Annotated in this window: 40 protein-coding genes and 2 pseudogenes; 12 read left to right on the top strand and 30 right to left on the bottom strand. The window is 62.3% G+C overall.

What is annotated here, in order from left to right:
* Positions 1-122: 122 nt before the first annotated feature.
* The 7 genes from AC0L15_RS29170 to AC0L15_RS29200 form a co-directional block, all read right to left on the bottom strand.
* Entirely contained in the window at positions 123-851 is a 729-nt protein-coding gene (locus AC0L15_RS29170; protein ID WP_473497937.1) for an amino acid ABC transporter ATP-binding protein, read from the bottom strand.
* Between the two features lie 29 nt (positions 852-880).
* Positions 881-1,555 carry an amino acid ABC transporter permease gene (locus AC0L15_RS29175; protein ID WP_287250106.1) on the bottom strand — a complete coding sequence of 225 codons (675 nt, stop codon included), beginning with the start codon at positions 1,553-1,555 and terminating at the stop codon, positions 881-883.
* Complete coding sequence (locus AC0L15_RS29180) at positions 1,552-2,223, bottom strand: amino acid ABC transporter permease (RefSeq protein WP_236391119.1); 672 nt, start codon at positions 2,221-2,223, stop codon at positions 1,552-1,554. Before AC0L15_RS29180 ends, AC0L15_RS29175 begins: the two co-directional genes overlap by 4 nt.
* Before the next feature lie 136 nt (positions 2,224-2,359).
* Positions 2,360-3,148: an ABC transporter substrate-binding protein gene (locus tag AC0L15_RS29185; protein WP_027155104.1), complete on the bottom strand. Its 789-nt coding sequence runs from the start codon at positions 3,146-3,148 to the stop codon at positions 2,360-2,362.
* Between the two features lie 110 nt (positions 3,149-3,258).
* Positions 3,259-4,422 carry a saccharopine dehydrogenase family protein gene (locus AC0L15_RS29190; RefSeq protein ID WP_287250104.1) on the bottom strand — a complete coding sequence of 388 codons (1,164 nt, stop codon included), beginning with the start codon at positions 4,420-4,422 and terminating at the stop codon, positions 3,259-3,261.
* Positions 4,419-4,955, bottom strand: coding sequence for an Lrp/AsnC family transcriptional regulator (locus AC0L15_RS29195; protein WP_287250102.1), 537 nt, complete (start codon positions 4,953-4,955; stop codon positions 4,419-4,421). Before AC0L15_RS29195 ends, AC0L15_RS29190 begins: the two co-directional genes overlap by 4 nt.
* Before the next feature lie 113 nt (positions 4,956-5,068).
* On the bottom strand, positions 5,069-5,992 hold the full coding sequence (locus AC0L15_RS29200) for a LysR family transcriptional regulator (protein ID WP_287250099.1): 924 nt from the start codon (positions 5,990-5,992) through the stop codon (positions 5,069-5,071).
* 93 nt (positions 5,993-6,085) lie between these two features.
* Here AC0L15_RS29200 and AC0L15_RS29205 point away from each other — a divergent pair, with 93 nt between their 5' ends.
* Positions 6,086-6,916: an NAD(P)H-dependent oxidoreductase gene (locus tag AC0L15_RS29205; RefSeq protein ID WP_473497925.1), complete on the top strand. Its 831-nt coding sequence runs from the start codon at positions 6,086-6,088 to the stop codon at positions 6,914-6,916.
* A 50-nt stretch (positions 6,917-6,966) separates the two neighbouring features.
* Here the strand turns inward: AC0L15_RS29205 and AC0L15_RS29210 are convergent, their stop codons facing one another.
* From AC0L15_RS29210 to AC0L15_RS29220, 3 genes are all read right to left on the bottom strand, one after another.
* Positions 6,967-7,692, bottom strand: coding sequence for a 3-keto-5-aminohexanoate cleavage protein (locus AC0L15_RS29210; RefSeq protein ID WP_287250093.1), 726 nt, complete (start codon positions 7,690-7,692; stop codon positions 6,967-6,969).
* Positions 7,693-7,983: 291 nt separating this feature from the next.
* On the bottom strand, positions 7,984-9,339 hold the full coding sequence (locus tag AC0L15_RS29215) for a sigma-54-dependent transcriptional regulator (protein WP_287250594.1): 1,356 nt from the start codon (positions 9,337-9,339) through the stop codon (positions 7,984-7,986).
* A 13-nt stretch (positions 9,340-9,352) separates the two neighbouring features.
* Positions 9,353-11,227, bottom strand: a complete 1,875-nt coding sequence (locus AC0L15_RS29220) for a sensor histidine kinase (RefSeq protein ID WP_287250597.1) — start codon at positions 11,225-11,227, stop codon at positions 9,353-9,355.
* Positions 11,228-11,451: 224 nt separating this feature from the next.
* On the opposite strand from AC0L15_RS29220, the gene AC0L15_RS29225 reads away from it, so the two are divergent.
* The 3 genes from AC0L15_RS29225 to AC0L15_RS29235 all read left to right on the top strand — a co-directional run bounded on the left by AC0L15_RS29225 (position 11,452) and on the right by AC0L15_RS29235 (position 14,662).
* Positions 11,452-12,783 carry a dicarboxylate/amino acid:cation symporter gene (locus AC0L15_RS29225; protein WP_287250598.1) on the top strand — a complete coding sequence of 444 codons (1,332 nt, stop codon included), beginning with the start codon at positions 11,452-11,454 and terminating at the stop codon, positions 12,781-12,783.
* 128 nt (positions 12,784-12,911) lie between these two features.
* Positions 12,912-13,220 (top strand): HigA family addiction module antitoxin, encoded by a 309-nt coding sequence (locus tag AC0L15_RS29230; protein WP_287250600.1) that lies wholly within the window; start codon positions 12,912-12,914, stop codon positions 13,218-13,220.
* A gap of 377 nt (positions 13,221-13,597) precedes the next feature.
* Positions 13,598-14,662, top strand: a complete 1,065-nt coding sequence (locus tag AC0L15_RS29235; RefSeq protein WP_287250602.1) for a glycosyltransferase family 2 protein — start codon at positions 13,598-13,600, stop codon at positions 14,660-14,662.
* A 274-nt stretch (positions 14,663-14,936) separates the two neighbouring features.
* On the opposite strand, the gene AC0L15_RS29240 is transcribed toward AC0L15_RS29235, so the two are convergent.
* The 5 genes from AC0L15_RS29240 to AC0L15_RS29260 form a co-directional block, all read right to left on the bottom strand.
* Complete coding sequence (locus AC0L15_RS29240; RefSeq protein ID WP_077382350.1) at positions 14,937-15,743, bottom strand: ABC transporter permease; 807 nt, start codon at positions 15,741-15,743, stop codon at positions 14,937-14,939.
* Positions 15,743-16,576: an ABC transporter permease gene (locus tag AC0L15_RS29245; protein ID WP_287250604.1), complete on the bottom strand. Its 834-nt coding sequence runs from the start codon at positions 16,574-16,576 to the stop codon at positions 15,743-15,745. Before AC0L15_RS29245 ends, AC0L15_RS29240 begins: the two co-directional genes overlap by 1 nt.
* A 23-nt stretch (positions 16,577-16,599) precedes the next feature.
* Complete coding sequence (locus tag AC0L15_RS29250; RefSeq protein ID WP_473497938.1) at positions 16,600-17,712, bottom strand: ABC transporter substrate-binding protein; 1,113 nt, start codon at positions 17,710-17,712, stop codon at positions 16,600-16,602.
* Positions 17,713-17,804: 92 nt separating this feature from the next.
* On the bottom strand, positions 17,805-18,899 hold the full coding sequence (locus tag AC0L15_RS29255; protein ID WP_287250606.1) for an ABC transporter ATP-binding protein: 1,095 nt from the start codon (positions 18,897-18,899) through the stop codon (positions 17,805-17,807).
* A 255-nt stretch (positions 18,900-19,154) separates the two neighbouring features.
* Positions 19,155-20,039 (bottom strand): LysR substrate-binding domain-containing protein, encoded by an 885-nt coding sequence (locus tag AC0L15_RS29260; protein WP_128173076.1) that lies wholly within the window; start codon positions 20,037-20,039, stop codon positions 19,155-19,157.
* Positions 20,040-20,114: 75 nt separating this feature from the next.
* On the opposite strand from AC0L15_RS29260, the gene AC0L15_RS29265 reads away from it, so the two are divergent.
* Entirely contained in the window at positions 20,115-21,707 is a 1,593-nt protein-coding gene (locus AC0L15_RS29265; protein ID WP_287250608.1) for a zinc-binding metallopeptidase family protein, read from the top strand.
* 24 nt (positions 21,708-21,731) lie between these two features.
* A complete protein-coding gene (locus AC0L15_RS29270; RefSeq protein ID WP_287230078.1) occupies positions 21,732-22,664 on the top strand; it encodes a dimethylarginine dimethylaminohydrolase family protein in 933 nt (310 codons plus the stop codon).
* Between the two features lie 78 nt (positions 22,665-22,742).
* On the opposite strand, the gene AC0L15_RS29275 is transcribed toward AC0L15_RS29270, so the two are convergent.
* The gene (locus AC0L15_RS29275) at positions 22,743-23,750 is read right to left on the bottom strand and encodes an ornithine cyclodeaminase family protein (protein ID WP_287250612.1); all 1,008 of its coding nucleotides are present in this window, start codon (positions 23,748-23,750) and stop codon (positions 22,743-22,745) included.
* A gap of 161 nt (positions 23,751-23,911) precedes the next feature.
* On the opposite strand from AC0L15_RS29275, the gene AC0L15_RS29280 reads away from it, so the two are divergent.
* Complete coding sequence (locus AC0L15_RS29280; protein ID WP_128187514.1) at positions 23,912-24,373, top strand: Lrp/AsnC family transcriptional regulator; 462 nt, start codon at positions 23,912-23,914, stop codon at positions 24,371-24,373.
* A 102-nt stretch (positions 24,374-24,475) separates the two neighbouring features.
* Here the strand turns inward: AC0L15_RS29280 and AC0L15_RS29285 are convergent, their stop codons facing one another.
* Both AC0L15_RS29285 and AC0L15_RS29290 read right to left on the bottom strand, forming a co-directional pair.
* Positions 24,476-24,814, bottom strand: coding sequence for a YybH family protein (locus tag AC0L15_RS29285; RefSeq protein WP_473497929.1), 339 nt, complete (start codon positions 24,812-24,814; stop codon positions 24,476-24,478).
* Between the two features lie 204 nt (positions 24,815-25,018).
* Entirely contained in the window at positions 25,019-25,768 is a 750-nt protein-coding gene (locus AC0L15_RS29290) for an SDR family NAD(P)-dependent oxidoreductase (protein WP_128170483.1), read from the bottom strand.
* A gap of 97 nt (positions 25,769-25,865) precedes the next feature.
* Here AC0L15_RS29290 and AC0L15_RS29295 point away from each other — a divergent pair, with 97 nt between their 5' ends.
* A complete protein-coding gene (locus AC0L15_RS29295; protein ID WP_287250613.1) occupies positions 25,866-26,753 on the top strand; it encodes a LysR family transcriptional regulator in 888 nt (295 codons plus the stop codon).
* 130 nt (positions 26,754-26,883) lie between these two features.
* Here the strand turns inward: AC0L15_RS29295 and AC0L15_RS29300 are convergent, their stop codons facing one another.
* Positions 26,884-27,315: a VOC family protein gene (locus AC0L15_RS29300; RefSeq protein ID WP_287250636.1), complete on the bottom strand. Its 432-nt coding sequence runs from the start codon at positions 27,313-27,315 to the stop codon at positions 26,884-26,886.
* Positions 27,316-27,518: 203 nt separating this feature from the next.
* Between AC0L15_RS29300 and AC0L15_RS29305 the strand changes: the two genes are divergently transcribed.
* The 3 genes from AC0L15_RS29305 (at position 27,519) to galE (ending at position 31,030) form a co-directional block, all read left to right on the top strand.
* Entirely contained in the window at positions 27,519-28,721 is a 1,203-nt protein-coding gene (locus AC0L15_RS29305) for an MFS transporter (RefSeq protein WP_287250615.1), read from the top strand.
* A gap of 363 nt (positions 28,722-29,084) precedes the next feature.
* On the top strand, positions 29,085-30,059 hold the full coding sequence (locus tag AC0L15_RS29310; protein ID WP_287250617.1) for a UDP-glucuronic acid decarboxylase family protein: 975 nt from the start codon (positions 29,085-29,087) through the stop codon (positions 30,057-30,059).
* Positions 30,056-31,030 (top strand): UDP-glucose 4-epimerase GalE, encoded by a 975-nt coding sequence (gene galE / locus AC0L15_RS29315; RefSeq protein ID WP_287054572.1) that lies wholly within the window; start codon positions 30,056-30,058, stop codon positions 31,028-31,030. The genes AC0L15_RS29310 and galE overlap by 4 nt, the downstream gene beginning before the upstream one ends.
* 121 nt (positions 31,031-31,151) lie before the next feature.
* Here the strand turns inward: galE and AC0L15_RS29320 are convergent, their stop codons facing one another.
* The 7 genes from AC0L15_RS29320 to AC0L15_RS29350 all read right to left on the bottom strand — a co-directional run bounded on the left by AC0L15_RS29320 (position 31,152) and on the right by AC0L15_RS29350 (position 39,324).
* A complete protein-coding gene (locus AC0L15_RS29320) occupies positions 31,152-32,000 on the bottom strand; it encodes a class I SAM-dependent methyltransferase (RefSeq protein WP_473497932.1) in 849 nt (282 codons plus the stop codon).
* 32 nt (positions 32,001-32,032) lie between these two features.
* The gene (locus tag AC0L15_RS29325; RefSeq protein ID WP_287250638.1) at positions 32,033-32,350 is read right to left on the bottom strand and encodes a transposase domain-containing protein; all 318 of its coding nucleotides are present in this window, start codon (positions 32,348-32,350) and stop codon (positions 32,033-32,035) included.
* Between the two features lie 1,110 nt (positions 32,351-33,460).
* On the bottom strand, positions 33,461-34,696 hold the full coding sequence (locus AC0L15_RS29330; protein WP_287250622.1) for an ABC transporter ATP-binding protein: 1,236 nt from the start codon (positions 34,694-34,696) through the stop codon (positions 33,461-33,463).
* A gap of 5 nt (positions 34,697-34,701) precedes the next feature.
* Positions 34,702-36,330 (bottom strand): glycosyltransferase, encoded by a 1,629-nt coding sequence (locus tag AC0L15_RS29335; RefSeq protein ID WP_287250624.1) that lies wholly within the window; start codon positions 36,328-36,330, stop codon positions 34,702-34,704.
* 111 nt (positions 36,331-36,441) lie between these two features.
* Positions 36,442-37,419, bottom strand: coding sequence for a glycosyltransferase family 2 protein (locus AC0L15_RS29340; RefSeq protein ID WP_287250626.1), 978 nt, complete (start codon positions 37,417-37,419; stop codon positions 36,442-36,444).
* Between the two features lie 88 nt (positions 37,420-37,507).
* Positions 37,508-38,353, bottom strand: coding sequence for an ABC transporter permease (locus AC0L15_RS29345; RefSeq protein WP_287065387.1), 846 nt, complete (start codon positions 38,351-38,353; stop codon positions 37,508-37,510).
* Positions 38,353-39,324 (bottom strand): polysaccharide deacetylase family protein, encoded by a 972-nt coding sequence (locus tag AC0L15_RS29350; RefSeq protein WP_287250629.1) that lies wholly within the window; start codon positions 39,322-39,324, stop codon positions 38,353-38,355. The genes AC0L15_RS29345 and AC0L15_RS29350 overlap by 1 nt, the downstream gene beginning before the upstream one ends.
* Before the next feature lie 367 nt (positions 39,325-39,691).
* Here AC0L15_RS29350 and AC0L15_RS29355 point away from each other — a divergent pair, with 367 nt between their 5' ends.
* Positions 39,692-40,828, top strand: a complete 1,137-nt coding sequence (locus AC0L15_RS29355; protein WP_473497935.1) for a glycosyltransferase family 2 protein — start codon at positions 39,692-39,694, stop codon at positions 40,826-40,828.
* A gap of 128 nt (positions 40,829-40,956) precedes the next feature.
* Here AC0L15_RS29355 and AC0L15_RS29360 read toward each other — a convergent pair whose 3' ends face one another.
* The 4 genes and pseudogenes from AC0L15_RS29360 to AC0L15_RS29375 form a co-directional block, all read right to left on the bottom strand.
* Entirely contained in the window at positions 40,957-41,952 is a 996-nt protein-coding gene (locus AC0L15_RS29360; protein ID WP_287285552.1) for a glycosyltransferase family 2 protein, read from the bottom strand.
* Between the two features lie 425 nt (positions 41,953-42,377).
* Positions 42,378-43,688, bottom strand: a pseudogene (ftsH, locus tag AC0L15_RS29365) (ATP-dependent zinc metalloprotease FtsH); the annotation flags it as partial.
* A 522-nt stretch (positions 43,689-44,210) separates the two neighbouring features.
* Positions 44,211-44,984 carry a class I SAM-dependent methyltransferase gene (locus AC0L15_RS29370; protein WP_287250633.1) on the bottom strand — a complete coding sequence of 258 codons (774 nt, stop codon included), beginning with the start codon at positions 44,982-44,984 and terminating at the stop codon, positions 44,211-44,213.
* An 83-nt stretch (positions 44,985-45,067) separates the two neighbouring features.
* A pseudogene (locus AC0L15_RS29375) lies at positions 45,068-45,581 on the bottom strand (transposase); the annotation flags it as partial.

Here is a 45,581-nt window from a genome sequence, read left to right on the forward strand (position 1 = left end):
AGGTCGCGTCGACCTTAATCAAGACGCTTCGGTGCGAGTGGATCCACGGCTTCATCGCCGACTTCTTCAACACTATCCACCCGTCTCGGCCATTGGCGACAGCCAGCTGGTTGAGTTTGACTCTAATGCCGCAGAATCTTGCTCAGGAAGGCGCGGCTGCGGTCGGTCTTGGGGTGCGAGAAGAATTCATCCGGCGTGCCGCTCTCGACGATGGCGCCGGCATCCATGAACACCACGCGCTGGGCGACCTTGCGGGCAAAGCCCATTTCGTGGGTCACCACCATCATGGTCATGCCCTCCTCGGCGACCGCGATCATGACATCGAGCACTTCCGAGATCATCTCAGGGTCGAGCGCCGAGGTCGGCTCGTCGAATAGCATGATCTTGGGGCGCATACCGAGGCAGCGGGCGATCGCGACGCGCTGCTGCTGGCCGCCGGAGAGTTGTGCGGGATAGGCATTGACCTTGTCGGCAAGGCCGACCTTGGCAAGCAGCTCGCGCCCGGCCTTCTCGGCCTCGGCGCGCGGGATCTTGCGGACATGGATCGGCGCCAGCGTCACGTTCTCGAGCGCTGTCTTGTGCGGGTAGAGGTTGAAGGACTGGAAGACGAAGCCGATCTCGGTGCGCAGCCGCGTCATGTTGATGGCGGGGTCGCCGAGGCGCCGGCCGTCGACCACCAGGTCGCCGTCGCGGATCGTCTCCAGCCCGTTGATGCAGCGGATCAGCGTGCTCTTGCCCGAACCGCTCGGCCCGCAGACGACGACCACTTCGCGCGGCTCGACGCTTAGCGTGACGTCCTTGAGCACATTGAGCGCGCCGAACCATTTGTTGACGCCGCGAAACTCGATCATGCCGGTACCATTTTTGCTGAGGTTCAGCGTCATATCTGCACCTCGCCATGGGCCGCACCCATGCGCTGCTCGAGCCGGCGCGCCAGCAGGATCAGCGGATAGCAGACGATGAAATAGCCGAGGCCGACGAGGAAGAAGACCAGCAGGCCGTTCGGCACACGCTGCACCACCAGCCAGCCGACGCGGGTGAGGTCGGTGAGCCCGATGGCCGAAACGACAGAGGAATCCTTGATCAACAGCACATATTGCCCGACCAGCGGCGGCAGCACGATGCGCATCGCCTGCGGCAGCACCACCTGGCGCATGCGCTGCCAGCGCGACAGACCGGACGCCAGCGCCGCCTCGACCTGGCCGGTCGGCACCGAGCGGATGCCGGCGACGACGATCTCGCAGATGAAGCAGGCGGCCAGATTGGTCAGCGCGATGATGCCGGCAGTGAAGGCGTCGAGCTCGATGCCGAGTTCCGGCAGGATGAAGAAGATCAGGAAGATCTGCACCAGGAACGGCGTGCCGCGGATCAGATCGACCCAGGCGCCGATCACGCCGCTGATCAGCCGGTTGCCGCCGGTCCGCAGGATGCCGAGGCCAAAGCCGATCAGCGTGCCCAGCACCAGGCTGACCAGCGACAGCATCACGGTCATGCCGAGGCCGCGCAGGGCGAGGGGATAGCTGCCGGCTATGCTTTGCAGCTGCTGCCAGATCATGTCCGTGCCCCCGCGAGGCCGAGCCAGCGCCCGGACAGCGCCGCCAGTCCCTTCAGCCCGTAATAGAGCAGCAGGTAGAAGGCGGCGATGGTGATGAAACCTTCCGCCGGCATGAAGCGGTCGGAGGCGAGCAATTGCCCGGCGCGCGTCAGTTCGGCGACCGCGATCAGCGACAGCAGGGCGGAATCCTTGACCAGCACAATCGCCTGGCCGAGCAGCGGCGGGATCGTCACCTTGAACGCCTGCGGCAGGATGACCAGTCGCATGCGCTGGACATAGGTCATCCCCGAAGCGACGCCGGCCTCGACCTGGCCGCGCGGGATCGACAGGATGCCGGCGCGGATGATCTCGGCGACATAGGCGCCGCTGTTCAGCGACAGAGCGAGGATGCCGACGACGAGCTCAGGCAGGATGATGCCGAGCCGCGGCAGGCCGAAATAGAGGAAATACAGCTGCGCCAGCAAGGGCGTGGCGCGCACCGCGTCGATATAGGCCTTGGCCGGCATGCGGAACAGCCGGCCGCGCTGCAGGTTCATGGCGGCGAGCACGATGCCGACGGCGAGCGCCCCGGCAAAGGCGAGGACAGACAGCCACACGGTCGTGACGAGGCCCTGCCCGAACAGGGGCAGATATTCGACAATGGTGCGGAAGCTGAAATTTTCGAGCATGGGTGGGGCGGTGAATGGTGAATAGTGAGTAGTGAATAGTGAATAGGGATTAGCGAATAGCGAGTAGTGAGTAGAGATTTACTATCCACTATTCACTATTCACTACTGTCTATTCACTACTGTCTATTCACTCTACTCAGTGATCCTTCTTCCAGTCGTCGGAATTAACCCAGTAGTCGAGGTTCTTCTGCAGGCGTCCGTCGAGGCTGACCTGATCGAGGAACAGGTTCATCCAGGTCAGCAGGTCCTGCTCGTCATAGCGCGTGGCGAAGGCCAGCGGCTCCTTCGATAGCATCTCCGGCATGATGGTGAAGCTGCCGGCAGGATAGGCGGTCGACTGGCCCTTGACCGCCGAGACGTCGTTGACGCCGCAATCGGCCTGGCCGTTGTTGACGGCGTCGAGCAGCAGTGGGCCGCCGCCCTTGTAGCTCTTGATGTCGGCGTCGGGGAAGGCCTTCTTGGCCTCCTTCTCGCCGGTGGCGCCGAGCAGCACGGCGATCTTGGTACCCTTGGCCTTGCAATCCTCGGTGGATTTGAACTTGCCGTCGGCCTTGGTGAAGACGGTGCTGCCGGTGTACATGTAAGGCTTGGTGAAGGCGACCTTCATCGCCCGCGCCAGCGTCGGCGTCATGTCGGCGACCAGAAGATCGGCCTTGCCCGACAGCAGCGCCGGGATCAGGCCGTCCCAATCGAAATCCAAAAAGGTGATCTTGACGCCCATTTCCTTGGCCATCAGTTCGGCAAGCTCGACCGAACTGCCGGTGCGCTCGCCGGCAGCGCCGACCAGCGAGAAGGGCGGTCCCTGCGTCTGCACGGCAACGCGCAACTCGCCGCGCTTGGTGATCTCGTCGAGCGTTCCGGCACTGGCCGCGGCAGTGAGGCCGGCGAGCGCAAGGCCTGCGATGAAAAGCTTGGCAATAGTCATTGGGCATTCCTCCTTGTTGTCGTGTGTTATTTTCACTTTGTTGTTCCACCCCTTTGGGTGCTTTTTGAGCGGCAGCGCCGTTGCCGGCGGCGGCCACCGTTCGAAATCCTTCAGTCCCAGTCGATCGTTTCGCATACGCGTATACCGCGTCTGGCCAGTTCATCGAGAAAGCGGCCGTCGGGCACATGCAGCAGCGGATTGAGCAGGCCGGGCTCGGTAATTTCGCCCCGCGCCAGCATCTGCGCCACGATGCTGGCGGGATAGCCGACGCCGAGGCTCATGCCGAACAGGCCGGAGGCGAGGTCGCGTTCGATGACCAGGTCCGACATCACCGTCTTGCGGCGGCCATCTTGGGTGCCGGTAAAGACATTGCGCATCACGCAAAGGTCCTTTTCGCCGGCGCCGTATTGCAGTTGCGGACCGAGCAGCCGGCCGAGAAATTCACGTGGGCTGGCGCCAACGCCGGGCACCTTGTCCTCGGAAAGGAAGCCAAGCTCCTTCAGCGGCGCCCAGAACGCCGACCAACCCGGCCAGCGCAACGAATAGCGGCCGGAGCGCTGCAGCCCCTTGGCGGCGGCAAGCATGCCGGCATAATGCGGCGCATCGCCATTGGGGAAGGCTTCCAGCCTGCCGAGCCCGGCGATCTCGATCTGATGGATGAACGGATTATCGTGCTGGCAGCCAGCCGGCACCTCGACCCGTTGGCCGTTCTCGACCAGCACGCTGTCGCGGTTCTGGCTCATCAGAACCATGTCAAAATTCCAGCTCACCTTGTAGCATAGCGGCTTCGCCATTGCCTTCGGCTCGGGGATACCGCCGCAATAGGAATCGATCGCGGTGATGGCGTCGAATTGCCTTGCGGCGCGGGCGTAGAGCACAAGGTCGATGCCGGGGTCGAGCCCGCATTCGGTCATGATCGAAACGCCGGCCGCTTCCGCCGCCGGGTCGAGGTCGGCGATCGTCTTGCCGTAATTGGTGGTGACCAGCGGCGTGCGCGTCGTGATCGCGGCCTGCACCGCCTCGCGCATCAGCGGCTGCGGCAACAGATCGATGGCGGCGTCGACACCCGCCAGCACGCTCGCCAACACAGGGGCGATCGCGCCTTCGGGCACGACGAAACGCACGCGGGCAAGGTCGGTCAGGCCGCCAAGCCGGGCTGCCCCATTCGGCGCAGTATCGACGCAGACGACCTCTTCGACATCGGCGCTGGCGACGAGATCGGCGATCGCCGCCCGGCCTTGCAGGCCGAGGCCGCCGAGAACCGCGATCTTCATGGTATTTCCTTTCGCCCAGTATCGTCGCGCCCAGTTTCGTCGCGCTTGCTCTCGTCCGACCAGCAGCCTTCGGGCAGGCTGACCCATTTGTTGCAGGAGGCCATGACGACGAACGTCTCGCTGCGCACGACTTCGCCTGGCTCGCCGGCGCCGGGGATCAGTTCGCTGGTGACGCGATAGAGATCGGCGACATCGCCGGCCACCGTGACGTCGACGATGATGTCGAAACGTCCGGTGACCACCGAGGCCGAGTTCACGAAAGGCAGTTCGGCGATGCGCTGCGCCAGTTCCCGGGCGCGGCCGCGCCCCTGCGCATTGATGCCGACGATCGCCGAGATCAATTCTGGGCGCTCGGTCAGGTTGAGCAGCCCGACGATCTTGAGCAGGTTGCGGTCAAGCAGGTTGCGCAGCCGCATGCGCACCGTCGGCACGGAGACGGCCATCTTCTCGGCGAGGCGATTGACGCCAAGCTGCGCATCCTGCGACAGCAGCTTGACCAGTCGCCGGTCGGTCTGATCGAGATGTTCCCGCAAACACTCAGGCTTTCATAAATGGAAAGAATTTATCGAGTTTTCTTTCTGATATGAAAACAGCTTAGGGTGTATCTTTTTAAATCGCAAGAGCGTTCGGGCCGAGGGCATGCCGACTAACGCGGCTTCTCGATCCCCGGAATGCCGCGAATCCGCTCGGCAAGAAAATCGACCAGCAGCCGGACCCTGGCAATGCCCGCGCGTTCCGGGACGATCAGCATGCTCAGCGGAATGGGAGGCGGGGCGTAGTCCGGCAGGATCACTTCCAGCCGGCCGGCGGCGAGGAGATCATCGACAAGCCAGTGATGGGCAGGTGCGATGCCGCGCCCGGCGACGAGGGCTTCGCGCGCGGCCAGCCCATGGTCGACACGAAGTCGGCCGCCAAAGGATACCGCATGGCGGTCGCCGCCCGGCCCCTGCAGGGCGAGCGTGTCGCTTCCCGCGATGTTCGACATCCGGATGCCTTCATGGCCAGGCAGATCCTGTGGGACGGCCGGTCTGCCCCGCGCCGCCAGATAGGCGGGCGCTGCCACCAGCAAGCGCCGGGACTGGCCGAGCGCCCGCAGTTTCATCGAGCTGTCGGTGAGCGGACCGAGGCGAAGCGCGATGTCGACGCCCTCCCGCACAAGGTCGATGCGCTCGTCGGTGAGGCTGAGATCGACCCCGATGTCGGGGTAGCGGTCCTGAAAGGCGAAGATCAGCCGGCTAACGTGCAAGACCCCGAGCGCCGCCGTGCAGGATATCCGGATCGTGCCGGCCGACGCGCCGCGCGTGCCCCGTGCCTCGTCGCCGGCCTGCTCGACGAGGCGCAGGATCTGGACGCTGTCGGCATAGTAACGGCTGCCTTCATCGGTCATCGTGACACGCCGGGTGGTCCTGCTGAGCAAGGGCACGCCGACGGCGTCTTCGAGCTCGCGCAAATGCCGTGTGACCGTCGACTGTCCAACCCCGAGCTCGCGCGCCACCGCCGACAGGCTGCCGCGCTCGGCGACGCGAACGAAGGTGCGCATGCGCTCGAGGGTCACATCAGATCTATCCATTATTCGGCATAATCATATGCATTGCCTGGATATAGCGGATCACCCAGGGGCTGGCTACCTTCAGCGTTCACTGTCCTTCTTCGGAGTTGATCCATGAAAGTCCTGCTTGTTTTTGCTCATCCTGAACTGCATTCGCTCAACGGCGCACTGCGTGACGTCGCCATCAGGGAACTCGAGGCCCAGGGCCATGAGGTGCGGGTGACTGACCTCTATGCCGATGACTGGAAAGCTGAGGTGGACCGTGCCGACTTTCCGTCGTGGCCGCCCGAGCAACGCTTCCTGCCGGCTGTGGCATCAAAAAAAGCTTTTGATACCAACAAGTTAACGGAAGATGTTAAAGCAGAGATCGACAAGCTGCTGTGGGCCGACACGCTGATCCTCCAGTTCCCGCTGTGGTGGTACGCCATGCCGGCGATCCTCAAGGGCTGGGTCGATCGGGTGTACGCCTACGGCTTCGCCTATGGGGTCGGCGAGCATAGCGACAAGCGGTGGGGTGACCGCTTTGGCGAGGGAACGCTCGCCGGCAAGCGCGCGATGCTGATCGTGACCGCCGGCGGCTGGGAGGAGCATTATTCCGCCCGCGGCGTCAACGGCCCGATCGACGACCTGCTGTTCCCGATCAATCACGGGATCCTTTACTATCCGGGCTATGACGTGCTTCCGCCTTTCGTCGTCTACAGAATGGATCGTTTCGGCGAGGCCGATTTCGAGCCTGTCGCGGAGCGGCTGCGCGAAAGGATGCGGACGCTCGAGACAACCCGACCGATTCCCTACCGGCAGCAGAATGGCGGCGACTACCACATCCCGAGCATGCAGCTCCGCTCTGAACTGGGCGACCCGGGCGCAGCAGGGTTCGCGCTTCACGAGGATCGCGCAGCCGCGAAATCGGCTACGCCGCGTTCGACTTTGCGGGACGTGGCCTGACGCAGCATCCCGAGAAGATCGGGCAAGGCGCCGGAAGCCTACGGGATGAATCAGCGACCGGCCCGGAAGATCGCGACGGCTGCAGCCGTCAGTGCGGCATTGCCTGATGCCGTAGTGCCGTCCGGAAGCGCCTTGCCGTCTTCCAGACCGACACGCGTCAACCAGTTGCGCTCCGCCGCCCGGTGCACGAACGGCCAGACCGTGGCGTCGGCGCCGTGCAGCAGGATGGCGCGACGCAGTCCGGCGCGGTCGAGCACGGCGGCGATGCCGTCGCAGGCTTCCAGCGCCGCGTCCAGCGCCTGCTCGGAAATCTCGATCAGGATGCGCAGCACCTGGTTGCCATGGTCGAGGCGGACCAGGCGCTCGGCATCAGCGACGGAGGCGAGCCCGGCCTCGATGCCGATGCCGCGCTGCCGCAGGCTTTGCATGACCTCGGGCGCTGCTTTTTCGCTTAGATTGACCGAGGCGTAGTCAGGCAGCTCGCTCCAGCCGGCGATCGCCGCAAGTGTGCGCTCGTCATCATTCTCGATCCAGGCGCCGGTGGAGACGCCGATCAGCGTTCCCGGGCAGGCGCGGCGCAGCGCCAACACGGTCCGGTCCATCGTCGCCGGGGCAAGGCTTTCGCGGCCGTCGAGCCCGCGTGCATGGACATGCAGCTCGGCCGCACCGGCGGCCACGCAGGCGGCGCCGTCACGCGCGATGGCGTCCGCGTCAAGCGGCAGCTGCGGATGGAAATCGGCGCTGCGCGCGCCATTGATGCAGGTCTGGACAATCATGAGAGTGGTCCGGTTGAAGTGGACCAAGTGTAGCGCAGGATGGCGAAAACCGGAATCGGGTTCGCGTCAGGAGAGTTGCTGCGGGAGGGACGTTTGCAGACGTTGGCGCTGCCCCTCATCCCCCTGCCGGGACCTTCTCCCCGTAGAACGGGGAGAAGGGCCTGGCTGCAACCTCGGGCGCTCTTTCTGCAACGTTGGTTTTTGGCGAAATCTTCGGCGAAGGCTTCTTTCTCCCGGTTCTACAGGGAGAAATGCCCGGCAGGGCTGAGGGGCAGCGCCGACATTGGCCCTCTACCTCGAAAACTCGCTGCGCACGATGCCGTGGCGCTGCAGCTTGTCATAAAAGGTCTTGCGCGGAATACCCAGCGCTTCGATGGTGCGCCTGACGTCGCCCTCGTTGCGGTTAAGGGTCTCGCGGATGATGTCGGCCTCGTAGCGCTCCAGCCGTTCCGGCAGTTTCATGGCGGCATCCGGCTGGGCTGGGGCAGGGGATGCCACTCCTGCGTCTTCCTCCAGTCCAAGCACGAAGCGTTCGGCGAAATGCGCGAGCTCGCGTACATTGCCAGGCCAGTCATGCTCCCTGAGATGGCGGTGCACCGCGGCCGGCACCGCCGGCAGCGGACGCCGGAAGCGGGCGGCGGCGCGCTCGGCGAAGTAGAAGAACAGCAGTGCGACGTCGTCGCGGCGCTCGCGTAGCGGCGGAATGGAGATCGTCACCACGTTGAGCCGGTAATAGAGATCCTCGCGGAAAGCGCCGCGCTGGCGCGGATCGCCGAGATCGACCTTGGCGGCCGCAACGACGCGCAGGTCGACCGGCCGCATTTCGTTGGTGCCGAGCGGGGTGACCTCGCGCATTTCCAGCACGCGCAGCATCTGCACCTGTGTCGAGACCGGCATGCTTTCGATCTCGTCGAGGAACAGCGTGCCGCCGCTGGCATGTTCGATGCGGCCGATCCGCTTCTTCTGCGCGCCGGTGAAGGCGCCCGCCTCATGGCCGAACAATTCGCTCTCGATGACCGTCTCGGGCAGCGTGCCGCAATTCAGCGCGACGAAGTTGCCCTTGGCGCGGCGACTCCAGCGATGCAAAAGGCTGGCCACCACTTCCTTGCCGGAACCGGTTTCGCCGGTCACCAGCACATCGACATCGGTGTCGGCGATCTGGCGCAGCGTGCGGCGCAGCCTTTCCATCGCCGGCGTCTGGCCGATCAGCGGCAGGCCGTCCTGCGCCTCTCCGGCCGCCTCGCGCAAGGCGCGGTTCTCCATCACCAGACGGCGCTTTTCCGCGGCGCGGCGCACGCTCTGCACCAGCCGGTCGGCGGCGAAGGGTTTGGTGATGAAGTCGTAGGCGCCGTCCTTGATCGCCTTGACGGCAACCGCGATGTCGCCATGCCCGGTCACGAGGATGACCGGAATGTCCGGTTCCAGCCGCAGGATGCGGTTGAAAAGCTGCAAGCCGTCAATCTCAGGCATGCGGATATCCGACACCACCACGCCGGCAAAACCGGTGTCGAGCCTGGCCAGCGCCTCGGCCGCCACCGAAAAAGCCGAGACCGAAAAGCCGGCAAGCTCCAGCGTCTGCGCGGTGGCCTTGAGGAGATCGCTGTCGTCATCGACCAAGATGACCGGCGCTGCGTCGTCGTTCGTCATGCTGCCTTGGCCACTATGCTGCTTTCAAGAGATGGATGGCGAAGCGCGTGCCGCTGCCGTCGCTCGAAACCTCGATGCGTCCGCCGTAGTCGGCGACGATATCCTTCGAGATGACAAGGCCAAGACCGAGGCCTTTTTCCTTGGATGTATTGAACGGCGTGAACAGCGATTTGAGAATCCCTGGCGGAATGCCAGGTCCGTTATCGGACACGCCGACCGTCACGCCGTCCGCGGTCTCCTCGACCGAAACCCGCACATGAGCGTCGTTGCGGCCGTCGAGCGCTTCAAGCGCGTTCTGGAAGAGGTTGATCAGCACCTGTTCGAGCCGGACCCGGTTGCCCATGACCTTGAGCCTCGGCGGTGGCAGGTCGATCGCCAGTGCGTCGAGCCGGCCGGCAAAGCGGCTTCTCAACAGCACGACGGCGCCCTCGATGACACCGCGCAATGCGACAGGCTCAGCGGCGGTGCGGCCCTTGCGGGCAAAGGCCTTCAATTCTTCGGTGATGGTGCCGATGCGCTCGGTCAATGCTGCGATGGCGCCGAGGTTTTCCTCGGCGGGCGCGGTCTGCTTCCTGTCGAGGAAGACGCGGGCGTTGTCGGCATAGGCGCGTATGGTGGCAACCGGCTGGTTGATCTCATGGGCGACGCCGGCGGCGACCTGGCCGAGGATGGCGAGGCGGTTGGCCTGGACCAGATCCTGCTGCACCACCTGCAGCTTGGCTTCCGTGCTGCGATGGTCTGATATCTCGGCCTGCAGCCGATCGCGGGCACGGCTCAGATCCTCGGTTCGTTCGACGACGCGGCGCTCGAGTTCGGTGCGCGCCGCCTGTTCGGCGGCGATCCGCATTTGTCCCGACTGCCGGCGCCACAACAGATACGCAGCAAGGCCGAGCAACGGGACCAAGACGCCAAGCGTAAGGAGCCGCATTTCACGGGCCGCGGCGGCGATCGGCGCCTCGGCCGGAACGAGATAGTCGAGCCGCCAGGGGGTCGAAGCAACCGGGGCTGAAAGCCGAAGATATTCCGCGTCGCTGCCGCCGGGCGTCACCGCGTGGACGATGGATGTGTCCGGGCTGAGCGCCTGCGGGCGCGTGATCGGCAACGGCATCAGCGGTGCATCACCGAACTGCTGGCTGTTCTGGATGGCGGCAAGATCAGACCCGGCAAGCGGCGCCGTCGTCATGAAGCGCCAGGACCGCACGCTGGTGATCAGAACGATACCACGCTCGTCGCTGACATAGGCCGGGCGGTTCACCTCATGCCAGTCGGCCTCGAGCTGATCGAATTCCGCCTTGACGACGACGACGCCCAGCGCTGCGGCAGCATCGCCGACGCGGCGCGAGATGTAGAGGCCTGGGCGTTTGCTGACATTGCCGAGCGCGAAATATTCGGCGGTTCCGGATTGCATCGCCGCGGAGAAATAGTCGCGGAACCGGTAGTCGTTGCCGACAAAGCTGATCGGGTCGCGCCAGTTGCTGGAGGCGATCGCCAGCCCGTCGGTGCCGATGACATAGAGTACTGAGGCCTTGGTGCCGGAGACCAGCCCTTCAAGCTTGCGATTCAGCACATCGATTGCAGCAGCACTTTTCTGCGCCAGCGCGTCGCGCACCTGCTGGTCTTCCGACAAAAGCAGGGGCAGGGCGCGCGGGCTTTCCAGAACGGCGCGCAATAGCGCGACCTTCAGATTGGCGTCGGTGCGGCCCTGCGCCGCCAGTCCCCTGAGCTCCGTGGTACGGCCATAGAGACCAGCGCCGTAAAGTGCCGCCGTTGCCGTCGCAAGGGCGATGGCCGCAAACAGCAGCCAGGCACGGCGCGCTCGCCTGCCGAGTTGCTCGGGCGTCGAAGGCAAGGCAGCGGCGGGGCGTTGCAGCATCGCCCATTTGTGCATGATTTCGCACAAAGCACAATTCGGCCATGCGAACATCCGCACTTTGTGAGGGCAAAGCCAAAAGTTTCAGTTCGAGGATACTCAACAAAATCAAATCGATAGCCTCTTAAGCGCAGTCTGGCACGGCAGTTGCAAACACGACTTCAGCGGTCACGAGGCTGCTGGGGTCAAATGCAAACGCTCCGGGAGGTCGAGCTTTCGATCGGAGCACAATGGAGGACGTCATGCAGACAGCATTCGCTGCCGCCGCGCCGCGCGGCAAACTTCCGTTCTACCGGCATCTCTATGTGCAGGTGCTGGCGGCGATCGCCGCCGGCGTGCTGCTCGGCCACTTCTATCCCGAAACCGGCGAAGCGATGAAGCCGTTCGGCGACGCCTTCATCAAGCTGGTGAAGATGGTGATCGCACCGGTGATCTTCCTGACGGTGGCGACCGGCATCGCCGGCGTTTCCGACCTGCAGAAGGTGGGCCGCGTCGCCGGCAAGGCGATGATCTACTTCCTGGCATTCTCGACGCTGGCGCTTGTCGTCGGCCTCGTCGTCTCGAACGTCATCCAGCCGGGCGCCGGCATGCATATCGATCCGGCCACGCTCGATGCCACAAAGGTGGCGACCTACACCGAAAAAGCGAACGACACCAGCATCGTCGGTTTCCTGATGAACATCATCCCCGACACGATCACCGGCGCTTTCGCAAAGGGCGACATCCTGCAGGTGCTGTTCTTTTCGGTGCTGTTCGGGCTCGCTCTTGCCGCGGTCGGCGATCGCGGCCGCCCGGTCCTCGATTTCCTGCAGGCATTGACCACGCCGATCTTCCGCCTCGTCGCCATCCTGATGAAGGCCGCGCCGATCGGCGCTTTCGGCGCCATGGCCTTCACCATCGGCAAATACGGCATCGGCTCGATCGCCAACCTCGCCATGCTGATCGGCACATTCTACCTGACATCGCTGTTGTTCGTGCTGGTGGTGCTGGGCGCGGTCGCCCGCTACAACGGCTTCTCGATCCTGGCGCTGATCCGCTACGTCAAGGAAGAGTTGCTGCTGGTGCTCGGCACCTCGTCCTCGGAAGCGGCACTGCCGGGCCTGATTGCCAAGATGGAGCGCGCCGGCTGCAACCGCTCGGTGGTCGGGCTAGTCGTTCCAACCGGCTATTCCTTCAACCTCGACGGCACCAATATCTACATGACGCTGGCCGCGCTGTTCATCGCCCAGGCGACCGACACGCCGCTCACCCTCGGCGACCAGATCCTGCTGCTCGCCGTCGCCATGCTAAGTTCCAAGGGCGCCGCCGGCATCACCGGCGCCGGCTTCATCACGCTGGCCGCGACGCTCTCGGTCGTGCCTGCAGTGCCGGTCGCCGGCATGGCGCTGATCCTCGGCGTCGACCGCTTCATGTCGGAATGCCGGGCGCTGACCAACTTCATCGGCAATGCGGTAGCGACCGTGGTCGTGGCGCGCTGGGAAGGGGAACTCGACCAGACCAGGTTCGCTGCCGCGATGGCCGGCGACTTGCCTGAAGAAGCCGACCTGTCGCTGCCCGGGCTGCAGGCTGCGTGACTGTTCAGGCCTGCCACCATACGGCCCGGAGCCGGTTCGCCGGCTCCGGGAAAGACGATCGGCCTTGTAAGGCGATCGTCGCAGGTCGTATCCTGCCGGTTGCCGCGCAATAGATTGGAGAATCGGGTATGAGCGTGTATGAGACGACGCGTCCGATGGACCGCTGCCCCTCCCACCCTGGAGCGCTGCTCGACGACATTATCCCGGCAACCGGAAAGAGCAGGGTGGAAATCGCCAATCTGCTCGGAATCTCGCGCCAGCAGCTTTACGACATCATCCGCGAGAAGAAGCCGGTGTCGCCGGCCGTCGCCGCCCGCCTTGGAAAGACGTTCGGCGACGGCGCCGCGATCTGGCTCCGGATGCAGGCCGCTTATGATGCCTGGCACGCGGAGCGCGAAGTGGATGTCAGCGCCATTCCAACGCTGCATGCCGCCTGAGACGTAACAGGCTTGTGAGCCTTTGGTCTTGGCCTGGGGCTTGCTCCAGCCGCATTTGTGGGTCAGTATCCGCCATGCCTTCAAAGTGCCTGTCCGCTTCGGTCCCGACCTGATCGCGACCCAAGCCTTTCCGCCAGGCTCGGTTGTCGTGTCATCCGAGCCGAACCGTCGGAGCCCTTGCTGCCGTCGACCATGATCTCGGCGGCAGCTCTTGAAGGCAATAGCGGCCTCAAAATGAAGTCGCAAAGCAAGAGACGTGACCCGTCCTGACGAAAGGCGCGAGCCTTCTCCCAGGAATTTCGTGGGACGCGCTTGAAGAGGAACCAGGCCCGCGCGCGGGTTTGCCGAAACCAAAGCAAGATGCGAGGTCAAATGCGATGCAGTCTGTCCCGAGGATTCCGGTATCCATCATCATTCCGAACTACAATTACGCGCGTTTCCTCAAACGCAGCATCGATAGCGCCCTCGAGCAGGACTACGCGGATGTCGAAGTCATCGTCGTCGATGATGCCTCGCAGGACAATTCCACGACAATCATGGGATCATATGGGGACAGGATCCTCGCCTGTCCGCGCGCGCAAAATGGCGGGCACGCGGCGGCGTTCAACACCGGGTTCGCGGCAAGCTCGGGCAAGATCGTCCTGTTCCTCGACGCCGACGACTATCTTTATCCAACCGCCGTCTCGACGATCGTCGACACCTGGGATGCGGCAACGGCCCAGGTGCAGTCCAGGCTGCATATCGTCGATGAACGACAAAGCATCAAGGACGTCTTTCCGCCGCGCGAACTGCCCTTCGACAGCGGTGACGTCATGCCGAAACTCCTGCACAAGGGCCGCTATCAGACGACTGTGACCAGCGGGCTGGCCTTTGATCGTACAACCCTCGAATCGATCATGCCTATACCGGAGGCGGAGTTCCGCCAGGGCGCCGATGGCTACCTTGTAACGCTGGCGCCCATGTACGGACACGTCCAGTCCATCGACGAATGCGTTGGCGCCTACCGGATCCACGGCGCCAACCATTCGGTGTTCGGTGAAAAGCTCGCCGAACGGGCACGCTGGCGGGTAACCCACGATTTCCGCCGCATGCAGGCGCTGTCGGACCAGGCTTCCGGGATCGGCTTGACGATTGTGCCGTCGGAGGCTGTCCGCCACGATCCGGTCCATCTGGAAGAGCGGCTGGCGTCGCTGTGCGCGGACAGGCGCCGGCACCCCGTGGCCAATGATTCCCGGCTGGCGCTTGGGGCGGCGGGCGCCGTCGCCAGCCTCGAAATGACCGCGTCCCTGCGCCGGCGCGCCGTCCTTGCCGCCTGGTTCCTGTCGGTCGGGGTGTTGCCGCGGAAAATGGCGACGGCGGTGCTGTCGTGGAAGCTCGACGCATCGTCTAGACCGGCATTCCTGAGCCGTCTGTCCAAGTCGATCCGCCACGCCATGGGGTAGAAGACCGTCGCCCGAAGCGGAGCGCATATCCGCTCGACAGTTGGCGGGACAGCGCCCCTTCTGGCCTGCCGGCAATCTCGCCCACTTGGGGGGAGATCGGCAGCTTCGGCGACGGCTCCTTTCTTCGGCGGTAGTGATTGGCGAAAGCGGAGATGTACGGCCAATCTCCCCCCAAGTGGGGGAGATGCCAAATGGTGGCAAAGAGGGCAGGACAGAGGGGGGCGCGAAGGATTGCCAACCTTGACTTGATCGGTTTTTCCAAGCTTCGGTCGCCTCACTGCCCCCCGCGCAGCCTGACCACGGCACTGCGCGCCGCCAGCACCAGCACCGTGATGATGATCAGGATCACCGAGAGGGCGGCGATCGCCGGGTCGATGTTGTCGCGCAGGCCCATCCACATCAGCCTGGGCAGCGTGATGGCGTTGACCGAGGTGATGAACAGGGTGACGCCGATCTCTTCCCAGGATAGCACGAAGGACAGCAGGGCGGCGGTGACGATGCCGAATTTGATGTTGGGCATGATGATGCGGGTGGCGCGCTCCCACACGGTGGCGCCGAGACCGCGCGCGGCAAGGTCGATGCGCCGGTCGAGCTGGCTGAGCGACACCAGGATCAGCACCGTTGCGAAGGGCACCGTCATCACCGCATGCGCCATGGCGACACCGAGCCAGGTGTCGTAGCCGAAGAACGAAGAGACGCCGGAGATCGAGGTCAGCAGGAAGTAGAGCGTGATCGCCGAGACCACCGGCGGCACCACCATCGGCAGCAGCACGAAGCCGACCAGCGCGGCGGTGAAGCGCGGCTGGAACATCCACACACCGAGGCTGAAGCACAGCGCCAGCACGGTGGAAAAGGCGCTGCTGACGACGCCGATCCTGATCGAGAGCAGGATCGAATTGATCCAGCGCGGATCCTCGATCAGCGCCCGGTAGTGGCGCAGCGACAATTCGCCGGACGGCATCGCCAGCATGCGGGTGGGCGTCAGCGACACCGGAATGACGGCAAGCAGCGGCAACAACAGGAACAGCGCCACCAGGGCGGCGAGGATCAGCGAGACGGGGCCGGGGCGGTAGGTCGGCATCAGATCAGCTGCCTAGGCCTGACATAACGGAACACCAGCGCCATCAGTGCGCCGACGAACAGCACCAGTACGACGCTGATCGCCGCCCCCAGGCCCCAGTCCGGGCTCTGGAAGATGCGCAGATAGATCAGCTCGGCGATCATCACGCTGCGGCCGCCGCCGAGGATCGCCGGCGTCACGAAGAAGCCGAGCGAAAACACGAAGACGATGAGCGCCGAGCCGATGATGCCGGAGCGGGTCATCGGCACGAACACCGACCAGAAGGTGCGCATGCGGCTGGAGCCGAGCCCGCGCGCCGCCAGCAGCACGCGGTCGTCGAGGCTGCGCATCGAAGACGCCAGCGGAAACACGGCGAAGGGAATGAGGAAATGCGTCATGCCGACGATGACGCCGAATTCGTTGCGCACCAGCGTCAGCGGTTCCGAGATGAAGCCGATCGCCTGCAGCCAGGTGTTGAACAGGCCGCGATTGGAAAACAGCGCCACCCAGCCGAAGGCGCGCGTCAGCACCGAGATCCAGAACGGCACCAGGATGCAGAACTCGGCGATCACCCGCTGCGCCGGCGTGCCGCGCACCCAGACCACGGTGATGGCGTAGGCGGCGGCAACCGAAACAATCGTGACGATCGCAGCGATGCGCAGCGTGCGGACAAACACCGACTGCACCAGCGGGTCGCTAAGCAGCGTGCCATATTGCCCGAGCCCCGGCTCGGGCAGGGTGAAGCTCCAGTTGACGACGCCGAAGAATGGCCAGGCGTAGGCGGCGCCAAGGAACAGCAGCAGCGGCGCCATCAACAGCGCCGCGCCCATCCTGTCGGAGAGATATGCTTTCATCTGGCTCCGGTTATCCCGGTCTATCAGGCGGAGATGATCTTCGTGTATTCGTCGAGTGCGGCCCCGTAATTCTTGGCGTACCACTCCATGTCGAGCGGGATCTGCTTCTTCATGTTTTCGGGGTCGACCGGGTTGATGCGCTTCTTGTCGGCGGGGATCAGCGCGTCGGTGGCCGGATTGGCCGGGCCCTGGCCGAGCTTGTCGAACATGATCAGCTGCTTTTGCGGATCCTGGGCGCTGGCGATGAACTTCATCGCCGCGTCCTTGCCGCCGGGATTGCCTTTGAGCACGGCGAGCGCGCCGGGCGAGATCAGGCCCTGGTCCCAGATGAACTTGATCTTGCCGCCGGAGTCCTGCTCGATCAGCGAGGCTCGCGTCGACCAGACGATGGCCATCGAAGCCTCGCCGTCGAGCAGCACGCTCTGGCTTTCGGCGCCGCCGCCCCAATAGGCCACGACATTCTCCTTGAAGGCGGCAATCTTGTCATGCGCGCGCTTGAGGTCGAGCGGATAGAGCGAGGCCGGCGCGATGCCGTCGGCGAGCAGTGCCGCTTCCCAGCTCGACACGCCCCATTTGTAGAGCGAGCGCTTGCCGGGGAATTTGGTCACGTCGAAGAAGTCGGCCATGCCGGTCGGTGCCTGGCTGCCGAATTTTTCGGAATCGTAGGCGATGACATAGGAGAAGAAATAGGTCGAGGCGGCGTGCTCCCAGCCGAAGCCAGGCCGCATCTTGTTCTTGTCGACGATCGAATAGTCGATCGGCTCGAGCATGCCCTGCGCGCCGAGCGTGATGGCCGAGAACGGGTCGACGTCGACCAGGTCCCAGGTCGGGGCGCCGCTCTTGAATTGTGCGGCGATCGCACCCTCGGTCGGACCGGAGCCGTCCATCTTGACGGTGATGCCGGTCTCCTTGGTGAACGCCTGGCCATAGGCCGCGTCATAGGCGGTGATGGCGTCGCCGCCCCAGTTGACCAGCACCAGTTCCTTGGCTTGCGCGAAGGCGCCGGTCGAGCGCAGCAGCATCGGCGTGCCGGCCAGCACGAGCGCAGCCAGCTGCGTGAACTGCCGGCGCGAGATCTCGCCGCGCACCGCCCTGGCGGACAGTGTCTCGATGGCGTGTTTCCTGGTGTCGCTCATCTCTGAATTGTTTGTCATGTCAGTTCCCCTTTTTTGTCGTTGATATTTCCCGAAAGCCAGCCTGGCGAATTTCAGCTTCGCCACGCCGATCGTCATTGTCCTCCGTCCGGAAGGAGGAAACCTTTTTCCGCAGGCCATGTCAGCCATACGGAATTGCCCTTGCTGAGTGCCGAAGCGGCGACCTCGTTCGGCACCGAGACCGTCACCTTGGCACCTTGGCGCGTGGTGAGATCGAGCCGCGTCGCAGCGCCAAGATAGGTCGAGGCGACCGCAGTCGCGGCGATGCCGTTCTCGCCGGCTGTCGCTTCGGGGGCGATCGACATGTATTCGGGCCGGATCGCCAGGATGGCGTTGCTGCCGACGGCGCTTGCATTGCCGCGCAGGGTGATGGTGCGGTCTTCGCACAGGCCGGTGGCGCCGTTGTCGGCGTTGCGCACGCCCTTCAGCGGCAGCATGTTGATCTCGCCGAGGAACTCGGCGACGAAGCGGTTGGCCGGCCGTTCGTAGACCTCGTCAGGCGCGCCGACCTGCAGCAACTTGCCGTGGTTGAAGATGGCGACGCGCGACGACAGTGCCAGCGCCTCGCTCTGATCATGGGTGACGAAGACGAAGGTGGTGCCGGTTTCCTGGTGCAGCCGCTTCATCTCGGCCTGCATCTGGCCGCGCAGGCCCTTGTCGAGCGCCGAGAACGGCTCGTCGAGCAAAAGCACACCCGGCTCGAACACCAGGGCGCGCGCCAGCGCCACGCGCTGCTGCTGGCCGCCGGACAATTGCGACGGCAGTTTCTTCTCGTGGCCCTTCAGCCCGACGCGCTCGACCATCTCACCGACGCGACGCTTGATCTCGGCCGCCGACTTCTTGCGCACCTTGAGCGGGAAGGCGATGTTGGCCTCGACGCTCATATGCGGGAATAGGGCATAGCCTTGGAACACCATGCCGGCGGCGCGCTGCTCGGCCGGCCGCTCGGTGATATCGACGCCGTCGCTGTAAAGGCGGCCGTCGGTCGGCTGCACGAAACCGGCAAGGATCATCAGGAAGGTGGTCTTGCCCGAACCCGACGGCCCGAGCAGGGTCAGGAACTCACCGCGGCCGATATCGAGCGTCAGATCGTCCAGCGCACGGAACGAGCCGAAGCTCTTGCCGATCCCGATTGCCTTGATCTCTGCGGCACGGCCGGGTTGCTGCATCCTGCCTTGTCCTCAATGCTGATTGAAATCGTAGGCAGGGCGGCGGCTCACCGCAACCGAATAGTTTTCGCCGCATCGGCAAATTTGATTCATCTATGGCGCCAATCTCCCCCCTTTTGGGGGAGATGGCCGCAAAGCGGCCAGAGGGGGTCGGTCCGACTGGGCTCGCCCGCTGCTGCAGATTGGAGGCTGGGGCTTCACGCGCGGCGACCCCTCTGTCGCCTTCGGCGACATCTCCCCCCTCGAGGGGGGAGATTAGCTAATCTCCGACAATTTCGACCTCAGCCACCTCCCGAACGCCTCCAGCACCGGATGCGCCGCCTTGGCATGCTCGGAAACGAGAAAATACGAGCGTGGCGAACTGATTGCGATGTCGAAGGGGCGCACCAGCCGGCCTTCGCTCAGCGCCCGGCGGCTGGTCAGTTCGTCGCCCATGGCGATGCCCTGGCCGGCGATGGCGGCCGAAAAGACCAGGTTCATGTCGGAAAAGAAGATGCCGCCCTCGGTGTCGGGATTCTCGACCTTCGACAGCGCCAGCCAGCGCGCCCAGTCCTCGGTATCGCCGAGATGCAGGAGATTGGCGCGCAGCACGTCGGCCGGCCTGGAAAACCCGCCGATCTTGTTGAGCAGCGTCGGGCTGCACAGCGGCGTGAACGAGATCTCGCACAACAGCTCGACCGCGCGGTTCGGCCAGTTGCCGACGCCGAAGGCGATGAAGGCGTCGGCCTCGGCATTGCTGACGTCGTCCAGCCGCCGCGGCGTCAGGATGCGCAGCGCGACATCGGGGTACATCTGCCGGAATTCGCCTATGTGCGTGCACAGGAACAGCGAGGCGAAGCCCGGCGTGCAGCTGACGCTGAACGAGCCGCCGACGCCGGTGCCGGCATGACGCGTTACCGCATCGCCGAGCACCGTCAGCGCTTTCCGCACGTCGCTGGCGTAACGCTGGCCGCGCGGTGTCAGCGCCACGCCCTTGCCGATGCGCTCGAGCAGATCGAAGCCGAGATCGCGCTCGAGCAGCCGCAATTGATGACTGACCGCGCTGCGGGTCAGATGCAGTTCGTCGGCGGCGCGCCAGACGCTGCCGTGGCGGGCGAAACTGTCGAGGGCGCGCAGCGCCTGCGTCGAGGGAATTCTCAAGAGGTGAACCGAATTTGCATGAGCCGGGAAAACATATCACTTTTTGGCGAGGCGCTTCACTGCTTTCTTTGACCGATGGAGGATCCGGTGACCACCTCGGCCCAAGCAACCGCGCTTGCCAGTCTCGACCACATCCAGCGGTCGCTGTCGGCGTGGACGCGGACGATCTTCGATTTCGGCGAGACCGCCTGGCGCGAATACCAGTCGGCCGCCTGGTATGTCGAGCGTCTGAAGCACGAGGGCTTTTCGGTCGAGGAAGGCTCCGGCGGGATGCCGACCGCCTTTTGCGCCCACTGGACCAACGGCGCCGGGCCGACGATCGGCATGTATGCCGAGTATGACGCGGTGCCCGGCAATTGTCAGGACGCAGCTACCGTCAAGCGACCGCGTCCGGGCCTTGGCGAACAGGCCGGAGGCCACACCGATCCGCATTCCGGGCTCGGCATTGCCAGCCTGGGCGGGCTTTTGGCGACCAAGGCGGCGATGCAGCGCCACGGCATATCGGGCATGCTGCGCTTCACCGGCGAGCCGGCGGAGAAAGTGCGAGGATCGAAGCCGATCCATGCCGCAAAGGGCTACTATGATGGCCTCGCCGGCATGATCTCGTTCCATCCCTTTTACATGCTGCCGCTCTGCAACACGGCGCGCTGGGACACGCATTGCGGCGCGGCCTATGCGATGATCTATCGCTTTGTCTGCGACGAACCCGAAAATTGGGTTCGCGCAAGCGATGGCGCGCCGATTCCGCAGGCGCATTCGGCGGTGCGGGCGCCCGGCGCCAACGACGCGCTTGTCATGATGTACATGGCGTCCAAGGCGCTGCGTGATTCCATGCTGCCGCATCAGGGCGGCTGGTCGATCAGCGAGGCGATCCTGACCGCGGGGCAGGCGACCGCCGACAATCTGCCGGCGGGTCTGGCCGAGATCCAGTACATGATCCGCGTGCCGACCTTGGCGATGGCTGAGCAGGTGACCGCCGTGCTCGACCGCAATGCGGAAGCCGCCGCTAAGATGAGCGGCTGCCGCCATGAGCGGCACTGGGTATCGAAGTCGCGGTCGGGGCTGGCCAATCACGCAATGTCAGGCATCGTCTATGACGCGCTGTCGACCGTCGGGCCACCGCGCTGGGACGAGGCGGCCAAGGCGATTGCCCGCGAAATCCAGGTCAATGCCGGCGGCGCGGCGACCGACGAGCCGTTCATCGCCGAGTTGGAGCAGCTGATTGCGCCTGAGGAGGCGGAGGCGTTGCTGCGCCGCGACCTGCCGCCGTCGCAGCTGAATTCGACCTCCGACGATTACACCGACATGTCGTGGCAGACGCCGACGGCGCGGTTCTATGTCGCCCGACCGGCGCTGCGTTGCGAGAGTGGCCACGCCTACCCGTCCTGGGCGATGAATGCGCTGGGCGGCATTTCCGCCACCATCGATCCGATGGTTGCCTGCGCGTCGAAGACGATTGCGTTGGCAGCCCTTCGCCTGCTGGAAGACAAGGCGGCCCGCGACGCGGCGATGGACGAATTCGTTGCCCGCACCGGCGGCGGCATTGGTGGCAGCAATTGGCTGGCGCCGCTCTGCGACTACGAACCGCCGATCCATTTCCGCTGGCCGGAATATGTCACCACCCCGCGCGGACGGGACTGGTGGATACCAAGCAATCAAGCCGCGTGATCACTCGAAGCCAGGAGAAATCCCATGACCGTCCATGACCGCATCGTAGCAGAACCGTTTTCATTGCAGCGCCGCAACCCGGCCGGGGGCACCAAGCCATTGACCGCCTGGGGCTTTGCCAACGAGACCGACGTCCTGACCGACGTGCTGCTCGGTTCGCCGAATTTCCTGCGCCATCTCTCGACCAGCTCGCTATCGCGCAAGCATTTGCGCGAGGCGCCGTGCAACGTCCAGATTGCGCAGGCGCAGCACAAGGACCTGGTCGCCGCTTACGAGCATTTCGGCGTCAACATCCACTGGCACGAGCCGACGCCGGAGCTGCCGATGCAGGTCTATTCGCGCGATTCCAGCGTCATGACGCCGTATGGCGCCATCATCACCGCGATGTCCCAATGGTGGCGGCGCGGCGAGAACTATGCGGCGATCCGCACCTATGAGAAGCTCGGCATTCCGATCTACGACATGGTCACGGCGGGCACTTTCGAGGGCGGCGACTTCAACGTCATCGAGGACGGCGTGGTGCTGATCGGCTGCGGCGGCGCCCGCACCCAGGAGGAGGGCGCGCGCCAGGTCCAGGTCTGGTTTGACAAGGAGGGCTGGGAAACCCGCATCGCCTTCATCGACGAATATTATGTCCATATCGATCTGATGGTGGTGCCGATCGCCGAGAAACTGACCGCCGTCTGCCTCGCCTGCACCGAGCCGGGCATCGTCGACTGGCTGAAGGGCAAGGGCCACGAGATCATCGACGTGCCGTTCCAGGACACGATGGCGCTCGGCTGCAACTTCATGTCGCTGGGCAAGGACCGGGTGATCGCGCCGACATCCAGCCAGACGCTGATCGGCCAACTCAAGGCGCGCGGCTTCGAAGTGGCGGCGGTCGACATGAGCGAGGTCTCGAAGACCGGCGGCGGCATCCACTGCATGGCGCAGGCGCTGAAGCGTGTGCCGGCCTGAGGGACCGCCCTTTAGCCCGGCCGCTTCCGCGAAAGCGCCATTGTCAGCAACGTCGATCCCGCCTGGCTCGCGGCACGCCTACAGCACGATGAGCTTTCCCTTGCGCAGACGCTTGGCGCAACGATAGGCGAGATCGGCGGCGACCATGTCTTCCATGGCAATGCCCATCGCCTTGTAGGTGGTGATCTGTTGATCCGAAACACGGCCCGGCGCGCGGTCGAGCAGCATGGCGCCAAGCTCAGTGCCGAAATCCGGGTCGAAGCCGGCAAGCTCGCAAGAACCGACCGGGGTCGGTTCGAACGCATCCCTGGTCTCGACAAAAAGACTGGATTTGCCGATGAGCTCGATCGGCATTTCACCGCCGGGTGGTGCCACCCCGACCGACGAGACGTGCGTGCCCGGCCGAACCCAGTCTGCCTCGATCACCGGCTCGTAGGAATGCGTCGCCAGGCACACCACGTCGGAACTGCGCACTGCCGCCTCGAGGTCGGCGACCGCCACCACCGACGGATGCAGCCGGGCAAGCGCTGCCGCATCGTCGAAGCTCTTCGAAGCGACTCGGATTTCGGCAAAGTCGCGCACCAGCGGCAACAGATGCAGGTGCTGGTTGGCCTGCACGCCGGCGCCGACCGCTGTCGCTATCCTGGCGTCCCGGCGCGCGAGCGCGCGCACCGACAGCACGGCGGAGCCGGAGGTTCGCACCGCGGTTATGAAGGTGCCGTCCATGATGCAGACCGGCAGGCCGGACAGCGGATCGAACAGGCTGATGGTGGCGAGGTGGCTGGGCAGGTTCTTGGCCAAATTGCCTTCGAAGACGTTGACGACCTTGACGGTCAGGTTCATGCCCTCCATCCAGGCCGGCATGGCGAGGCTGTAGCCGGCCCCTGGGATGTTGAGCTGTGGTCGGGGTGGATTGACGACCTTGCCTTGTGACAGCGCCTTGAAGCCGTCTTCCAGAACATCGAGAAGCTGGCTGAGATCGATGCACGCCATCACGTCGACTTCGCTCAGCACCAGGATCTCGGTCGCTCCCTTGCTGATTTCCGCCGCACTCCTGCCGGCTGGGCTGAACGCTTCCTTGGTCATCTTGCACTCCTTTTGTTTGTCGAAATCGGCTCACCACGTTTGCTTTGAGTGGGTGAGGGAAGCGCAGGTTATTGCGAGGTTTTATGTGATGAAATACGTTGATTTTGATATCTCTGCGTGAAATCAGCACACAAATCCCTGAGATAGAGTGGATTGTGAAAATGGACGACCTCGACCAGATAGACCGCAGCCTGCTCCGGCTGCTGCAGGAGGATGGGCGCCGGACGACGCTTGATCTTGCCGGGCGTGTCGGGCTGTCGCCGACCGGAGCCAGCCAGCGGGTGAAGCGCCTGTTCCGCGACGGGTTCATCACCGCGGTCAGGGCGGTGCTCGATCCGCGCAAGGTCGGCCGGGGAACGCTGGTGTTCATCGAGGTCCGGCTTGACCACACGGCGCCGCATGTCTTTGACCGTTTCGCCGAAGCCGTGGCGAAGGCCCCGGAGGTTCTGGAGTGCCATATGGTGGTTGGCGGTTTCGATTATCTGGTGAAGGCGCGGATCGCCGATATGGCGGTGTTCAAGGATTTCCTGCAGCGGGTCATCCTGCCACTGCCCGGCGTGCGCGAAACGCACACCTTCGCCTCCATCGCCGATGTCAAGCCGAACGCCCTCTTGCCGGTGTGATCAGTGGAGGAGGGGAACGCTGTTCAGGGCGACCTGCACGCATCTTCGCCATCCTGTCGCTCCCTGGCGCGCCTTCCCGTGCAGAGATGCCGGAGACCGGCTCTAGCCTTGCGCGGTCAGCAGGTTCGCATCGCGGGCCAGCCGCCACGCACCATCAGCCTCCTTGCGCAGGAGCGTCAGCGTATATCCCGATTGACGCACCGGCTTCCCGTTCGGCGGTGTTGCGGTCATATCGATACGACCGCGCATGAAGGCCCAGTCGCCAAGAAGCTGTAGTTCAACGATCTCGTTCGTGCCGTCGACATGAACGCCGGCCATCTCCTGCGCGGCTGCCGCGAAGATCTCCTTGTCGAAGGGCTCCCGGCCGGGAACCATGAAGATCGCGTCGTCCGTCATCAAGCTGAGGACGGTCGCGGTGTCTCCACGCTTGCTCGCATCCATCCACGTCTCGACCAGCTTTCGGATTGCTCTTTCGTCGTCCGTCATCCGTTGCCTCCCTGGCTTCTCGCCGTCATCGATACCGCACGGCGCTCCTCCATCGCCGCAACATAGGGCTCAGATCGCTCTCGTCATCGATTGCAGGGTTTTATCGACGTCACACTGCGTGGGATGGTCCGTGAAACGGCAGGTCCGCGCGCTCTACGCCTATCTCCAACCGCCCGAGGCGGTGATGCGCTCGCCGGTCAGCCAGGATGCGTCGTCGGAGGCGAGGAACACCGCGATGCGGGCGATGTCGTCGGGCTGGCCGAAGCGGCCGAGCGGGGTCATGGCGATGACCTGCTTCTCGAACTCGCTGCCGACGATGCCGATCCGCTGCAGGCCTTCGGTGTCGACGCCGCCAGGCGCGATGGCGTTGACGCGGATGTTGCGGGCGCCGAGCTCTCTCGACATGGAGAGCGTGATCGAATCCACTGCGCCCTTGGTGGCGGCGTAGACCAGCGAGTTCGGCTGCGGGTTGAGGCTGGCGACCGAGCTGATGTTGATGACGCTGCCGCCTCCGGCGCCGAAATGGTTCACCGCTTCTCGGATGGTCAGGATGGTGCCCAGCACATTGGTGTCGAACTCACGGTGGAATTCGGCCTCGGTCACCGCTTCCAGCGGCTCGAATGCGAAGACGCCGGCATTGTTGACCAGGATGTCCACCGCGCCGAACGACGATTTGGCGGCCTCGAACAGGCGGCGCACGTCGGCCACTTGCGACACGTCGCCATGGACGGCAACGGCTCGGCCGCCTGCGTCCTTGATCTCGGCAACGACGCGGTCCGCACCTTCCCTCGACGAGGCATAGTTGACGACCACGGCGGCACCGGCCGCCGCAAGACCTTTGGCGATGCCGGCGCCGATACCCTTGGACGCGCCGGTGACGATGGCGACCTTGCCGTTCAGCTTGCTCATCAATCTCTCCTTTGTCGATGATGAGCGGTATTTAATGGTGATCGGATAGCGTATTTAGGATCACCTCGATCGGTTCTTTCGTGCCTGGAATTCTTGAATGACCATCCTCGAAAAGACCGCCGGTCTCGTCGCCTTCGTGCGCACGGTCGATGCCGGCTCGTTCCATGCCGCCAGCCGGCTGGTCGGCTCCAGCCCGTCGGCGGTGTCGAAGAGCGTGGCGCGGCTCGAGCGGCGGCTGGGCGTGCGGCTGATCCAGCGCTCGACGCGCCGGCTGGCACTGACCAGCGAAGGCCTCGCCTATTACGAGCGGGTCGCGCCTTTGCTCAGAGCGCTGGACGATGCTGAGGACATCGTCCAGCTGGCGGAAGCGCGCGGCCTGCTGCGCGTCACGGCATCCGTCGAACTCGGGCGCGGCCTGATTGCCTCATGGGCGCAAGCATTCCTGGCGCAGCACGGCGAAGTGAAACTCGAGCTCAGCGTCACCGACCGTCACGCCGACCTGATCCGCGAAGGTTATGATGTAGCGGTGCGCATGGGGACGCTGTCGGACACCGGGCTCATCGCGCGCAAAATCGCCAATCTGCCGATCGTGCTGGTGGCCTCGCCGGCCTATGTCGAACGGCGCGGCCGGCCGGCATCGGTCGAGGCGTTGCAGAGCCACGACTCCGTCCGCTATCAGATGGCCGGGCGGCCTTATCCGGTCACCTTCGCCGACGGCGCGGTGATCGTGCCGAACGGGCGGCTCGATACGGACGACGGCGGCGCCATCCGGCAAGCGGCGCTGGCCGGAGCCGGCATCGCGCATCTGATGCAGTTTGCCGTGCAGGACGATCTCGACACCGGCCGTCTGGTCCGCATTCTGCCCGAGGTGGCGATGCCGACTATGCCGGTGCACATCGTCCATGCGTATGGGCGACAGCTACCGGTCCGCGCCCGGCTGTTCGTTGAGTTCCTGGCGGGCCGGATGGCGGCGCTGACGCGATAGGGCGGAAGCTCCGTGGCAAAGACAGCGGCGCTTCGTCGATGGCCATGCGGTAGCCTTTGAGCGTCGCTGCGTTGAAGTTGAATATTAAGCGTTGGCGCGGCGCGACGTAACGAGAATACTTGTCATCGAGCTAAAACGTAATCTCCACCGAAGCGGCGCTGCGGTTGGCCGGCCCGTGAAAGACGGCCTCGATGTTGTTGCCGTCGGGATCGAGCAGGAAGGCGGCATAGTAGCCGAGATGGTAGTGCTGCCGCTCGCCGGGTGCGCCATTGTCCGTGCCGCCGCCATCGAGGCCGGCCTTGTAGAAGGCGTCGACCATCGCGCGGTCCTTTGCCTGGAAGGCAAGGTGGTGGCGCCCCGTCAGTTGCCCGCTGGCCGCCCGGCTGTCGATGCTGGAGACGAACAGCTCGTCGGCCCAGAAATAATCCTCGGCGCTGCCGCCGATCGGAATATCGAGCACCTTGAAAACCGCCTCGTAGAAGCGGCGGCTGGCCTTGAGATCCCTGACCACCAGCTGGACGTGGTCGATGAGACGGCCGCGATGAAGTTCCATGCCTGACAGCTCCTGATCGCCAGGTTGGAAATCTAGCTCAGGACGGTGCACGGTCAATGCAATGGAGCAATTGAATGGCGCGATTTCCTGACTGGATAAAAAATGCAACCGGATTGTAGGATTCGAAATGTCGTCATCGTCCTTCGGACGCAAGCGGTGTGACGAAGCTTGAAAGAAGTCGCGCCGTGTCCAAACGATCTCGGGAGAAAAATATGAGCCTTTCCTATCGTTGGGTTATCGTCGCGGCAGGTGCTGTGATGACCTGCGTCGCCCTCGGGGCGATGTTCTCGCTGGCGATCTTCCTCGAACCGATGGCGCTCGACACAGATTGGTCGCGCGCCGGCATATCGAGCGCTATGACGCTGAACTTCCTGGTAATGGGCCTCGGCGGCTTCGCCTGGGGCGCCATTTACGATCGCTACGGCGCCCGCATCGTGGTGATGACAGGTGCGTTGCTGCTCGGGCTGGCGCTGGTGCTGGCCAGCCGCACCGGCTCGCTGCTTGTCTTCCAGATCACCTATGGCGTGCTCGTCGGCCTCGCGGCAAGCGCCTTCTTCGCGCCGATGATCGCGCTGACCGCCGCTTGGTTCGACACCAATCGCAGCTTGGCCGTTTCCCTGGTCTCGGCGGGCATGGGCGTGGCGCCGATGACGATCTCGCCCTTCGCGCAATGGCTGATCACGGCCTATGACTGGCGCACCGCCATGTTCGTCATCGGCGTCGCGGCATGGGCGCTGCTGGTGCCGGCCGCATTGCTGGTGCGCCAGCCGCCCAAGCCTGCCGCTGAAGACGCCGCCGCCAATATTGCCGCCAACGATACCGGCATGTCGGTTCCACAGGCGCTGCGCTCGCCGCAATTCATCGTTTTGGCACTGACCTTCTTTGCCTGCTGCGCGGCGCATTCCGGACCGATCTTTCACATGGTCAGCTATGCCATGCTGTGCGGCATAGCGCCGATGGCGGCAGTCAGCATCTACAGCATCGAGGGCCTGGCGGGCTTAGGCGGCAGGCTTTTATACGGCGTGCTTGCCGACCGGCTGGGGGTCAAGCCGGTGCTGATTACCGGTCTGGCGATACAGTCCGTGGTCATCGCAGCCTATCTTGCGGTCAGCGAGCTTGGTCAATTCTACACGCTCGCCGTCATCTTCGGCGCCACCTATGGCGGCGTGATGCCGCTCTATGCGGTGCTGGCGCGCGAATATTTCGGCCAGCGCATCCTCGGCACGGTGTTTGGTGCCGTCACCATGCTGTCCAGCATCGGCATGGCCTTCGGCCCGCTCGCCGGCGGCATGGTGTTCGATGCCTATGCCAGCTATTCCTGGCTGTTCATCGGCTCGGCCCTCGTCGGGCTCGGCGCGGTGGCGGTGGCGATCGCGTTCCCGCGGCTGCCGCGCAGGGAGTTGCAACTGGCGTAGAATGGCGGAGAGAGGTTGCAGGGGGTCGAAAGTGGACATCGCCTATGTCAGCTTTTGACCCCCAGTCGCGAGGTGTTCATCGGCAGCGATAGGAGCCGGGTCAAGACTGTGCAGGACCCATCTCCTTTTTATTATGATCATGATGCAACGCAGCGCATTCACGTCCAAATGTCGATTGCCGGTAGGCTGAGGTTCGGACGAAAACCGTCAAAGAGGCCTTTTCATCGATCGTGCGCCGCGCACTCACGCGACTATTTCAGGTCTGTTAACATTTTGTGTTTTCGGCGCAGCATTTTTTTCCTATCCTCGCCCTAGGGCTTTGCGCATCCGATTGCGTGAAGAACTGGCGTGAGGATCCCAAACATGCAGCAGGCAAAGCGAGTCTTGGTGACAGGGGGCGCAGGTTTTCTGGGATCGTTCCTATGCGAGCGGTTGCTTGCTGAAGGCCACGAGGTTGTATGCGTCGACAATTTCTTCACAGGAAGTCGGAGAAACGTCTCGCATTTGCTCGACAACAGATCCTTTGAGATCATTCGGCACGACGTGACATTTCCGCTCTACGTAGAAGTTGATGAAATATACAACCTTGCCTGCCCGGCAAGCCCGGTTCACTATCAGTTCGATCCGGTCCAGACGACAAAGACCAACGTCCATGGGGCGATCAATATGCTGGGGCTCGCCAAGCGGGTTCGCGCAAAGATCCTTCAGGCGTCCACGTCTGAAGTCTACGGCGATCCCGAGATTCACCCGCAGACCGAGGACTATTGGGGCAGGGTAAACCCGATAGGTCCCCGTTCCTGTTACGACGAAGGCAAGCGGTGTGCCGAAACCCTGTTTTTCGACTATTGGCGGCAGAACAGGTTGCGGATCAAGGTAGCGCGCATCTTCAACACTTACGGTCCGAGGATGCGTCCGGACGACGGCCGCGTCATTTCCAACTTCATCGTGCAGGCACTGCAAAACAAGCCGATAACTGTGTACGGCACCGGCGAGCAGACACGCTCATTTTGCTACGTCGACGATCTCATCGACGGTCTGGTTCGCCTGATGAACACGGCCGACGATGTTACCGGCCCGATCAATCTCGGCAACCCGGTCGAATTCACGATGCTCGAACTCGCCAATCTCGTGATCGAACTTACCGGAAGCCGATCCGAGATCCGGTTTTTACCTTTGCCCGTCGATGACCCAAGGCAGCGACAGCCTGATATCGGGTGTGCCTTGCGCGAGCTCGATTGGAAGCCAGGAATCGCATTGCGCGACGGTCTCGTCACGACCATTGCCTATTTCGATGACCTGGTCTCATCGGGATCCGCTCGGTCCGCTGCAGCCGAATGAAAACAGTCTTGGTCACTGGCGGGGCGGGCTATATCGGCTCACACTGTTGCAAGGCATTCGCCGAATCCGGTTGGTCGGTCATTGCGTATGACAACCTCTCGCGCGGCTGGCGCGACGCGGTCAAATGGGGACCGCTTGTCGAGGGCGATATTTGCGACGGTGCAGCGGTGGCAGCAGCGCTGCACCAGTACCGGCCGGATGTGGTGGCGCATTTCGCCGCTTACGCCTATATCGGCGAGTCCGTCCAGCGCCCGGAACTCTACTACCGAAACAACAGTTTTGGGACGCTGGTCTTGCTCGAGGAAATGCTGAAGGCCGGCGTCGACAAGCTGATCTTGTCGAGCACCTGCGCGTCTTACGGCGTTCCGATTCGTTCTCCGATTGATGAAACGCATCCGCAGTCGCCCATCAATCCCTATGGATGGTCGAAATTCATTGTAGAACGAATGGTGGACAATCTTTCGGATGCCCATGGCCTCAACGCGGTTGTGCTTCGGTATTTCAACGCGGCCGGATGTGATCCGGACGGCGAGGTCGGTGAGCGGCATGAACCGGAAACGCATGTCATTCCGCTCGCTGTCGAGGCGGCGGTTAGATCGGGCCGGATTTTTACCATTAATGGCACCGACTTCGACACAAGGGACGGAACCGCGGTGCGGGACTATGTCCACGTCACCGATCTCGCCCGTGCGCACGTTCTGGCGGGGGAGAAGCTTCTCCGCGATCCGGGAGTCCACGTCTACAATCTCGGCACCGGAACCGGGACGACGGTGAACGAGTTGGTCGATGCGGTGAGCCGGGCTTCAGGGACGCGCCTCCCTGTGGCCTACGGTCCGCGCAGGGCAGGCGACCCGCCTGCGCTTGTGGCCGCGGCCGGCAAGGCGGCCCGGGAACTCGGCTGGAGGCCTGAGCAATCCGGAATCGACCGGATCGTCGAAACGGCGCTGACCTGGTATCGCCGCCGGTTGTGAGGATTTTTTTGCGGAAGAGCCCTACCGCACGGTCAACAAGCAATCGAAAGCGGCGGCGACTGCGGCAAGCGAGAATCTTCCTCTATCTGACTTAAACCAACAAGCCTCCCTCCAGGGCGGTTCAAGCAGCCTTTGTAATCATGACTAGGATTTCGTCACGCCACTCTCCTTTTCGTGCAAAATGAACGGAACATGAGACTTTGGCATTCGGGCCGAGAACTTTGTCAACAAGCACATGCGTGTTCTTGTTCCAGATGACGAACCGGTCATCTTTGCAATCGAAGTTCCACTGGTGCAGCCCTTCGTATTCGCCGCCCTCGGCTTCATTTCGGTAATGGCGGAGCAAAACCACGCCATCGTCTCTGACAAGTTCGAGCATATTCGCGATCGTGGCTACTGGGGCATAGGTGTGGTCTAGAGAATTTCTCGCATATGCAATGTCAAAGCTAGCCCGCGAAAACTGGCTTAGTAGCGTCTCGCCCTCACCCTTAATCGTCGGGAACGGCAGCTTGACGCCCCTCTTGCGCAGCACGTTAGCATAGTGATCAGCGAGGGGGTCGACAGGCGTAATGGATATGTTCTTACCGGGATGCGTATACCCAACTTGGGTGATTGCCCCGGCCCCGACATCGATGATGGCAATGTCGGTACGAGATTCTGTCGATAAATATTTTGTGATCATCGGATCCCGTATGGGACACTCTGGGTTCTGAGCCTCGGCTTGGAATTGAGCAGCCTCCGGCTCACTGGAATGGTACGACTCGTGCCAATCACGCTCGTTGAGGAGGCCGATAGTCCACTTAGCCTTGTTGCCCAGTCTCGCCTTTGCATCGGCATTTCTTGATAACGTCTGGCGCGCCACGTAGAACGTGGAGAGAAGAGTAAGATGTAATTTCGTTGCCACTCGTGCACCACGGCCTTGAAGGGCCGATAGGATACGCTTGGGGCCAACTTTTGTAGGTTGGGTCATCTCGCCACCATGTGCTATTGAACCAATCCAGGTTAAGCATCATGCCGCAGCCACCGCCTCAACGAGCACAGCCGAGGTGTCGCCGGTCCCGAGCGCCACTTCCACGGACGCAACTCCAGCAGGCGCCAGACGGGCAGGTTCGGCATGCGGGCTAGCACATCCGCGAGCCAGGCCCTCGGGTCGATGTCGGAGTTGCGGCCATACTGCTCGCGGCGGAGTTTGGCGATCTCCAGCCTGAGGTGCGCGATCATCGCCTTGGAGGTCGAGACCACCGCGCGCGCCTCGGCCAACTCGACCTCCGTTCGGGAGCGGACCTCGGAGGCAGCCAGTCGAGCACGGAGAAGAGCGATCTCGGCGGGGTCTCGGACATGCCTAAAGCTACCACGTCCAGCGCCTAAATCCCAGCAGAAACAGCCCTAGCCGAACTCAACCGAGCCTTCGCCGAGCGCTGCGTCCAGCGTGGATTGCGCCAGTCGATTCCGTCGAGCAACACGCCGCCGCTGATCTTGCTTTTTTCAGCATCAACGTGACGGTCGCTGTTCCGAGCTTCTCCAGCGTTGGCTTGCTCTGCGGTTTCGGTGGGGGCCGATGGGGCGACAACTTCGACCGACGAGAACTCGTTCGCTAGGTCACTCACCTTCGTCGGCAACGCGCAATTGGACACGTCGCAGTCCAAATTTGGGGCGAGTTCTGTCCTTTTCGACTGTGCCGGAGACCGGAACACCAGTGCCTAACGGCGCTGGCCTGCAATTTGGTTCCGGCCAGTCACAATCGAGGCGTTTTGTCAGATTTGCGGTGCTTGATGCCAATTCCCGCGGGATCATGGGCAAGATGGCTTGATTGGGGGGCGCTTTGGAGTGGTTGTTCACGGTGCCGGCGACGCTCAAAATGCGGCGGCTGGAGGCGTAGATATGAACGGCTGGCTGGATGAAGTTCGCATCACCAAGGGCGTGGCGCTCTATGCGTCGGACAGCGGATTTGCAGTGCCGACTGCGGCTTACCCGCGCTTTTAAGCTAAGCCGTCGATCGCCAGCGCAGCTGGTTCTCCCATCGAACGATGGGGTCCGGACGAGGCAAGGCCCTGTTCCATCAAAGTCTAACGACTGGGAAAACGCACCGTCAAGCACGTGCGGTAACAGTTGATTCAACCGATGCTGGTATTTTGAAGGAGTGTGGTGGCGGCTCGACAGTGGCGCGGGAAGGCGAATTGCCGGAGCCGCCAGCGCCGCCCGTTTGGGGTTTGACCGCGCCGTCTATTCTGGGACAGCGCGGTCAAACATTCCGTTAAAATTTTCCGGAACTAATTATCCGTTTTCGCGATGCCCGACCCAGGCGTTCCCGCAAGCCCGGGTTGTCCTTCAGTCTTTGCAGGGCGCGCGCGATTTCAGCGTTGCGGTCGCGCGGTCGACGGATTGAACTACACCGAAGATTTATTCGCCAGGACGTCTCTCCACGCGCCTTCAATCCACCTTAAGCAACTGGGCAGAATGCGACAGTCGCACAATCCCGTGCTCTTTCTGATATGGCCAATATGAGTCATTGACTGTTGCTGCAACAACGTCGAACGTTAGCAAGTTCTCGCTGTCGAGGCCCGCGTTATCCTCTCCCCACGAAAAGAGAGCCGCTCCAGCGCTATAAGTGCCAGGCAACAATCCCAACGATCGCACGCTGAATACGACCTTGGCCAGCCCTACTATGTCAAATTGACCAACACCTTCCGCGAGGCTTTCGAGCACAGAGATCAAGTTGCCTTCCTGATCAAAAATCTTGATAGCAACCACGCTTCGGTGATACGAATTCCTCGCGCCCAGCTTCAGCACAAAATCGTAATCGCCGCCAAACTTGAGCTGGCTGCAGCGCTCGCGCGTACCCGGATACACAATAGCCACCTGCATCCAGAGGTCATCATCGCCAACGCGCTCGGATCCGTTGCTGCTCGGGGCGGTGTTCGACAGGTACGCATCGATGATCGATGATGCCTCGCCAAAATCCTTCAGAAGGCCGCGGTCCAGATAAATCGCTTTTGTGCAATGCTGCCGAACCATGGCCAGGTTGTGGCTCACGAACAGCACGGTCCGACCTTCACCCGCGACGTTCTTCATCGTGCCGAGACATTTCCTTTGAAATTCAGCATCGCCGACAGCAAGCACCTCGTCGACGACGAGAATCTCCGGCTCCAGATGAGCAGCGATCGCGAAGGCAAGCCGAACATACATGCCGGACGAATAACGCTTGACCGGCGTTTCGAGAAAGCTGCCGATATCGGCAAATTCGATGATCCGGTCTAGCTTACGCGTGATCTCGGCTTTACTCATGCCGAGGATCGCGCCGTTGAGGTAGATGTTCTCGATCCCGTCGAGATCCGGATGGAATCCGGCCCCTACCTCCAGCAAGCTTCCGATCCGACCTCGCATCACTGCCTCGCCCTCATCCGGAGCCGTGATCGAGGTCAAAACCTTGAGCAGCGTGGTCTTTCCCGAGCCGTTGCGTCCGATGATACCGCACACGGTGCCAGTCGGAACGGAAAATGTGATGTTCTTGATGGCGAAGAATTCGTTGAGGGAAGCTTTGGCTTCCCGCGAGCGCAAACGCGCGACAAGTTGTTCGACCTCCTCACGCAATGAGCGCACGCCGATCGCGCCGCGCCGGTAGCGCTTGGAAAGTCCTCGGACCTCAACGGCTGGCAATTCTGTCATCGATCTCAAGCCGTAACATCTGCGGTTCGACTGCCGGGTTGATCCGCGGTCAGCCCGTCCTTCACGACGCGCGCCGTGACAACGATAGGATAGGCGGTATCCCGGACGTCGAGCTTCTGGTCAGAAACTTCTTCCTTGGCGAGTCCCTGAAGAAAACAAACTGCCGCAAAGACGTTGCCGTGGGTTTCGAGCGCCATGTTCGCCGTGCTGAAGGATTTCGCAAGCAACTTCGCCAACGCCGCCTGCGTCAATGACCAGAACCACGTGCTGCCCCACTCGCCGCGATCGACCGGGGTGATGCCAGGAACAGTTAGCAGCAGCACGCCCCCGGGCTTGAGCGCTTCGGCCAGTGCAGCGACCGCGGCCGACATGTCGAAGATCAGATGAAGTGTTTGCGTGAGGATGATGCAGTCGAAGGCGTTTGACGGCAGCACTCCGGGCTGCGACAGGTCGCCTATGATGGTCGCGTTTGGATCATCGGGATCAACATGCAGCACGTCGCTCTTGACGACATGAGCACCGCCAAAATGCATCGTGTAGCTGTTGTCGCCGATTTCCAGCACACGGCCATGTATGTCGGCCGCATTCAATCGTAGGAAATTCTCGATATAATACCGATCTATTGGCTTGCCCCGATCATATCCAAATGAATGGCTCATCGGCATCGTGCGTGCGAAATCCCCAAACCGCACCGAACCGACGCGCGGAGCCCGCCAATCGGCGCCGGAAGCTCCGAGCAGCCGTTGCACCTGCCTGCCGACCTTGCGTGTTATCTTAAATGCCGCCGTTTGCAGCGTGATCGGCGGCGACATCTGCAAAGCCTGCCGCAGCATGCGAATCGCTTTGGCGGGGTGGGCGCGGATCGCGCGCAAGGCATCAGTAGTCAACTGTCCGGTATAGTAGGTCTTCCAGAACCGCCTACCATCGCGGACTGCAAGACGCACATCGTCGTCAACCGGACCTGCTAACTGCTTGTCAAGCACCGACAATGCTGCAGCGAGCATCATCGATCGATTCTTCGTCATGTTGTCGCCGTGCATGCGATACTCGGCGACGACATCGTCGTGCGTTACGATCGAACCGCGCCGGGCAATTCGCAAGAATAGCTCATAGTCTTCGCAGGACCGCATTGAAACGTCGAACCCGCCCATGGCCGCGAGCCTCTCCCGCCGATAAACTACGGTCCCATGCATCGCAATGAAGTTTCCCGTCCGCAGTAACTGAAGATAAGGATCTTCAACAAGCGCGACGTGATGGTTGTCTGACTGGATCGCACCGCTTCCATTGATGAAGCGATGAGCTCCGTAAGCGAGAACCGCATCTGGATGCGCAACCAGCATTCGCACGCCCGTCTCAATGGCATTCGGAAGGAGACGATCATCCGCGTCCAGAAAGGTGATGTAATCGGATCTGGAAGCCGCCAGTCCGGTGTTTCGGGCGGCCGCGAGCCCGCAATTGTCCTGCCTGATCAGGCGCACGCCCGGATGACGCTCGACAACCGATGCCGGGTTGTCGGTGGATCCGTCGTCGACGACAATAATTTCATCCATCGGCCGGCTTTGACGAAGACAGCTCTGAATGGCTTCCTCGAGAAAGCGAGTGTGGTTGTAAGTTGTTATGACGACTGCGATCATGAAACAGCCAAATTCTCCTTAGCTTCGCAGAGAGGCAACGCGCGGGTGTTCGTTGATATCAGACATCTCAGGCTCGGTCGCGATCCAATCCGCGCCACCCGGTCCCGCCCACTACTTCCGTGCTCTCGTCAGTAGCCTGAACACCTTCGACAGGATGCGGCGTGGCGTCAGACGCCGAGCGAACCGGCGTGGCGTCAGCCGCGGAGCGAACCGGCGTGCGGCTTCGATGGCGAGGTCAAACCTATCGCGAAGTGTCAGGGGCCGACGCTGGGCCGGATAGTGCGCAAATGCGAAGCGGAGCGCCCGCTGCAACTCCGGCGTCATTAATCCCGAGGCCGACGCATGCATCTCAACCCATTCGAGGAAGCGGATGCGAGCAGCATGCGGGCGCAGTGGATCGTAGATGCCGGAAGCAGTCGCCTTGGCCGATGTCGAATCGAGGTGCTGCCTGTATCGGCCGGTGGGCGTGGATGTCACGAACACCGGATAGCGCAACAGCAGCTTCACTAGAAGGGTCTGGTCTTCGTAGAGCTCGAACGCCTCATCGAAGCCGCCCACCGCTACCAAAGCTTCGCGGCGAACCATGATCGAGCAGATGCACGGCACATGAGCCCGCTGGCGCACGATGACCTGGTCGAGCAGGTCGGACGGCATGTGCAGACGGTCCGATTGGCGTGGCATCGAGTCGGTCCAGTTCCTGTGAGGTTCATTGGGGAACCACCACAGGGTCGGTCCGTAAAGGACCTTGGCGCGAGGATGCGCATCAAAGATCGCAAGTTCCGTCTCGAATTTTTCCGGCTCAAATATATCGTCGCCATCCAGGAACGTGAAGAACATGCCCGACGCGGCCGCGATTCCGGCATTGCGCGCCGCGGCGGCGCCGCGACGCCGGCCGTTCGATCGAATGAAACGGATTCGCGGATCTGCGGTTGCTGCAGCCTCCGCGATTGCAACGCTCCCGTCGAATGATCCGTCGTCAATGAGAAGCATTTCCCAGTCGGTCAAGGTTTGCGCGCGCACGCTTTCGATCGCGTCCGGAAGAAACCGCTCGACATTGAGGAAAGGCGTGATGACGGAGATCAATGGCATCGGCGTCGTGCCCATTGTGCAGAATGCGCGGCGGCCGACGAAAGGCGACCTTCACTCTCTACGGGGCCGCAAGGGTTATCATTTCTCTTCACAGCATGTCCATGGCCGTTCGTTCGACGCGTTGAAAGATCACGACGCCGATGAACAGCACGACCGAGGTCGTGACAAGCGCTGCCGCGATTTGTGGCGCACCGACTGCCGAAGTGCCGAAGAAGCACCAGCGCCATTCATCAATTATGACAGCGAGCGGATTCAGAAATCCGGTCAGCGTCCGGTACTGCTCGGGAATAGCCGAAAAAGGAAAGATGATCGGCGTCACGAACAGCCAGATCTGAATGAGGAAGGGAGTCATATGAGCTGTATCGCGGTACTTCGCGGTTGACGCTCCTAGACAAAGCCCAACAGCCAACGAGAATGCCGCGACCTGGATGATCACCAGCGGAAAGAACGCGAGGCGCCACGACAACCCGTCCACTTTTCCCGTCAGCTGGTACCAGAGCAAGAAGGCCAATGCGACGCCAAGCTGGATCGCCAGGGCCACACTGTTCGACAGCAGCGACGACACGGGAACGACGAGTCGCGGGAAGTAGATCTTGCTGAAAAGATGACCGTTCGCAATGAAGACCTGGCTCGCTGTGGAGACGACTTGGGAAAAATACGACCACAGCACCAACGCTGTCAGATAAAAGATTGGCGCGGGATGGCCACCGGTTGAAATGCCCGCGATACCGCTGATGACGGTGGTCAAGGCTGCGGTAAGCGCCAGGGGCTGCAGGATCAGCCAAGCCGGACCAAGCAAGGTCTGCTTGTAGCGGACTTTGATGTCGCGCATCGCGAAAAGGAGCAGCAGATCGCGATAGCGCCACAGGTGCCAGAAATCGAGGTCAAACCAGCCGCGTCGAGGGGTGATGATGGTAGTCTGCTGTGCGTTCATCAGAACAGATGATCCTCGATTTTTCGCAAGAATTCGTCCCCTGACCAGTTGCCGACATACAATCGAGGCAAACGCAGCACGTCTGCCTCGGGCGCAACGTACCCGGCGCGCGTCGTGCATGCGAACTCAAATCCCGCTTCCCTGACGGCAGATACCGACAGAGCGTCATGGTCTCCGAATGGATATGCAAAAGAGAGGACGCGTTTTCCTGTCATTTGCTCACAGGCCGAACGGCCGTCGACGATCTCGCGAAGCTGGGTCGCGAAGGAATGGGCCGGAAGCGTGGGATGACTGACCGTATGACCGCCGATCGTGATCAGGTCGTCACTGATGTCACCAACCTCCCCGGGGGTCATAATACAGTGCTCTGGCCTGGCGTCGAGACCAACGCCCGCCCATTTCGCAATGTCTTCGACGTGCGCGTTCTGTCGCTCATACGGCAGTGTTCGGAGCGCCGACCATACCTCCCGGTAGACTTTGTCACGGCCGGCCTGATCCACCATCTTCGGGATAAGCCAGTGATGCCTGCCTCCCTTGATCGTGATGTCGAGTTGGTCAGGCAGTTCAGACGTCTCAAGACAGATGCGCGAGAGCGCATCCCACCAGAATTCCCTGCCGCTTCCGATTGCTCCCGTCGCAACAAACAGCGTCATCGGGCAGTCGTGACGCTGCAGGATAGGGCGAGCGTTGCTGTAGACGTCGTGATAACCGTCGTCAAACGTGACAACCGCAAGCGGTTTGCCTGGCTTTCCCCGAGCGTTGACATCGAACAGCTCATGCAAATGCACCACCTGCCGGCTCCGCGTCAGCGCGTCGATTTGTTCGTCGAACCTCGCCGGATGGACGGCCAGGCTCCACGGATCGACGGCGATGTCTGCAACGCGATGGTACATCAGTATGATGGGAGCACGGCGCAGGCGTCGACGCCGCACCAGCCGACCAAGCTGCAGGAGAACGCGCGGGATCACCATCGGTCTCCAGCCGCGGGAACCGCGAAAACCACGCTCATGTCCCTTCGCGGATGCCATCCCGATCGGCAGAAACGCCAAACATGTGAGTGTTCAAAGCATATAGCTGATCGCAATAAGACCACGACGCCACGGGCACGGAGGTGAGCGAATGAAAGAAAGCATGAAGGCATCACAAGTTTGGGCGGATTTGGAACCAGCATATTGGCACATGTCGCCGCCGAAAGTGCGAAAGATCGGGCGAGTTCTCAGACGTTGAAGTAGCTAGGGAGAGGCGCGGCTTGATACTATCCCGCTCCAGTATGTTAGCATTTAGGCCGGTGGCGCTCACTTTTCTTTCATCCTTCATCAAAAGCAGGTTTTTTTCGATATGCAACCCGCCGTTTCCGTCATCATTCCTGCCTACAATGCGGAAAAGACTATCCGAAACACGATCCAGTCGGCCGCCTCACAAACTTTCAAACAGCTGGAGATCATAGTGGTCGATGACGGGTCGACCGACCGGACCGCTGAGATCGTCGAGACATTTGCAACAAGTGATCCGCGTATTTCTCTTCTGAGACAGCAGAACCAAGGGGTTGCTGTGGCCAGAAACCTGGCAATTCATGCGGCGAAGAGTGAATTTATAGCGCCGCTTGATGCGGATGATGTGTGGCACCCGACAAAGCTGGAGAAGCAGCACGGCCTCTTCCAATCTCGGCCGTCTCTCGGCCTTGTCTACGCATGGTATCGGGTCATCGATGATGATGATTTGGTGATCGAATGCTCCCCGCCAACTCTCGCTCGCGGGGACGTTCACAACTGGCTGCTGGTTGACAATTTTATTGGCAATGCAAGTTCACCGCTAATCAGGCGATCAGTTCTTACGGCAACCGGGGGATACGACCCATCGCTCAGAGCCGCAGGAGCCCAAGGAGCCGAAGACTTGCAGATGCAGCTCAACGTTGCCGCGATCTCCGATTATGATGTCGTTCCCGAGTATCTGATTGGTTACCGGCGATCACCGTCTTCTATGTCGACCAAGTATGTCGTCATGCTGACATCGCACCGCATCGTCCTTGAAACAGTCCGCACGCGACATCCCGGGCTAGCGTCTTTCTTGTTTCGTTGGTCCGATGGCGTGGCTTCAGCGTATTATGGCAGCGAAGCCGCCCGTACGTCGCCGCGCGCGGCCATCGCTCCGTTTGTCCACGCAACACGGATCGATCCGGCCGCGCTGTTTCATGTCTTCGCAAAGCCGATCGCACAAAAACTGTGGCGGCGGCTGCGTCGCTTTGTGCCGAGACTGCTTGCCGTTAAACAGCGCATGGTTCCGACCTCACCGCATTCCATCTGTACCTCCAGGCATTTTTTCGACGCCGATCCGACCTTCATCTGCCAGCCAGCTCCTCCGGAGTGGCTTCGAAGGCGCGTCCAGGTGGCCCTCAAGACCCCGACGCCGCGCCAGCTTCACGAGTCAGGTCCGAGGAGTATTGATCCGTCCGCTCTCGTCGAAAACGGCGCTTAGGTCCCAAACACGAGGTGACGCCTTCGAGAACCGCCGCAGCCAACCTAAGTCCGACGACGGTCGGCCTCGCCCATCTAGACGCCGCCGCCAGGCGGAAGTGCCGCCGCAAGCGCTCGAAATGGAAGCGCTCACCAGCTGGTCTCTTCATAAAGGCGCCGAAACTCGGCGTTCTTGTTTCGCATCCGCTTCACTCGAATTTTGACCCAGCGAGGAACCAGCCTGGCCCGGCAGTACATGTCGATCATGTGGGGCAGGCGGGAAATTGCCGTGCGCGGTTCCAGGACGAAGTATCTCTTCAGCAGGTCGCCGGCTGCGAACAGCCGCCCGCCGACCAAGGCTCTGATGGCAAGCCAATGGATCATGTCGACCAGATGCGCATCGAGATCGCTGCCGAACTGCGGATATTTTTCGCGATACTCGGCAAGGACGATTTCACATGAACGAAGCATCTGCATGACATCGCTCGACATGTTGACGTTCGTTATCCGATAGCCCACCAGGTGCTGAGGCACGACGCGGAATTCGTAATTTTCCGCTATTCTGAGGCACATGAGAAGGTCCTCGCAGCCCTGTGCGTTCCTGGCCCTCAGGGAAGGATCGAATTGTCCCGCCCGCTCGAATGCGGAGCGACGCATCAGCATCGAACTCCCGTTGCCGACAAAATTCATTCTGCACATCCGTTGCAAGACGTGGCCGTCGGCGTCGGGCCGGTTGTACAGTGAGAATACCCGGCCGTTCTCGTCGATTTGGGCAAACCAGCAATAGGCCAGGCCCGCGGAAGAACCGCCTTCCTGCAGGGCGCGCAGTTGCAGTGAGATCTTGGAAGGGGCCCAGAGATCATCCGCGTCGACGAACGCCAGAAACTCGGCATCGGTAGAGGCCGCACCGCTGTTGCGGGCCTGCGCAACACCGGCGTTCGACTGCCTCATCAGGCGTATACGCCGGTCTCTCTCAGCACAGGAGGCCACAATCGAGGCGGACTGGTCCGTCGACCCGTCGTCCACCACGATAATGTCCAGCGCCTGATGATCCTGCTGGCAGATGCTGGTCAAGGTGGCGCGAATGGTTCGCTCGGCATTGAACATCGGCACCACGACGCCGACCCTGGCATTGTCCTGGATCATAAGAGCCTTCGTTTTGTCTGCAAGAGTTGGTAAACGGATAGCGCCAGCATTGCAATCAGCACCGCTCTTCAATGATCGGGGCGAATTCGAGGCAAATGTGGTCGGTCATTCAGCCTGGCCTACCGTAGCTGGCGGATTCGGACCGTGACGAAAGCAACGCCAAATCCGAAAAACAGACACAACGATCGGTCGCGTAACGCTGCCTCATTAGCCTTTACTGAAGAAGCCGGTCAACCGGCGCCGCGCGACGCGGATTGCGGCCGCCCGGCGCGTGTGAGAGGCCGTGCTGGTCTTCGTTGTTGCCAGGCCCTGGGCGACTATCTCAGTGATTGGCAGCGACACTATGCCACTGGGAACGGGTCACTTGGGGAGGCCGCGTCGAGATTGGCGATGCCAGGGATCTGCCGTCGGGACGGGCAAGGGCATCACCCGGCGGGGCGCGAGACGTTTGTAGCCGCAGCCTTGCCTCGTCGTACCGGTCGCTTCCCCGATTGCGGATCGGATGCCTCCGTTGTCGCGCGATCCGGTGCCGAGACGTTTCCGACGAGCGATGCAAGTTCAGCTTCACTTAGCGTCTCGATTCCGAGCAGCTTGCGCGCCGTCTTTTCCAGCAGATCCCGTCGCTCAGTGAGGAGGCCGACGGTTCGCGCGAAAGCTGTGTCGACGATGCTGCGAACCTCCGCGTCGATAGCCTCGGCGGTGGCCTCGCCGTAATCGTGCTCGCGCGGACCGCCGGCAAGTGGGTTGGGGCTCAGGAAGGAGCGCTGGTCCTTTTCCAGCGCCACATGGCCGAGCTTTTCCGACATGCCGTAACGCGTAACCATGGCGCGGGCGATATCGGTCACTATGGCCAGGTCATCGGCGGCCCCCGTGGACAGATGCCCGAACACGATCCACTCGGCCGCCCTGCCGCCGAGCAGCACCGCCATCTTGTTCTCCAGTTCCTCGCGCGTCATGAGGAATCGGTCCTCGGTCGGCCGCTGGATCGTGTAGCCCAACGCGCCGACGCCGCGCGGGATGATCGATACCTTGTGCACGGGATCCACTCCGGGCAGCGCCATGGCTACCAACGCATGGCCCATTTCGTGATAGGCGACGACCTCGCGTTCCCTCGGGTTCAACAGTCGGTTGCGCTTCTCGAGCCCGGCCACGATGCGCTCGACCGCATTGTTGAAATCGTCCATCGTGACGACATCCGCCCTCCGGCGCGTGGCGAGCAGGGTCGCCTCATTGACCAGGTTGGCGAGATCGGCGCCGGTAAAACCCGGCGTCAGCGCGGCGACTTTTTCAGCATCGACATCCGCCGCCAGCTTAGCCTTCTTCATGTGGACCTGGAGTATCTGGACGCGACCTTGCTTGTCCGGGCGATCGACCAGCACCTGCCGATCGAAACGGCCTGCGCGAAGAAGTGCCGGGTCAAGGATTTCCGGGCGGTTCGTCGCGGCGAGCAGCACGACGCCGATTTTCGGGTCGAAACCGTCGAGCTCGACCAGGAGTTGGTTGAGCGTCTGCTCCTTTTCGTCGTGGCCGCCCATCATCGGGCCCGCACCGCGGGCGCGGCCCAGCGCATCGAGCTCGTCGATGAAGATGATCGCCGGGGCTGTGGCGCGTGCCTGCTCGAACAGGTCGCGCACACGGGCGGCGCCGACGCCTACGAACATCTTGACGAATTCTGAGCCCGAGATCGAGAAGAACGGAACTTTTGCCTCGCCTGCAACGGCTTTCGCGAGCCAGTATCCGGACGACGGGCTGGCCATCTTCCACGGCCCGCGCTGCATCGGCCGTTATGATGCCGAGGGCCGGGAGATCGGCGAGCCGATCTCACCCATGCTGCACCCGTGCTCGACGCCCTCAAGGCGTGGCCTGGAAGCGTCGCAGCCGGCCCCCCTCTCGGCAGCGCGGCGGCCAGCCTTGACTGCGTCTCGACACGAGGTCGGCGCTTCACCGGAAACGACGCAAGGGCAGCGACAAGCCCATGCGTAGGAGCCTGCCGCGGCAGGCACCTGAACCAGCAAGCGGCCCCCGGATGTCCTTCCGCTTTCATCCGGGGTCAACCGTCAACCCAAAGCGGACAGCTGATGTGCTACAAAAACCGCACAACTTGAAAAGCTACCGACACTACGCGTGCAGTGGGTGCCAAGGATTGGAGGTGGAGCGAAGCGGAACCGAAGTGTTACCCCGCGATACCTCAGGTGACCGCTATCTGAACCCATGCCCCCGGAAATAGGAGGCCGCCTGCGAGCAGGTTAGCCAGAATATCACTGGCGTCTTTGCGGATGCTTTCGGATTGCAACAAGCACCGCGCCGTCGTCCAAGCTACATTCAACAGACCCTAGAGCGGCCAGCGCGTTAGTGGCATCTACCGCATCCCCACCCGGTCCAGGCCCTCTGATAACGAAATGTCCTTTCTCACATGTGAAGTCCCACTTGTGCAGCTGCTTGTACGATTCCGTCTTTCCTTCGTTTTCAGCATGATAAAGCACGACGAAACCATCATGTTTTGTGACCGAGAGCATCTGTTGTATTGCCTTGAGTGGACTAGTCGTGTGGTCTATACAATTCTGTCCATGCACGATGTCGAAACTGTAATCGCCAAATTGGGTCCTAAGATTTTCGGCGTCACCGAAGACTGTTCGCACTAGAGGTTGGATCCCAAAATCTCTCAGAACTTGATCATATTCTGATGCCAGCAGGTCAGTTGCAGTAATCATGATCTCTTTCGAGGCATGCACTTTGCCGAGCTTCGTCAAGGGGCCAGCGCCCACATCGAGTATGCAAACTGGGTTGGTCGTCAACCTGTCGACATATCGCCCAACGTGATCCTGAATTGGTAAATTGGGGTCAAGACGTTCCTTGTAGTCCTCTGGCCAGAATGATCCCTGAGTGGAGAACCAGTGTCTCCAAAACAGAACTTCGTCGCTGAGCTGTTGGGATCGGCTGTCTCCCTCCAGCCAGCGCAGGATATTTCGTCCGAGCCGCCGAGCCCTAGTCAACACCGATGTCGATCTTCTCAGAAACCGTTCTCTAGACATGACGGGACTCCTCGGATCGTGCCCACTGGCGTGGTGTAGCTGACGGCACTGGACGCCGTGCTCTCCGGCATGGGCCGGACTGATCAGCGCGCCACTGCTGGCAGGCTGATGAGCGGATCATCGCTCATCTGGCTGATGGTCTCAAGCGTCATGTAGCGGGCCCGCTGCACGGCCCATTCATCATTCTGTTCGAGCAGCAAGGCGCCGACGAGACGGACGATGGCGTCGTCGTTGGGGAAGATGCCGACGACCTCGGTCCTGCGCTTGATCTCGCCGTTAAGGCGCTCGATGGGATTGGTCGAGTGGAGCTTGGCACGGTGCTCCTTGGGGAAGGTCATGTAGGCGAGCACGTTGGGCTCGGCGTCGTCCATGATTGTCGCCAGCTTCGGCACCTTCGGCCGGATCTGGTCGGCGACGGCGCGTCATTGCGTGCTGGCGGCCTCGGGCGTCTCCTGGGCGAAGGCGGTGGCGATGAAGGCCGTGCGACGCGGCGGCCGCTCTTGCCGGCATGCGCCAGCAAGTTCCTCATGAAATGGACCCGGCAGCGCTGCCATGTCGCGCACAGCACCTTGGTGACGGCCGCCTTGATGCCTTCAT

It is taken from the genome of Mesorhizobium sp. WSM4846 (assembly GCF_055811415.1).

Excerpts from the sequence above, each read along its gene's own strand:
- AC0L15_RS29170 (WP_473497937.1), bottom strand. The coding sequence starts at position 851 with ATGATCGAGTTTCGCGGCGTCAACAAATGGTTCGGCGCGCTCAATGTG.
- AC0L15_RS29175 (WP_287250106.1), bottom strand. The coding sequence starts at position 1,555 with ATGATCTGGCAGCAGCTGCAAAGCATAGCCGGCAGCTATCCCCTCGCC.
- AC0L15_RS29180 (WP_236391119.1), bottom strand. The coding sequence starts at position 2,223 with ATGCTCGAAAATTTCAGCTTCCGCACCATTGTCGAATATCTGCCCCTG.
- AC0L15_RS29185 (WP_027155104.1), bottom strand. The coding sequence starts at position 3,148 with ATGACTATTGCCAAGCTTTTCATCGCAGGCCTTGCGCTCGCCGGCCTC.
- AC0L15_RS29190 (WP_287250104.1), bottom strand. The coding sequence starts at position 4,422 with ATGAAGATCGCGGTTCTCGGCGGCCTCGGCCTGCAAGGCCGGGCGGCG.
- AC0L15_RS29200 (WP_287250099.1), bottom strand. The coding sequence starts at position 5,992 with ATGGATAGATCTGATGTGACCCTCGAGCGCATGCGCACCTTCGTTCGC.
- AC0L15_RS29205 (WP_473497925.1), top strand. The coding sequence starts at position 6,086 with ATGAAAGTCCTGCTTGTTTTTGCTCATCCTGAACTGCATTCGCTCAAC.
- AC0L15_RS29210 (WP_287250093.1), bottom strand. The coding sequence starts at position 7,692 with ATGATTGTCCAGACCTGCATCAATGGCGCGCGCAGCGCCGATTTCCAT.
- AC0L15_RS29215 (WP_287250594.1), bottom strand. The coding sequence starts at position 9,339 with ATGACGAACGACGACGCAGCGCCGGTCATCTTGGTCGATGACGACAGC.
- AC0L15_RS29220 (WP_287250597.1), bottom strand. The coding sequence starts at position 11,227 with ATGCACAAATGGGCGATGCTGCAACGCCCCGCCGCTGCCTTGCCTTCG.
- AC0L15_RS29225 (WP_287250598.1), top strand. The coding sequence starts at position 11,452 with ATGCAGACAGCATTCGCTGCCGCCGCGCCGCGCGGCAAACTTCCGTTC.
- AC0L15_RS29230 (WP_287250600.1), top strand. The coding sequence starts at position 12,912 with ATGAGCGTGTATGAGACGACGCGTCCGATGGACCGCTGCCCCTCCCAC.
- AC0L15_RS29235 (WP_287250602.1), top strand. The coding sequence starts at position 13,598 with ATGCAGTCTGTCCCGAGGATTCCGGTATCCATCATCATTCCGAACTAC.
- AC0L15_RS29240 (WP_077382350.1), bottom strand. The coding sequence starts at position 15,743 with ATGCCGACCTACCGCCCCGGCCCCGTCTCGCTGATCCTCGCCGCCCTG.
- AC0L15_RS29245 (WP_287250604.1), bottom strand. The coding sequence starts at position 16,576 with ATGAAAGCATATCTCTCCGACAGGATGGGCGCGGCGCTGTTGATGGCG.
- AC0L15_RS29250 (WP_473497938.1), bottom strand. The coding sequence starts at position 17,712 with ATGAGCGACACCAGGAAACACGCCATCGAGACACTGTCCGCCAGGGCG.
- AC0L15_RS29255 (WP_287250606.1), bottom strand. The coding sequence starts at position 18,899 with ATGCAGCAACCCGGCCGTGCCGCAGAGATCAAGGCAATCGGGATCGGC.
- AC0L15_RS29265 (WP_287250608.1), top strand. The coding sequence starts at position 20,115 with ATGGAGGATCCGGTGACCACCTCGGCCCAAGCAACCGCGCTTGCCAGT.
- AC0L15_RS29270 (WP_287230078.1), top strand. The coding sequence starts at position 21,732 with ATGACCGTCCATGACCGCATCGTAGCAGAACCGTTTTCATTGCAGCGC.
- AC0L15_RS29275 (WP_287250612.1), bottom strand. The coding sequence starts at position 23,750 with ATGACCAAGGAAGCGTTCAGCCCAGCCGGCAGGAGTGCGGCGGAAATC.
- AC0L15_RS29280 (WP_128187514.1), top strand. The coding sequence starts at position 23,912 with ATGGACGACCTCGACCAGATAGACCGCAGCCTGCTCCGGCTGCTGCAG.
- AC0L15_RS29285 (WP_473497929.1), bottom strand. The coding sequence starts at position 24,814 with ATGGATGCGAGCAAGCGTGGAGACACCGCGACCGTCCTCAGCTTGATG.
- AC0L15_RS29290 (WP_128170483.1), bottom strand. The coding sequence starts at position 25,768 with ATGAGCAAGCTGAACGGCAAGGTCGCCATCGTCACCGGCGCGTCCAAG.
- AC0L15_RS29295 (WP_287250613.1), top strand. The coding sequence starts at position 25,866 with ATGACCATCCTCGAAAAGACCGCCGGTCTCGTCGCCTTCGTGCGCACG.
- AC0L15_RS29305 (WP_287250615.1), top strand. The coding sequence starts at position 27,519 with ATGAGCCTTTCCTATCGTTGGGTTATCGTCGCGGCAGGTGCTGTGATG.
- AC0L15_RS29310 (WP_287250617.1), top strand. The coding sequence starts at position 29,085 with ATGCAGCAGGCAAAGCGAGTCTTGGTGACAGGGGGCGCAGGTTTTCTG.
- galE (WP_287054572.1), top strand. The coding sequence starts at position 30,056 with ATGAAAACAGTCTTGGTCACTGGCGGGGCGGGCTATATCGGCTCACAC.
- AC0L15_RS29320 (WP_473497932.1), bottom strand. The coding sequence starts at position 32,000 with ATGACCCAACCTACAAAAGTTGGCCCCAAGCGTATCCTATCGGCCCTT.
- AC0L15_RS29330 (WP_287250622.1), bottom strand. The coding sequence starts at position 34,696 with ATGACAGAATTGCCAGCCGTTGAGGTCCGAGGACTTTCCAAGCGCTAC.
- AC0L15_RS29335 (WP_287250624.1), bottom strand. The coding sequence starts at position 36,330 with ATGATCGCAGTCGTCATAACAACTTACAACCACACTCGCTTTCTCGAG.
- AC0L15_RS29340 (WP_287250626.1), bottom strand. The coding sequence starts at position 37,419 with ATGCCATTGATCTCCGTCATCACGCCTTTCCTCAATGTCGAGCGGTTT.
- AC0L15_RS29345 (WP_287065387.1), bottom strand. The coding sequence starts at position 38,353 with ATGAACGCACAGCAGACTACCATCATCACCCCTCGACGCGGCTGGTTT.
- AC0L15_RS29350 (WP_287250629.1), bottom strand. The coding sequence starts at position 39,324 with ATGGTGATCCCGCGCGTTCTCCTGCAGCTTGGTCGGCTGGTGCGGCGT.
- AC0L15_RS29355 (WP_473497935.1), top strand. The coding sequence starts at position 39,692 with ATGCAACCCGCCGTTTCCGTCATCATTCCTGCCTACAATGCGGAAAAG.
- AC0L15_RS29360 (WP_287285552.1), bottom strand. The coding sequence starts at position 41,952 with ATGATCCAGGACAATGCCAGGGTCGGCGTCGTGGTGCCGATGTTCAAT.
- AC0L15_RS29370 (WP_287250633.1), bottom strand. The coding sequence starts at position 44,984 with ATGTCTAGAGAACGGTTTCTGAGAAGATCGACATCGGTGTTGACTAGG.